Genomic DNA, 42,880 nt, shown 5'->3' on the forward strand with positions numbered 1-42,880 from the left:
ACCCAGGTGTCTTCGTCGACGGGGGTGGGCGCGGGTTTCGTGGTGGGGGAGGCAGGGACCGGGATGACCGCGGAAGTAGCCGGAGAGGTCGTGGCCGTGGAGGTCGCGGGAGAGGTGGCCGCGGACGAGGAGGTGGAGGAGGTGGCTGAGAGGGGAGCGACGGGGTGCGGGGCGGAGGTCGCCGCCTGCGGGTCGCCGGCCGCGGTCGCCGTGGCAGCGGTGGAGGCAGCGGCCGAGCTGGTGGAGACCGCCTCCGAGCCGTTGGTGACGGGCCGGTAGCCCTTCTTCTCCTTCTCCGCCACCAGCTTCGCCACGTGCGCCCGCGCGGCCTCGGCGGAGGCGAGGTCCTTGGTCTTGGTCTGGCCGTGGGTGTCGAGCCGTCCGAAGCGGACGGTCACCGCGACGCCGTCCTGCTCGATCTCCCAGAACTTCGCCGAGCCGCCCGAGACGAGCTCCCACCTGCGCACTGACTGCTCCCTGCGTTGGTACTGACGTTGTTGATCGTGCTTGCCGGTCTGACGCGCACCGTGCGTCAGCCGTTCCCGCGTCACGCGTGCAGTGACTCGAGTTCCGAGAGGAGTTCGGAGGCGGTCACCGGGTCCACTTCGAACGTGGTCGGTCCGCCGTCACGCGGGGCGACCCAGGCGCCACGGCCGGTGGCGGAGAACCACAGGGAGCTGAACGCGATCTCGGGGAAGACGTCGACGGCGCCCACCGCGATGCCGGGGTCGAGGCAGGCGACCAGGGCACCGCCGGCGGGGAGCGGGCGGGTCATCCAGCACTCCACGCCGGCGTCCTGCGGTTCGCCCCGGACCCAGCCGCGCTGGGTGAGGCCGAGGAGCTTGCCGACGGGGACTTTGCGGCCCACGTACTCCTGCAGCTGCGGGACGAGGTCCTCGCCCGGCGCGAAGGCGTGGACCGGGCGGCCGAGCTGGGGGAAGGACTGCAGGATCTCGTAGTCCGCGAACACCTGGCCCCATGCGGCCAGTTCGCCGGCCAGGTCGACCGGGTGGGCGACGCGGACGGTGGCGGCCTCGGGCAGCGTGAGCTCGTCGTCGTTCGCGTCGGCGAGGGTCAGGTCTTCGGCCAGGCGGAAGGACCTGCCCGCGTCGGTGATCCACACCAGACGGCGGACCACGTGCCTGAGCAGGGGGTGGGACGTCAGCACCTCGTGGAACTCCGCGGCGGTCCAGGTGCGCTGGGTGATCATCGCTGCTTCCAGCCGGTGGATTTGGTCGGACGCGATGGTGCGCACGGCCTTCTTCAGGTCCGCGAAGCGCTTGTGCTCGGCCGGTGCGAGGGTCTGGTCGTCCTTGGCGCCGGGCTTGGGGAGGTCCTTGCGGCGCTTGCCGTCCGAGTCGAGGACGTACGGCTTGAGCTGCTCGTCGAAGCCGACGGTGAACCGGCGGGGGCCGTAGTCGACCACCAGGGTGGCGGCGTCGTCGAGACCGAGGCGGGGGACCAGGCGGTCCGACAGCTGATCGCGGGACAGGCCCAGGGTCGCGGCGATCGCGGCGACCTTCTCCTGCGCGCGGGCCTTGAGGGCCTTGAACTTCACGCGATCCGCGATGCCGTTGAGGTGGGTGAGCGCGGTCCCGGTGCCGATCTGGGCGAGCACGTCGAGACCCGTCACCGCCTTGGCGTGCGCGTTCTCACCCGGCCAGGCGCGGATGAGCGGCGCGAGGCGGCGCACGGTCTCGTCGTCGCCGAACCGGCCGAGGGCCGTCAGCGCCCAGCCGTCGCCGGCCGGGGCTCCCGCGGACTGCCAGCGCTCGAAGACCGCCCAGGCGAACTCCGCGAGCGAGGCCGGGTCGCACGCCCGCACGGCGACCGGCAGGCCCGCGTAGACGGTGTCCGGTTTGGACAGCGCGGCGGTCGTGAGGAGGTTCGTCGCGGCCCGGGCCGACAACGCGGTGGCGCGGTCGCTCAGCAGCACCTGGGGCAGCAGGCGCGGGTCCGCCCATCCGCCGATCTCCGGCAGCTTCGCGGGCAGCACGTCGAGCGGGTCGACCTCGACCAGCGTGCGGACCGCGGCACCCGCCTTCTCGCTGACGGAGGTCGCGACGGCGACGACGTCGACACCGAGCTCCAGGTGCAGGTGGCGCAGAGCGGCTTCGGCGTTGTGGCGCGCGGGACCGGCCACGCCCAGCGCCGCGGGCAGCAGGAGGCGGGCCGCGGTCTCGCGGTGGCGCTCCAGCCAGGACAGCGCGGTCGAGCGGGCCGCCTTGAGGCGCACCAGCCAGTCCGCCATCAACGTCGCCACCTCGGCCGTGGCGTACGGGAGAAGGACGAAACCGGACCCGTGCGGGCTGCTCGCGGCCAGGTGCAGCAGCGGCGCGACGGCGTCCAGCCCGAACCGGGCGCTGACGCGCCTGCCCCAGCGCTCACCGTCCCAGCTGTCGTCCGGCACCCACTTCGCGATCACCGACCGAGCGAGGTCCTCGGGTCCCGCCTCGAACAGGCCGTGGCCGCAGGGGCGGCCGGTGGAGCTGATCCACTCGGCCAGGTTCGTCCAGTGCTCGGGCGTGTCGCGCCCGTTGTAGTACGACGGGAGCGCCAGCCACTCCTCGCGCTCGCCCGGCAGCCAGGACTCGCTCGGCGCCGGCACGGGCAGGCCCTCCAGCACGACCGGATCGGGCCGCGGGCGGCTGCGCGTCCACGGCGGGTCGGCCAGGACGCCGGGCAGTGCGCAGACCGGTGCTTCCGGAACGCGCCGGGAGTTCGCCTCGGCGACCAGTGCCGCCGCTTCCGACGGCACCACCAGGTCGGGGTGCGTCTCCAGGTGCGCCCGGAGCAGGGACACCGCCTGCGGCTCGGCAGCGCGGGCGGCCAGCAGCCGGGCCGCCCGCCGTGGGAACGCCTCCATCGCGGACAGCAGCGGAGACAGCACGTACTTCTCCCGCGCGCGGTCCAGCAGGAGCGTGAACGCCTCGTCCGTCGGCAGGGCGGCGAGCACCTCCAGCCCGGACCTGCGGCGGTCGGCGTCGAGCCCCGCCTCGTCGACCTCCTCGGCGAGGAACGGCGCGATCGCGGGCCCCAGCACGTGCAGCGCCGTGTGCAGGGCGACCGGCGACCAGGTCACCCCGCGGTGCTCGAGGTGGGCGAACTGGTCCAGCGTGCTCACCGCGCACAGGGTGAGCCAGTTCTCCCCCCGGGCGCGCGAGTGGGCCTTCGCCTCCTCGAACCAGTCGTGCCTCGAAGGTACGAGGAAGGCGCGGGCCATCTGGCCTGCCTGGGTGGTGCCGGCCTCCTCCAGCGCCTCGACGGCGGCGGCGTGGGTCTCGGCGTCCGCGACGGCGAGGGCCGATCGGACCAGGACGAGGTGCGCGGCGTCCACTTGGTCGAGGTACACGCGATGGTCGGGGAACGGCTGCAGGTAGCCCTTCTGGACCCAGCTGCCCCGATCGGGCCGCCCGCGGCCGAAGAACATGGCGGTGCGGTGTGCGACCGCCGCCGCCGCGAACGGCAGACCGTGTTCCGCGATCAACCAGTGGACCGTCGCCTTGTGCAGGGAAGCCACGCTCGCGAGCGCCGCCGCGCCGAGCGGGCTCGCTCTGCCCTCGAGCTGATCGCGCAGGGCCTGCGCGAGGCCGCGATCGGTCTTCGGGTCCTCCAGCACCTCGGCGATCACCGGGTGGTCCGAGGCCACCCAGTCGCGGAACTCCCGCGCACGACGGGAATCGAGCTTGAACTTCGGCGACGGCTCCAGGCCGCGGCGGCGCACCACGTCTCTCAGCCAGGCCGCGGGCATCACCCACGTGTCCTCGTCGCGAGGGAACTCGGCGCGAGGGGTCTCGGCGCGAGAAGTCCCGGCGGGAGGGGTTTCGGAGGCGGCGACGGGGCGGTAGCCCTTCTTCTCCTTCTCCGCCACCAGTCTCGCGACGTGCGCCTCGGCGGCGGCCTCGGACGCCAGCTCCCTGACCCGGGTCTGACCGGCTGCCCCCAACCGTCCGAACCGGACGGTCGTCACGGCACCGGTCAGGCCGACCTCCCAGAACTTGGCCGAGCCAGCGGCGACGAGCTCCCACCTGCGCACTGCGAAACCCCCTGAGTCCGGTCCGGAGCTGATGTCCACGGACGGTACCCAGGGGGTCTGACAGTTTTGGTCGATCAAGCGAAACCGCAGGTCACAGTTTCCACCACAGCGCGGTGTCCGGCGGGAGGAGCAGCTGCCCGTCGCGCACCCCGTAGTACGACGACGCCAGCAGCACCGACCCCGGGTCCGGCAGCTCGACGACCGAGCCCGACAGGTTCACCGCGCACGCGACGCCGTCCCGCTCGAACCACAGCACGTCCGCCGGACCGTCGACCCACGTGATGTCCACGCCCGTGGCCGGGTTCTCGCGGCGCACGCGCAAAGCGTTGCGGTAGAAGGACAACATCGAGTCCTGGTCGCTCGACTGCGTCTCCACGCTGAGCTTCGCCCAGTCCGCGGGCTGCGGCAGCCACGACCCGCCCGTGCCGAACCCGAGCGACGGCCCGGTAGCGGTCCACGGCAGCGGCACGCGGCAGCCGTCACGACCGCGCTCGGTGTGCCCGGACCGCTCCCACATCGGGTCCTGCAGCACCTCGTCCGGCAGGTCGAGCACCTCGGGCAGCCCGAGTTCCTCGCCCTGGTACAGGTACACCGAACCCGGGAGCGCCAGCATCAACGCCAGTGCGGCGCGTGCACGCCGCACACCTGTCTCGCCGCCGCCGTAGCGCGTCACGTGCCGTTGCACGTCGTGGTTCGACAGCACCCAGGTGGTCGGTGCCCCGACAGGGGCCACCGCCGCGAGCGACGAGTCGATGACCGACCGCAACGCCCCGAACTCCCACTCCGCCGTGAGGTAGTGGAAGTTGAACGCCTGGTGCATCTCGTCGGGACGCAGGTACATGGCCGTCCGTTCGGCGGAAGGCGTCCACGCCTCCGCCACGAGCACACGCTGCCCCTCGTACGAGTCGACGATCTCGCGCCACTCGCGGTGGATCTCGTGCACACCGTCCTGGTCGAAGAACGGCAGCGGCTCGGTGCCCAGCAGCTTGAGCTGGTCGGTGTGCCCGATGTCGGGCAGCCCCGGCGCCTTGACCATCCCGTGCGCCACGTCCACCCGGAACCCGTCGACGCCCAGGTCGAGCCAGAACCGCAGCACGTCGCGGAACTCCGCGCGCACCTCCGGGAGCTCCCAGTTGAGGTCGGGCTGCTCCGGCGCGAACAGGTGCAGGTACCAGGACCCGTCCTCCACCCGCGTCCAGGCGGGCCCGCCGAAGACCGACTCCCAGTCGTTCGGGGGCTGGTCGCCGACACCCTCCCGGAAGACGTAGCGCTCGCGGTTGCGGCCGGCCAGCGCCTCCTGGAACCAGACGTGCTGGTCGGAGCTGTGGTTCGGCACGATGTCGACGATCACGCGGATGCCGAGCGAGTGCGCGTCGTCGACCAACACGCGCACGTCGTCCAGGTCGCCGAACTGGGGATCCACGGCGCGGTAGTCCGCGACGTCGTAGCCGCCGTCCGCCATCGGCGACGCGTAGAACGGGGTGATCCAGACCGCGTCGACGCCCAGGTCGCGCAGGTGGGGCAGGCGCGAGCGGATGCCGGGCAGGTCACCGACGCCGTCGCCGTTCGAGTCGGCGAAGCTGCGCACGTAGACCTGGTAGATGACGGCGTGTCGCCACCAGTCCTGGGACATGTCCATGCCTTCCGATGGGGTGTGTCAGCGGTCCAGGAAAGACGTTGCAAAAGTTTTCCGCAAGTCCACTTGGAGATTCCTGAATCAGACCACCTTAGTCTGCAAACTTTTGCAGGCGTCGAAATTGCGTTGCGCCGCTCGGACACCATCCGTCAGAGTGATCGCAACGAACCGGAGGAAGGAGCCAGCCGTGATGCAACAGATGCGCCATCAGCACGACTGGTGCTCCTCGGCATGAGGTGAACTCATGCCCCGGGGAGCCGTCCCGTCGCCATCGCGACGAGGCGGCTTTTTTGATGCCCGTTGGTCCAATTGGCACGGACACCGCGCTCTGAACGCGGAGATCGAGGTTCGAACCCTCGACGGGCAGCCGTGACCGAAGCCGAAGCAGTCGAGGCGCCAGGTTGTGGTCCTGGTCGAAGCCGGTGCGAGTCCGGTCGGTCACTCCACCGCGCGGGATCCGGTGATCACCCAGGCCTCATGAGCCCGGGGTGCCTGGTTCGACACCAGGACGCGCGACCAGCGACGGGAGGAGGGCGTCGTGCAGGGCACCGTTGGTGGCCAGCACGACGTCCTCCTCCACCACCGTCACCCGGCCGCCCGCCTCCTCCACGAGCACCGGCAGGCACGCCAGGTCGAACTCGTCCAGTCCGGAGCCCGCCGCGACCACGGCGTCCACCTCGCCGCTGATCAGATTCAGCACCGAAACTCTGCTGTCCACGATGACGCACTGCGGCAGCACGGGTTTCTTCTTGCCGTGCAGGCACACGCGCGCACCGTTCACTTCGTCCCTTGTGGATACTCGGGCGATCTCTTCTCGGTCACCGCGGAAGATCCTGCACCCGATTCCCCGGCCGGCGGCCATCGTGACGCCCAGCGAGGGCAGGGCGGAGACGGCCAGCGCTCCTTCCAGCGCCAGGTCCACCGAGTACTCCGGCCGCCCGGCCACGAAGCCCGCCGTGCCGCTGATCGGGTCGACCAGCCAGCGGCGGCCCGAGGTGCCCGCGCGCTCGGGACGTTCCTCTCCCGCCACACCGTCCTCGGGCAGCGCCTGCGCGAGCAACCGCCGCACCAGGTCCTCCACCGCGAGGTCGGCCGAGGTGACCTCGCTGCCGTCTGCCTTGCGCCACACCCGGAAGCGGCGCTCGGTGAACTCCCGCTCCGCCACCCGGGCCGCCTCGCGGACGATCTCCAACGCCAGTCGCATGTCGGTCCACATGGGTGCGCAGCCTGCGTTCCGGCACGGCGTGTGCGGAACTGATGTAGCGTTGTGCTACATGATCGAGTTCGTGCTGGACGAGGCCGACCTGGTCGACGTGCGGTTCGCCGTCTCGCCGCTCAGCGAGCTCACCCTCAGCCTGCGCGTGCTCAAGGACCCCGCCAGATATCCGCTGCACCTGCCGTGGGCGCGCGGGATCCGCGACGTGGACGCCGAGGTCCTGCTGGCGCTGTCCACCTCCCGCGGCTGGACGCCGGACTTCCTCAGCCCGCGCCCGCTGACGCCGTTCACCCGGATCGAGGACGAGTTCGCCGCACTCCGCGAGATCTCCGCACGAGCGATGAGGCGCGACTTCCGCGCGTTGTTCGGAAGCGTGCCCGCCGTCCTGCGTGACCGCGAGCGTGTGTTCGGCGCGCTGGAGACCTACTGGGAGGTCGCACTGGCCGGCCACTGGGACCGGGTGCGCGAGGTGCTGGAAGCCGACATCGCCCACCGCGGCCGTGAGACGGCCCGGCACGGACTCGCCACGATGCTCGGCGGCATCTCCGACCGGATCAGCTTCTCGGGCCCGGCCGTGGAGGTGCGGATCGCCGGTGTCGACCGGGTCGTGCGGGCCGGGGGACGGGGACTCACCCTCGTGCCCAGCGCGTTCGCCCGGCGCACGGCGGTGCCCGTCGACCCCGCGGCACCCCCGTTGCTGATCTACGCCGCCCGCGGGGCCGGCGCGCTCTGGGAGACCGGGCGGCGTGCGGGCCCCGCCGCGCTGGCAGCGGTGCTCGGCCAGGTGCGCGCGGACCTGCTGACCGCGCTGGCGCGACCGCACTCGTCCACCGGTCTCGCGCGGCTCCACGGCGTCACGACGTCGGCGGTGAACCAGCACCTGCGGGCGTTGCGCGACGCCGGTCTGCTGGCCTCGCAACGCCACGGCCGCAGCGTCGTGTACGCCAGGACGGAACTCGGCCACGCCCTCGTCTCCCACTCCGTGGAACGGGGAAGCGATGCCGCGCGCCGTCCGTTGGCAAGGACATGAGCTTCGCTGAGGACTGGCAGACCTGGAAGACGGAACGGGAGAAGAGCCTGGCCGACCCGTACGGGTGGCTCGCGCTGGTCTCTCTCGACTGGCTGGAGGCGACTCCACGCGCCTATGACGGCCTACCGGGCGAGTGGTGGCAAGACGACGACGCCGCGTACTGGCGCCACGAGGGCGAGACACAGCGCTTCGAACTCGTCCAGAGCGGTGCCGGCACCCGCGTCGAGGCAGGCGACGTGGAGATCGAGATCGCCCGCCGCGGCGGGTACCTGATCCGCGTCCACGACCCCAAGGCCGAGGTGCTCGGGAACTTCAGGGGCGTGCCCGCCTACGAGCCGCGGGAGAAGTGGGTGCTGGAGGGCGAGTACGAGCCGTTCGACGCCCCCGTCCCGACGACGGTCGGCGCCGTCGTCGAAGGCCTCAGCCACGTCTACGAGGCGCCGGGGCGTGTGCGGTTCAACTACAACGGCACGGAACACACACTCACGGCGTTCAACGGCCACAACGGTGGATTGAGCATCCTGTTCACCGACGAAACCAGCGGCGTCACCACGTACGCGGCGAACCGGCAGATCGCCGCCACGCCGCGCGACGGCAAGGTGGTGCTCGACTTCAACCGTGCGACGAACCTGCCGTGCGCGTTCACCGACTTCGCCACCTGCCCGCTGCCGCCCGCGGGCAACCACCTGCCGTTCAGCGTCGAGGCAGGCGAGAAGACGCCCTACGAGCGCGCCTAGAAGAACTCGTCGAGCAACCGGTACCACTCCAGCAGTGCGGGGCGGGGGGTGAGGCCGTAGGCGCGGTCGAACGCGCCCACGGCCTCTTCGCCCACCTCCCGGTGCGCCAGCGCGATGTCGCGGTGCCGGTCGGACACGCCGAGCCGCGCCACGTCGATCAGCACGGTCGAACCGTCCGGGCGCAGCAGCACGTTCGGCGGGCAGAAGTCACCGTGCGCGACCACGAGGTCCTCTTCGCGGGGCGCCGTGCCGGCCAACCGCTCCAGCAGCTCCTCCGGCGTGCTGCCGAGGTTGTCGTCGTCGAAGTCGTCCGGGTCCACCAGACCGGCCTCGACGTTGCGCCGCGCCTGCTCCAGCAGCACGGCGACCCGTGCGTCGTAGGGGCAGGAGTCCACCGGGAGCGAGTGCAGCGACCGCAGCACCTCGCCCATGACGGTCGCCGCGAGCACCGGGTCCGCGGTGGCCAGCGACGGTGCGCCGACGTCGGCCAGCACCAGCCAGCCGTCGGCGAACGCCCTGATCTCCGGCACCTCGCGGTGCCGGCCCAGCCACCGCAGCCGGTCGCGTTCGTCCACCCCGGCGCGCTTGACGTAGCTGGAGCCCGCCCGCCAGACGTCGCCGGACAGCCCTTCGTGCCCGTCGGACCACACCGCGTCCGGGCCGACCGCGCGCAACACCTCTTCGGGGACGTCCACGTGGTCATCCTGCCCGGAGGTCACTCGCAGGCGACGCCGTCCTTGTCGCTGTCCAGGCCGTAGATGTCCGAGCCGATGACGCGGATCGGGCCGGACACGTACGCGGGCCCGTTGCCGCTGCCGCCGGCGCAGTCCACGTCGGACGCGATCGGCACGCAACCGCTGTAGTTCGGGTCGCACGAGGGCTTGGGCGCGGGCTGCGGCGCCGGTTGGGGCTGCGGCTGGGGCTTCGGTTGCGGCTGCGGTTGGGGCTGAGGCTGAGGCTGGGGTTGCGGTTGCGGCTTTGGCTGGGCGACCGCGGCAGGAGTGGTGGTCGTCGTAGTCGTGGTGGTGGTGGTTGTCGTCGTGGTCGTCGTGGTGGTGCTGGTCGGCACGGTCGCGGTCGTGGTCGTCGTCGGTGAGACGGTCGTCGTGAGAGTGGCCGCGCTGCCCTTGTCGGGCGAGCCGCCGACCACCGCCCCGATGATGCCGATCGCGAAGAAGAACGCGAGCAGGCTGGCCGCGGTGATCGCCACCGGCGCCACCCACCTGCGTCGCGCCCCGACCGGGACGACGGCGCCCTGCGGGATCTGCCGCGGCATCCGCAGGAAGATCTGCAGCAACCCGTTGCCGCCGAGCTGGACGAACGCGGCACTGCCCGTCGACCCGCCCCCGGACTCCACGTGCATCAGCACGGGCGCGTACCGCCGCGACATCAGGGCGGTCAGCTCGCCGACGCGCTGCCCGTCGAGCCGCACCTCGATCCCGCGCTGCCCCCGGTGCTTCCCGGCGGCGATCGTGCACCACGTCAGGTGGACGGCCACGTGCCGCGTGACGCCGTCCGGAACGGCGTACCGCGCCAGGACGTCCTGGTGGTGCTGTTCGCCGGTGACGGTCACCGTCACCTCGCCGGGGACGATCACCAGACCGGCTGCCGAGTTCTCGATCACTGACGCAACTCCCTCGGAGGTGGGTGGGTACGCCTGACCATCGAGGACTCGCACGAGGTGTTACTGACAGTGCTGCGAGGTTCTGCCGAAAGAGTGAAAAGCAGCAGACGCCTGTCACGGACGGTGGGCGATCACCGATGTAAGGGAGTTCCGCCGGAGTCAGGCGCTGGCGCGGCGGACCAGCGACGTCGGCAGCAGCAGCGACGGCGGCAGCCCGGCCTCACCGGCGAGCTCCGCGAGCAGCCGCCACGTCATCGTGCGGCCCAGCTCCTCGACGTCCTGCCGGATCGTCGTGAGCGGCGGCGTGGCGGTCGCGGCGAACACCGAGTCGTCGAACCCGACCACCGCGACGTCCTCGGGAATGCGCTTGCCCTGCGCGTGCAGCACCTGCAGCGCGCCGAGCGCCATGATGTCCGCGGCCACGAACACCGCGTCGAGGTCCGGAGCCTTGCGCAGCAGGCGTTCCATGGCCCGTGCACCGCTCTCGGGCGTGAAGTCGCCGTGCGCCACCAGGTTCGAGGACAGCCTGGCCTCGCTCAGGCCGCGCTTGAAGCCGCTCAGCCGGTCCGCTCCCACGGCCATGTCCTTCGGCCCGGCGACGGTGCCGATCCGCTTGCGCCCCAACGACGCCAGGTGCCGCGCGGCCTCCAGGGCGCCGGTGAAGTTGTCGGCGTCGACGAACGGGACGGTCGTGCCGAGCGGCCGTCCACCGGAGACCACCGGCAGTCCGATCTCGGCGAGCATCGGCACCAGCGGGTCCTCGCCGTGCAGGCTGACCAGCAACGCCCCGTCGACGTGGCCGCTGCTCAGGTACGTCACCAGGTCGCTCGTGTCGGTCGGCTGGCTCATCATCAGCAGCAGTTGCATGTGCCGGCCGGCCAGTTCGGAGTGGACGCCGCGCAGAACACCGGCGAAGAACGGGTCGGCCAGCACGCGGCCGGTCGGTTCGGAGACCACGAGGGCGATCGCGTTCGCGCGGTTGCCGGCGAGGGCCCGCGCCGCCTGGTTGGGGGAGTAGCCGAGCTGCGCGATGGCGGCGTGGACGGCCTCGCGGGCCTTCGCGCTGACGTACTGCTCGTCGTTGATCACGCGCGAGACGGTCGACTTCGACACCCCGGCGACCCTCGCGACCTCTTCGATCCGGGGGCCGGGACGTCGCTTCGCCGTCTCGGTCATGCGGTCATCCTAGGCTGCCTGGCCGGTCCATGATCTGCTCAGGTCCATCTCGCTCTCCCCCTCCACTCCGGGCCGGGGACAAGTCTCGAAGATCGTCCGCACAAATCCCGCACAGCGCCGGCGAGTTCTGGCACCATTCCCTGCGAGGAGGCTCTGTGCGGTATCGGCTTCTTGGGCCGCTGCAGATCTGGCGTGGGGGCGAGGAACTGCGGCTGGGTGGACCCCGGCAACGGGCACTGCTGGCAGCGCTGGCACTGCACGCGGGTGAGACGGTCAGTTTTGAACACCTGAGCGACGCGGTGTGGGAATCCCCGCCCGCCGCTCCCGAATCCAACATCCGCACGTACGTCGCGGCGTTGCGCAAGCTCGTGCCGGACGACCTCGTCACCGTTCCCGGCGGCTACCGGCTCGTGGTGCCGTCCGAGGAGGTCGACGTCGGCGTCTTCACGCGGGTCTGCGCGGCGGGTGACGAGGCGTTGAAGCAGGGGGACCACCGGACGGCGGTCACGAGGTACGAGGACGCCCTGGCGCTGTGGCGGGGCCCGGTGCTCGACGGCCTCGCGGTCGGGCCGCGCCTGGAGGCCGAGCTCGCGCTGCTGCTGGAACGGCGGCTCACCGTCGCCGAGCAGCACGCGCGCCTGGCGATCGAGCTCGGGCAGGGCGAACGGCTGATCGCGGAGCTGCGCCGGTTGACGAAGCAGTTCCCGTTGCGGGAACAGTTGTGGCTGCAGCTCATGCACGCGCTGCAGCGGGCGAACCGGCCCGCCGAGGCGTTGCAGGCGTTCGAGGACGTGCGGGTGCTGCTCGCCGACGAGCTCGGCACCGATCCCGGCAGCGACCTGCGGGAGCTGCACGCCCGGTTGCTGCGCGGCGACCAGCCCCGGCCCGCGCTGAACACGCTGCCGCGCGACGTGGCGGACTTCACCGGCCGCACGGCCGAGATCGACAGGCTGACCAGGGCGGTCACCGGGCGGTCGGCGGTCGTGATCTCCGCGATCGACGGCATGCCGGGCGTCGGCAAGACGACGCTCGCCGTCCACCTGGCACACCGCCTGGAGTACCCGGACGGTCAGCTGTTCATCGACCTGCACGCGCACACCGCCGGTCGTGCGCCGGTGGAACCGACCGACGCTCTCGACGTGCTGTTGCGCGCGCTCGGCCTCGAAGAGATCCCGGTGGGCCTGGACGAGCGGGCCGCGCTCTGGCGCGCGGAGCTGTCCCGGCTCAGGTTGCTGGTGGTGCTCGACAACGCGGCGAGCGCCGACCAGGTGCGGCCGCTGCTGCCGGGTGTGCCGGGCTCGCTCGTGCTGGTGACGTCGCGGACGCGGCTGGTCGAGCTGGAGGGCACCTCCACGCTCACGCTGGACGTGCTGTCCGAGGCGGAGGCGTTGCAGCTCTTCGCCACGATCGTCGGCGACGAACGCGGCGCGGACCCCGCTGCGCGCGAGGTGGTCGAGCTGTGCGGCAGGCTGCCGCTGGCCGTGCGCCTGGCGGCCGGCCGGTTGCGTTCCCGTCCGACCTGGACCGTCGCGCACCTCGCGACGCGGTTGCGCGAGGGACGATTATCCGAACTCGACGCGGTCTTCGCGTTGTCGTTCGGCCAGCTGCCCGCGGGGCACCAGCGGCTCTTCGCACTGCTGGGCCTGCACCACGGCACGGACTTCGACGTCCACCAGGCCGCGGCGCTGGGCGAGCTCGACCTGCTGGAGTGCGACGGGATGCTCGAGGACCTCGTCGACGTGCACCTGCTGGAAGCCACGACGCTCGGCCGCTACCGGATGCACGACCTGCTGCGGCAGTACGCGCAGTCCAAAGTGGACTGTTCGCGCGCACCGCTGACCAGGCTGCTCGACCACTTCCTCGACACCTCGAACCAGGCGACGCGGCTGATGTCGCCCGCCGCCCGCAGGTACGAGGTCGACATCACGTACCGGCCGCGGGCGCGGCTGGTGCTGCGCGACTACGACCACGCGGTCGAGTGGCTGGAGACCGAACGGCAGACGCTCGTCGCCGCCGTGGCCCTGTCGCTCGACGGCGACTGGCGCACGCACACGTGGCAGCTCGCGCGCGCGTTGACGTTCTTCTGCATGGTTCGTGGCTATACGCGTGACTGGGCGACGATCAACGAGCTGGCGCTGGAAGCCGCGAAGGACGAGCCGGCCGCGCTCGCGATCACCACGAAGAACTACGCGATGGTGTTCTGGCAGACCGCGCAGTACCCCACGGCGATCCACCACAACGAGCGCGCGATCGAGATGCTCCGCGAGCTGGGCGACCTGCAGGGCGTGGCGGGCACGCTGAACAACCTCTCGCTGGTCTACCGCACCCTCGGCCGGCACGCCGAGGCCGCCGACCTGCTCGAACAGGCGATCACGGTGGCGCGCGAGCTCGGCGACCGGCACCTCGAGTCGCAGGCGATGAGCAACGTCAGCAACATCTACAGCGCTCTCGGCCGCTACGACGAGGCGCTGCAGGCGTGCACCTCCGCACTGGCGTTGATGCGCGAGCTGGGCAGCCGTCGCGACGAAGCGGACACGCAGAGCGCGCTGGGCATGATCCTGCACGCCATGGGCAGGCACGACGAGGCGCTGGAGGCGCTGGAGTCGGCGCTGGCGGCCGTGCGCGCGATCGGTGACGTGACGACCGAGACGGTGGTGCTGAACTACCTCGGCGAGGTGCTGACGGCCGCCGGACGGCAGCGGGAGGCCGTGGCGCCGTTGCGGGAGGCGCTCGACCTCGCGGAACGGATCGACGACCGCCGGGAGGCCGCCAACGCGCACAAGCACCTGGCGAAGGCGGTGGCGGACCCCGCCGAGGCCGCCCGGCACCGGCAGGAGGCCGACAAGCGGTTCGCGGCTCTAGGAGCCGGGTGACCGCGGCCCCGGGGTCCCGTCACGCAGCAACGGCAACAGCCTCCGGTGCCTGCTCATGAGCACCGCGGCTGTGCCGTTGTGCTGCCGGACCCCGCGGCAGAAGCGGACCGACAGCCCTCTCCCCGGGTAGGCCTGCGCGCGGCCCGTGGACGACCTCGTCACCCAGACCGCACCACGCCGCCGCGACCGCCTGCCCGTCGACCCGCAGGTGCCCCTCGACGTAGACGCCGTCCCGGTGCCGGGCCGCCTCGCTGAAGGCGTCGCCGGACTCCGTCCTCCACGGACTGAACATCCACGCGGAGCGGGAGTTCGCCGAGGCAACCCGGCGGCGGAGGAAGAGGGCCACTTCCCGCTGATCGGCCCGTCGATCGGGTGCGGCCGGGAGCGACATCATCCGGCGGCGAGCGCGTCGTCACGCTGCCGGGCGAGGTGGTCCTCCGTCCCGGCCATCAGGGCGTCGAGGTGGTCGCGCGTGGTGAGCAGGGCCGAAACCTGCGCGTCGATCCGCTCACGCTCACGTCGCATCACTTCCAGCGTCTGCGCGGTGATGTCGTCCGAGGGGGTGTCGACGCACGGCAGCAGCGCGGCGATCGTCTCGCTCGACAGGCCTGCGTCGAACAGCCGGCGCAGCATGTGCACGCGGTCCACCGCGTCGTCCGGGTAGAGCCGATGCGCTCCCGTCGTCCGGGTGGAGGTCAGCAGGCCGCGCTGCTCGTAGTACCGGAGCGAGCGGATGCTGATGCCCGTGCGGGCGGACAGCTCGCCGATGCGCATCCGCTGGTCTTCTCCGCTCACTGTAACTTCCCCCACTTCTCGTTGAACCTGACATCCGTGTCAGATTTTAACCTGCGATCGAAACCACGGCAGAAAAGGACACCATCGTGGAGATCGCGGGATCGGTCGCATTGGTCACCGGGGCCAATCGCGGCCTCGGCCGGGAATTCGTCGAACAACTGAGGGAGCGGGGCGCCAAGAAGGTGTACGCCGCCGCGCGCGACACCAGCACCATCACGACGCCGGGCGTCGTGCCCGTGGCGCTGGACGTGCTCGATCCGGAAAGCGTCGAGCGGGCTGCCCGGCAGGCGGGGGATGTGACCCTGCTCGTCAACAACGCCGGGATCGCGACCGGCCAAAACCTCATCCGCGGCGACCTGGCGCAGGTCCGCCGGGAGATGGAGACCCACTTCTTCGGCACGCTGACGGTCACCCGCGCCTTCGCCGACGTCCTGGGCGGCAACGGCGGCGGGGCCATCGTCAACGTCCTGTCGGTGCTGTCGTGGTTCTCCTGGGACGGGGCCACCTCGTACTCGGCCGCGAAGGCGGCGCAGTGGAGCCTGACCGCCGGCACGCGCGTCGAACTCGCCGGACAGGGCACGCAGGTGCTGGGCGTGCACTTCGGTTCCGCCGCCACCGACATGACGAGCGACTACGACGGGCCCAAGCTCACGCCGAGCGAGGTCATCGGGGCCGCGCTCGACGGCCTGGCCGACGGCGCCGTCGAGGTCCTCGTCGACGAGTGGAGCCGGACCACGAAGGCCGGCCTCGCCCAGGACCCGGCGGAGTTCTACGCCGCGGCCGTGCGCCCGATCCAGAGGCGCACGGCCGGGTGACCCCCAGCCCCGGTGACCGGCCCGCCGGTCACGGCGTGGCATCGGCTTCGGGCGCGGCCACCCCGGGAACCTGACCCGCATCCACACCAAGCTGGGCGGCGGCTCGTGCACGGTGACGCTGCCCGAGACGCGGTCGATCGCGAGCAGGCGTGAACGCCGAATGCCCCGGCGGTCCGTGCGGACCGCCGGGGCATTCACTCATGCACGAGGGCTCAGTCGACGACCGACGACCGTCGCCCGCAGTTCGACCGCGTAGAAGCTGAACCCGAACACGGTGCAGGACAGGGAGAAACCCTCCCGCTACTGCTCCGGGTCGGACCAGTTGACGAGCGTGCGGAACGGCGCTTCGAACCGGGCGAGCGCCGCCGTGAGCTCCTGCACGCGTTCATGGTGCGCCGTGCCCGTGACTTCCGCCGTCCGAAGTGGACTCGGCGCTACGAGATCGTGACGGGGATGCTCATCCGCAGGGGCCCCGCCACACCGGTGATGACGCCGTTCTCGGCCTTCGGACCGGCCTGCAGCCGCGCGCGGAACGTGATCGACTCGCCGGGTGCGAGAGTCTGCCCGCCCTCGCACGTCACGGTGCCCGTGCCCGCCGGGCACCCGATCACCCCGGCCTGGACGTTGCCCGGTCCCACGATCTTGACCTTGTCCGGCATGGTCAGCGTCAGCGCCGGCACGGTGGTGGGTGCCGAGCCGTTGTTGGTGATCTTGATGTCCATGTCGTCGGCCGGACCCGTGGTGGTCATGGCCATGCCGCTCGGTGCGCTGCTCGCGAGCTGGACATCGCCAGGACCCGCGGCCGTCGTCGTGGCGGTGACCGCCGCCGGGCCGGTGTTCGCGTTCGGCTGGGCGCCCTGGGTGAGCGCGGAACCGGCGGAGCCGGCCGTGGGTGCGCTGCCCGCGTTCTGGGGGGAGCCGGGCTGGTTGGCCGCCGTGGTGCCGGCGGTGGTGCCGGCCGTGGTGGTGACCGCCGTGATCGCCGGTGCGGCGCCGGGGGTGGAGTTGCCGGGGCTCTCCGACGTGACGACACCCGAGGCGGCGACGACCACGACCGCGGCGGCCGAGGCGGCGACGCCGAGCCACGACGACGCGGTGAGGGTGACCGCGGCGCCCTTGGTCGCGGTCGCGGCGGCGGCCAGGTACCCGGCGGTGCCCGTGCCGAGGACGATCGGGGCGACCATGCCCCGCAGCGCGCCGTTGACGTCGGACAGCTCGCTGGCGAGCTTGCGGCACTCGGCGCAGGTGTCCATGTGCTCGTCGATGTGGACGGCGTCGCGGCCCTTCAGGCCTCCCCGCGTCCAGGCGCCCAGTTTCGTGACCGTCGGGCGGCACCGCTCCGACGGCTCCTGGTTGACGTGCGCCTGCAGGAACGCTTTGCGCAGACCTTCGCGCGCACGGAACGCCATCGCGGAGACACCGTTCGGGGTCAAGCCCAGCAGCGGTGCGATCTCGCCGGGCGTCTGGCCCTCGATCGCGGTGTGCCACAGGACCGTCTGCCACCGTTCGGGCAGCGCCGCGAACGCCGTGGCCGCCAGCGTCTGGTCCAGGTCCTCGAGGGCCTTGTCGCGGAACGGCACGCTCGTCACCTTGGTGGCGCCGGGCACCTCCTCGACGTCACCGGCCAGTTCGAGCCGCTTCTCCTTGCGGGTGCGGTCGTAGGCGGCGTGCCGCACGGCCGTCAGCAGGTACGGCCGGAACGCCGTGCCCGGACCGCCACCGGACCGCAGCGCCGCGAGCACCTTCGCGAACGCGTCCGACACGAGGTCGTCGGCGTCCGCCGGGGACGTGGACAACTGCATCGCCAGGAGGGTCGCGGAGCGCACGTGGCGTTCGTACAGCTTGCCGTAGGCCTCGACCTCGCCGTCTCTGACGGCGTCGATCAGGTCGGAGTCCGACGGCGGTCGTCCGCGCTGCCCGATCAAAGAAAGCCGCCTTACCGCGTTGCTCAGCACTGATGTGCGGACCCTATCGACATGACCCAACACGAACAATCCACGCATCCGAACCTGATGTAATAAAAGAGGTTTTCGGACTGGTACAAGTCTCCACCAACACAGGCCGGAAGACTCTGGCGGTCGCCCGTTCTCCTCTGCGCGGCGGACTTCCTGACCCGGCTGGTTCCGGTGTGCGCCGCGCGTGGGGAGCGCGGTCGCCGCGGTGATCATCCGGCCTGTGGTCCTCGACCCGCGCCCGGAACCGAACTGTCCACAGAAGACTTGAACAGGACTCGCCAGGCCCGGTCCGCCGCACGACCCGTTCGAGGTCGACGCGCCCTGACGGTCAGGGGTGGCCGCGCCACAGCCGCCACGCGCGCGGGCTCGCCGGCTCGTGGTGGCTGTTGGCCTCCCCGAACCGCAGCCGCACGCGCGCCCCGCCCAGCCGGCCCCTCTCCAGGTGGATCGTGCCGCCCGTGGCCTCGGCGGCGGCACGGGCGATGTCGAGGCCGAGCCCGGTCGACCCGCCTCCGCTGCTGCCGCGGTGCAACGCGGAGGACGGGTCGGCGACACCGGTGCCGCCGTCCTCGACGACCAGCGTCACCCAGCCCGCGTGCCGCACCACCGACACCCCGACCGGAGCGGCCGGGGGAGTGTGCCGGAAGACGTTTTCCAGCAACGCGTCGACGACGGCGCCCAGCGCGTCGGGTGACAACGCCACCCGGCACGGCTCGCCGACGTCGACCTCGCACACCCGGCCCTGGTCGGCGGCGTGCGCGGACCAGAACCTCATCCGCGCCTCGACCACCGACGCCACGTCGCACGTGCCGGGCGACTCGCCCTCGGCGGGCTGGAGCGCCTGGATGATCCGGTCGACGTCGTGGCCCAGGGTGCTGACCGCGCTGCGGATCCGGTCGGCCACCGGACCCGGACCGATCGCGTCGGCGTCCAGCCGCAGGGCCGCCAGCGGGGTCCGCAGCCGGTGCGAGACGTCCGCGATCATCTCCCGCTCCTTCGCGAGCAGCTGGGCCGTGCGCGACGAGGCCTCGTCGATCGAGGCGGCCAGCTCCTCCAGCTCGCGAGGCCCGCGCAGCCGCACCCGCCGCCCCACCGACGAGGACAGCTCCCGCAACGCGGCCAGCACCGGCGTGAAGGGCCGGTGTCCCAGCCACAACGCCGGTCCCAGGGCGGCCAGGGCGACTCCGGCGATCAGGAACACCGAGCCGAACGGGAACGGAACGGCAGCGGGGACGACGGACACGACAGCTCCCGACACGGACGCGGCCGGAACACCCCCGCCCGCGCCGAGCCGTGTGCCGGAGGCGAGCACGACCGACAACCGGCCCTCCGCACCGGCCCGCGTGCGTGCGATCGTCCCCCGCACGGCGTCGGGGTCCGAGGACACCGCGAGCACCCCGGCGACCACCGCCACGTCCTGGCGATCAGCCGCGGCGGCGGACGAAGAGGCGTTCGAGTGCGCCAGGAACCCGGCGGTGGCGAGGAGAACCGCTGTCACCAGCCCTGCTGCGAGCAGCAGGGCACGGGTGATGACCGATCTCATTCCGGCGCCGCCAGCTTGAACCCCACTCCTCGGACGGTGTGCAGATAACGCGGATGCGCGGCCGTCTCGCCGAGCTTGCGCCGCAGCCATGAGGCGTGGACGTCTATCGTCTTGTCGTCGCCGACGTACGGGTTGCCCCACACGGCTTGGAACAGCTCCCGCCGCGAGATCACGCGCCCCGGCCGTTGCGCGAGGTAGGTCAGCAGGTCGAACTCCCGCCTGCTCAACGCGATCGCGGCACCGCCGAGCGTGGCGGAGCGCTGGGCGAGGTCGATGCGGAGGTCGCCGAGGGAGACGATGTCCGCCGACGCGGGCGCGGCACCACCCGTGCGGCGCAGCAGCGCGTTGATCCGCGCGGCCAGGTGCTCGGACGAGAACGGCTTCACGATGTAGTCGTCCGCGCCCGCGTTCAGCGTGCTGACGACCGAAGCCTCGGCACCCCGCGCGGTGGCCACGATGACCGGCACGTTGCTCACCCCGCGCAGCATCCGCAGGGCCGAGACGCCGTCCAGGTCCGGCAGCCCCAGGTCGAGGATCACGAGGTCCAGCTCCGCCGTGCCCGCCTCGCGCAGCGCGGCCACGGCGGTGCCGACGGCCAGCACGACGTGCCCGAGGTCGGTCAGCGCGTGCACGAGCGCAGCCTGGACCACCGGGTCGTCCTCGACCACCAGCACCTTCGACATACACGCAGCGTAAGCAGTGGACCCGCCGATGGGGAGGGTGTTTCGAGGTTATCGAGATCGTGTTTCGTCCTTGAAACTCAGTTGGGGCGGGCGGTCCTACCGTCTGCAGTCACACCGAACCGGGGAGCTGGCGTGGCAGAAGTCGTTCTGACGGGTCTGGGCAAGGCCTACGGTGACGGCACCCGTGCCGTCACCGATCTCAACCTGGAGATCCGCGACGGCGAGTTCCTGGTGCTCGTCGGCCCGTCGGGATGTGGCAAGACGACGGCGCTGCGGATGATCGCCGGGCTCGAGCAGATCACCGAGGGCACCGTCCACATCGGCGAGCAGCTCGTCAACGACGTGCCGTCGCGTGACCGCGACGTGGCCATGGTGTTCCAGTCGTACGCGCTCTACCCGCACCTGAACGTGTACGACAACATCGCGTTCGGCCTGACGCTGCGCAAGCTCCCCAAGTCCGAGATCGACCACCGCGTCCGCGAGGTCGCCGAGGTCCTCGAGCTGACCGAGCACCTCGACCGCAAGCCGCGCAACCTCTCCGGCGGCCAGCGGCAGCGCGTCGCGATGGGCAGGGCGATCGTGCGCGCCCCGCAGGCGTTCCTGATGGACGAGCCGCTGTCCAACCTGGACGCCAAGCTGCGCGTGCAGATGCGGGCGCAGATCGCGCGGATCCAGCGCGAGATCGGTGTGACGACCGTGTACGTCACGCACGACCAGACCGAGGCCATGACGCTCGGCGACCGCGTGGCCGTGATGCGGCGCGGGGTGCTGCAGCAGGTCGGACCGCCCCAGGAGCTCTACGACCGCCCGGTCAACCTGTTCGTCGCGGGTTTCATCGGCTCGCCCGGCATGAACCTCGTGTCCGCGCGGCTCGACGAGAACGACGGCCGGTACTGGGTGTCGCTCGACTCCGACGCCCTGCTGCTGCCGGAGTCCGTTCTCCGGGGCCGCCCGAGGCTCAGGCAGTACGTCGGCCGCGAGGTCGTGGTCGGCATCCGCCCGGAGGACATGGAGGACACCGCCCTCGCCGACGCCCGCGAAGGCGAGATCCTGCACTCCGTCGCCGACCTCGTCGAGGCCATGGGCTCCGACGTCCTCGTGCACTTCCCGGTCGACGTCCCGCCCGTCGTCACCGACGACACCCGCGAGCTCGCGAAGGACGCGGGTACCGACGACCTGCCCAGGACCGCCAAGGGCACCGTCCTCGTCGGCCGGTTCAGCCCGCGCACCCGCATCTACGAAGGACAACCCGTCGCCGCCTGGGTGGACACCTCCCGGCTGCACTTCTTCGACCCGGTCACCGGGTCCTCGATCTGGAAGTAGAGGAGAGCTTCGATGAGGAAGCACTGGATCGCGCTTCTCGCGCTCACCGCCGCCGCGTGCTCCGGGGGTGCGGCGGGCACCGGCGCGGACCTGAAGGGGCAGGCGGTCGAGGTCGTCGGCCCCTGGACCGGGGACGAGCAGAAGAACTTCGAGCAGGTGCTGCGGGCGTTCAGCGCGAAGACGGGCGCGGAGGTGCGGTACACGCCCGCCGGTGACGAGCTCCCGACAGTGCTGCAGACGAGGATCTCGGGCGGCACACCACCGAACGTCGCGCTGATCGCCCAGCCCGGCCTCGTCGCCCAGTTCGCGAGGGCCGGCGCCCTCAAACCCGTGAACGCCGACGTCGAGAAGGCCGTCACGGACCACAACGCGGCGGTGTGGAAGCAGCTCGGCAGCGTCGACGGCAAGCTCTACGGCTTCACCTTCAAGACGGCCAACAAGTCCGCCTTCTGGTACAGCGAGAAGGCCTTCCAGCAGGTCGGTGCCACCCCGCCGGCCACGTGGGACGACCTGGTCGAGACCGGCAGGGCGATCTCCGAGACCGGCCTCGCCGCGGTGTCGGTGGGCGGCGCGGACGGCTGGACGCTCACCGACTGGTTCGAGAACGTCTACCTGCGCACCGCGGGCCCGGAGAACTACGACAAGCTCGCCAGGCACGAGATCCCGTGGACCGACCCCTCGGTGCGCAAGGCGTTGGAGGAACTGGCGAAGCTCTGGGGCGACCCGACGCTGATCGCGAGCGGCGCGCTGCAGACCGAGTTCCCGAAGTCCGTGATCAACGTCTTCGGCGAGCCACCCGCGGCCGCGATGGTCTTCGAGGCGGACTTCGTCGCGAGCATCATCACCACCAACACCGGGGCGAAGGTCGGCCAGGACGCTAAGTTCTTCCCGTTCCCCTCGGTCGCGGGCAGCAAGGACGCCGTCGTCGCCGGTGGTGACATGGCCGTGCAGTTCAAGGACGACAGGGCGACCACCGAGCTGATGGAGTTCCTCGCCTCGCCGGAGTCGGGCGAGGTGTGGGCAGGGCTCGGCGGGTTCCTCTCGCCCAACAGGGACATCCCGGAGAGCGCCTACCCCGACGAGGTCACCCAGGACCTCGCGAAGCGCGTCGTCGACGCGGGCGACAACGTCCGGTTCGACATGTCCGACCTCGCGCCGGCCGCGTTCGGCGGCACGAAGGGCGCGGGGGAGTGGAAGGACCTGCAGGACTTCCTGGCCGACCCGAAGGACGTCGACGGGACCATGCGGCGCCTCGAAGCCAACGCGGCCAAGGCCTACGGCGAATGAGGCTTCGCGTGAACGTGGACGCCGCGCCGGGGCGCTCGCCCCGGCAGGCCATCCCGTTCCTGCTCCCCGCGCTGGTGGTGCTCGCGGCGCTCGTGCTGTACCCGCTGGTGTTCTCGTTGGTCCGCAGCTTCTTCGACGCCTCGGGCGACGAGTTCGTCGGCCTGCGCAACTACGTCGACACGTTCACCGACCCGCGGACGCTGACCGCGTTCCGCAACAACGTGCTCTGGGTGGTCGTCGCCCCCGCGGCGGTCACCGGCATCGGCCTGGTCCTCGCCGTGCTCACCGAACGCATCCGGTGGGCCACCGCGTTCCGGCTCGTGCTGTTCATGCCGATGGCGATCTCGCTGTTCGCCTCCGGCATCATCTTCCGCCTCGTCTACGAGGAGGCGCCGAACCAGGGCGTCGTCAACGCGGTGCTGGTCGGCGTGCACGACGTCTTCAGCCCGGCCTCCCGGTACCCCGGCGCCCGGCCGCGCGTCGGTTACGCCGCGACGGAAGCGGGTTTCACCGCCGTCCGCCCGTCGAAGGCGGGCGACACGGTCTCGTTGCCGCTCATCGGGTTCTCGCCGCAGGACGTGCCCCCGCAGGCCGTCCCGGCGTCGCAGCCCACGGCCGGCGCCGGCGAGTTGCGCGGCGTCGTGTGGCTCGACGTGTCGGTCGGCGGCAACGCCGGCAAGGTCGACCCGGTCGAGCGCGGCCTGCCGGGCATCGCCGTGGAGGCCGTGCGGGACGGGCAGGTCGTGGCCCGCACCACCACCGGCGACGACGGCAGGTTCACCTTCCCCGACCCGGGTTCCGCCGACGTCACCGTCCGGCTGCCACCGGAGAACTTCGCGCTGCCGTTCCGCGGCCTGACCTGGCTGGGGCCGTCGTTCATCACCCCGGTGATCATCTCGTCGTGGATCTGGATCATGACGGGCTTCGCGATCACGTTCATCGCGGCAGGCCTCTCGGCGATCCCGCGCGACGCGCTGGAGGCCGCCAGGGTCGACGGCGCGACGGAGTGGCAGGTGTTCCGCCGCGTCACCGTCCCGCTGCTCTCGCCGGTGCTGCTGGTGGTGTTCGTGACGCTGGTGATCAACGTGCTGAAGATCTTCGAGCTGGTGTTCGTCATCGCGCCGGGTTCGGTGCAGTCCGAGGCGAACGTGCTGGCGCTGCAGATGTGGCAGGTGTCGTTCGGCACGGGTGGCGACCAGGGGGCGGGCAGCGCGCTCGCGGTGGTCCTGCTCCTGCTCGTGGCCCCGGCCGTGCTGTTCAACATCCGCCGATTCCGACGGGAGCGGTCGTGACCCCGGTGGCCGACGAGATCCGCATCGACGTGCCGGTGTCCGGCGCGCCCGGACGCGGTGTGCTGACGAGGCTGGGCTCGAAGCTGGGCAACGGTTTCGTGCAGCTCCTGCTGACGCTCATCGCGCTGTTCTGGCTGGTGCCGGTGTTCGGCCTGCTGGTCGCGTCGTTGCGCGACGAGTCGGCCAACACCGGGAGCGGCTGGTGGACCGTGTTCACCAAGCCCGCCGAGCTGACGCTGTCGAACTACGCCGAGCTCGTGGCGAACAAGGCGGTGTGGCAGTCGTTCCTGAACACCTTCTACATCGCCGTCCCCGCCACGGTCCTGGTCGTCGTGATGGCGTCGCTGGCGTCGTACGCGCTGGCGTGGATCGAGTTCCCCGGCCGCGAGACCCTGACGGTGGTCGTGGTCGGCCTGCTGGTCATGCCGATCCAGGTCGCCCTGATCCCGGTGGCGAAGCTGTTCGGCGCGTTGGGCCTGTTCGGCACGATCACCGGCGTGGTGCTGTTCCACGTCGCGTTCGGCCTGCCGTTCGCCATCTTCCTGCTGCGCAACTTCTTCACCGGCATCCCGCGCGACCTGATCGAGGCCGCGCGGATGGACGGCGCCACGGAGTGGGTGATCTTCAAGCGCGTCGTGCTGCCGGTGGCCAAGCCGGCGATCGCCTCCCTGACGATCTTCCAGTTCCTGTGGGTGTGGAACGACATGCTGGTGGCCTTGGTGTTCGCGGACCAGGACTCGGCGCCGATCACGGTGGCCCTGCGGGCTCAGCTGAGGCAGTTCGGGACGAACATCGACCTGCTGGCCACCGGGGCTTTCCTGTCGATGGTCGTGCCGTTGGGGGTGTTCCTGTTGTTCCAGAAGTACTTCGTGCAGGGGGTGCTGGCGGGGTCCACGAAGTGACCGCCGTCAGGTGGTCGGCCGGGCGCGTGCGACGACCTGTGAGCTCGCCGCGCCGCCCGGCCCGGCAGGCCCGCGGCAGGTCTCGTGTCCTGCGCATGGTCGCGGGCCTGCAAGGGCGCGACTCTCAAGTGGGCCAGGTGGCTGCACGGCGCATCAACGCACTTCGTCAGTGCGTCAACGCCGCCACCAGCTTCGCCGCCGTCCGCCGCACTGCGGGAGTGTCGTACCGGTCGCACTCGGCCAGCGCCCGCACCCGCAGCTCCCGGGCCTGACCCGGCTCCCCGGCGGCGTCGGCCAGCTCGGCCAGCCGAGCCATGATCTCCACCCGGTGGTCCGACAGCCGGGCCTCGGCCAGCGCCGCCCGCAGTTGCGCGCGGGCCTCGGCGAACCGGCCCGCGTCCATCAGCACCAGGCCGCGGTTGTGCTGCACCCGCGCGGTGCCCGCGGTGTTGGAGTGACGGCGGAACAACGACTCGGCCTCGTCGAGCAGGTCCAGTGCGGCCGGCACCTCGCCCGAGGCGGCCACGGTCGTCGCCAGGCGGATGAGCATCATCGACAGCAGTTCGTCGTCGCCGCCGGCCTTGCGGTGCTGGTCGACGCTGCGCTGCTGCACCTCGACGGCCTCGGCGAGGTGGCCCGCGGTGTGCAGCACCAAGCCCAGCAGGGACAGGGCCAGGTTCTCGCCGATCTGGTAGCCGGCTCGCTCGAAGAGCTCGACGGAGCGGCGGCCGAGGCGCACCGCCTCCTCCGCTTCGCCCACGCGGCGGTGGATCGCCGAGCCGTAGTAGCAGGTCCAGGCCTCGGTGATGGTGTTTTCGGGCGCAAGAGCGGCTTTCTTGTGCACGGCCAGTGCCTCGTGGGGGCGGCCGCACAGCGCGTAGAGCGCCCACGAAAGGTAGTTGAGCTGTTCGGCGGCGTCTTCGGCGTTGCCGAGCATCTGGGCGGCGTGTGCGCCTGCGGCGAAGACGTCGCGCCACAGGTCGCCGACGCCGTGCATGTCCGAGTACCAGTGCATCGCCTGTGCCAGCGCGAGAACGCGGTCGTGCTCGCCCGCCTCGACGGCCCACCGCAGTGCCTCGCGCCAGTTCTCCAGCTCCAGTTCGAGCCAGCGGGAGGCGGACTCCCTGTCGTGCACGGGACCGGACGGCGTGGCTTCCCGATCGTGGTCGAAGAAGCGGGCGGCGCCGGTGGCGACGTCCAGCAGCCAATGCCGCAACCGCGTGCGCACCTCGGCCACGACGGCCGGGTCCTCGTCGAGTTCGAGCCGTTCCAGCGCGAACACCTGCAGCAGGTCGTGGCGCGTGTACCGGCCGGGCGTCTCGCTGATGCCCAGCAACGACGCGTCGGCCAGCTCCTCCAGCGCCTCCTCGGCGTCGTCGGTGAGGACGGACGCCAGGGCCGCGTCGGCGCCGGGGCTCGGCACGAGGGCGAGCCTGCGGAACAACGCGGCGGCGCCGGGACCGAGCTGGTGGTAGGAGATCTCGAACGCCGCCCGCACCTGCAGGTCGCCCGCCCGCAGCACGGACAGGCGCCTGCCCTCGTCCTCCAGCTGCCCGGCGAGGTGGCCGATCGTCCACCGCGGCCTGCTGGTGAGCCGGTTGCCCGCGATCAGCAACGCGAGCGGCATGCCCCCGCACAGCTCGGCGACGCGCGCGGCGGCCTCGGGCTCGGCCGCCACGCGGTCGGCGCCCGTCACGACGCCGAGCAGCTCGACGGAGTGGTGCGGGGGCAGCAGTTCCAGCGCGAGGCGGTGCCGGGCGTCGAGGCCGGTCAACACGCGGCGGCTGGTCAGCAGGACGAGCGTGCCGGGGCTCGACGCGAGCAACGGCCGCACCTGCGCCTCGTTCGCCGCGTTGTCCAGCACCAGCAGCACGGTCCGGTCGCGCAGCCGCGAGCGGTACAGCGACAGCTTGTCGTCCGGGTCGGACGGGATCTGGCGCTCCTGCACGCCGAACGACCGCAGCAGCCGGTGCGCGGCGCGGTCCGGTGCCAGCGGCTCGGTGTCGGTGCCGCGCAAGTCGAGGAACGCGCAGCCGTCCGCGAACCGCGCGCCCAGCCGGTGGCCCGCGTCGACGGCGAGCGCGGTCTTGCCGGAGCCGGGAGCGCCGTGGACCACCGCGATCTGCAGCCGTGACGACGACGAGGCGTCGGCCGCGAACCCCTCCAGGAGCAGCCTTTCGGAGTCTCGGCCGGTCAGCTCCAGCAGCACCGGCGGCAGTGAGGAGGACGTCGCGGTGGACGGCGCCTCGGGCCGGTTCTGCGCCGCCACGACCCGGCTCGCGCGGGCGAGCGCCGTGAACTCCGCCGCCTCCTCGTCGCGCAGTCCGAGCCCGTCGAGGAGCAGCTGCACGGTGCGGAACTGCGGGCTGAGCGTGCGGCCCCGCTCCATGTCGCTGATCGCCCGTGTGCTCAGACCGGTGCGTTCCGCCAGTTCTTCCTGCGTCAGCGGAACTCGCGATCGGTAGAAGCGGAGAAAATCCCCGAACGCCGTCGTGCTCGCCATGCGCCTCCTTCCTCTCCAGCGCGCCCATGCTTACCACCAGACGCCCGAGTCTGGACGTCGTTGCTGGCAGGAGCGTTTCTTCCGGTGGATCTGCCGGTTGTTCAGCAAGTGGACAACCGTCTCCGCGGACGATTTCGAACAGGTGTCCACCGCTTCTTCACCGGTGCACTGGCCGCACCGGTATCCTGGCTGCACCACTGGGTGTGGTGCGTGCCGGTGCTGCTGTTCCTCGCGCTGCGGGACAACGCCTGGCCCGCGTTCGCCGCGGTGTTCCTGGTGTTCGTGACGCGGCTGCGCGAGCTCGACACCTACGTGCGGGTCGCGCTCGCGATGCCGGCGATGCTCCCGCTCCACAACGGACCGCAGCGGCACCGGCCGAGTCCTCCGGCCGAACTGCCTGAAAGCGGCCGGAGCGCTCGCCGTACGGTGGTCCGTGTGATCGAGCAGCGTGTGCTGGGGTTCGCGCCGTGGGTGCTGTGCCTGTCCCTGGGCGTCTACGCCTGGACTCTCGGCCACCCCGCGGACTGGGGCATGATCGACCTCAAGGTCTACTGGAGCCTCGCGCCGAACGTGCTGAGCGACCGGCTCTACACGACCACCATGCCGTTCACGGCCGACTTCCCGCTGCCCTTCACGTATCCGCCGTTCGCGGCGGCGGTGTTCCTCCCCGTGTCGGCGTTGCCCTGGGTTGCCGCCAAGGTCTTCTGGCAGGTGCTGTCGCTGGTCTGCCTGTGGTGGCTGGTGCGGACGTCGCTGGGGTTGCTGGCGGCCCGGGCGGAGGAGCCCTGGGACGGCACCTGGCGGCGGCGCGCCCTGCTGTGGACCGCGGTCGCGCTGTGGTTCGAGCCGGTGCGCAAGACCCTCGACTTCGGACAGGTCAACCTCGTCCTGGTGGCCGGCGTGTTCGCGGCGGTGGTGGCGGTCCGGCAGAGCGTGGCGGGGTTCGGCGTCGGGCTCGGCGTCGGGATGAAGCTCACGCCGGCGATCTCGGGCCTGTACTTCCTGGCCACGCGGAGGTGGAAGGCCGCGGCGTGGTCGGTGGCGGGCTTCCTGGTGACCGTCGCGCTCGGCTTCCTGGTCTCCGCCGGTGACTCCCGGCGCTACTGGTTCGAGCTGCTCGGTGCGGCCGACCGGGTCGGGCCGGTGGGCTCCGTGATCAACCAGTCGTTGCGCGGCGCGCTGTCCCGCACGCTCGGGTACGACGTCGAGATGTCGTGGCCGTGGCTGCTCGCGGTGGCGGTGTCGGCCGTGCTGACGTGGCCTGCGCTGCGTGCGGCCGTGCGCGCCGGGGACACGTTGTCCGCGGTGGTCACCGTGCAGCTATTCGGGCTTCTGGTCTCGCCGATCTCCTGGAGCCACCACTGGTTGTGGGTGATCCCGCTGGTGCTGTGGCTGGTCCACGCGCACCGCGACCGGGTGCTCGCCGCCGTGTGGGTGGTCGCCGTCTGCTCGGACATCATCACGTTCCTGATCGACCGGCAGCCGTCCATCTGGGAGATCCCGAGACCTTGGCCGCTCGCGGCGCTCGGCTGGGTTTACCCGGCGCTCGCACTGATCACACTGGCGGTGACGCCGAAGCTGTTGCAGACGACCCGGAAAGCAGAACGTGTTGCGACCTGAGCACTTGGCACGGCTGGAACAGCGGTTGCTCGCCGTCGCGCCCTGGCTGCTGGTGGTGTCCGCCCTCGTGCGCACCCAGGTCATGGTCACCGGCTTCGGCAACGACTCGATCGACCTCCGCGTCTACTGGTCGCTCGCCCCGCACGTGCTGGAAGGCGACCTGTACCGGGTGTTCTCGCCGCACTCGCCCGCGGACTTCCCGCTGCCGTTCACCTACCCGCCGTTCGGCGCGCTGGTGTTCCTGCCGATGACGTGGCTGTTCTGGGGCGCCGCCCAGTGGGGCTTCCGCGTGCTGACCGTGGTGTGCCTGTACTGGGTGGTGCGGGTGGCGCTGCGGCTGGTCGCGGGGCAGGGCTGGACGATCGACGCGAAGCTGTGGCGGCGGCGGGCGCTGCTGTGGACCGCGGTGCTGCTGTGGATGATGCCGGTCTTCCACACCTTCGAGTTCGGTCAGATCAACCTGCTGCTGGCGGGAGTCGTGCTGGCCGCGCTGGTGGCGCGGGACCCCGGGGTCGCGGGCACCGGGATCGGCCTCACGGCGGGCGTGAAGCTCGTGCCCGCGATCTCCGGCCTGTACTTCCTCGCCACCGGCAGGTGGAAGGCCGCGGTGTGGTCGGTGGCCGCGTTCGCGGTGAGCGTCGGCCTCGGGTTCGCGGTGAACTTCGAGCAGGCGCGCCAGTACTGGTTCGTGCTGTTCGGCGACCCGGACCGGGTGGGCCCGGTCGCCACCGCGCACAACCAGTCGTTGCGCGGGGCGCTGTCGCGCAGTCTCGGGTACGACGTCGGCATGTCGTGGCCGTGGATCGTCGCCGCCGTGCTTTCCGCGGTGATCGCCCTGGTGGCGCTGACCGCGGCGGTGCGGGCGGGCGACGTGCTGATCGGCGTGCTGTCGGTGCAGTTCCTCGGGCTGCTGCTCTCGCCGATCTCCTGGGACCACCACTGGGTGTGGGTGGCGCCGTTGCTGATCTGGTCGGTGCACGAGAAGGTCGCACCGTGGACCCGCACCACCCTGCTGGCGCTCTGGGTCCCGGTGATGTTCCTGGACGTGATCGCGTTCCAGCTGGACCGGCAGCCGACGATCTGGACGGTCAGCAGGCCGGGCTGGCTGTCGCTGCTCGGCTGGGCCTACCCGGCGTTCGCGCTGGTCACGCTCGTGGTGGTCGCGTGGTCGCTCAGGTCCCGCTCCGGCAGCCGGTCGAAGAACGTCCGCCACACCTCACGACCCGCCGCGAACCCGGTCGCGTCGAGGTCCACCCCGATGAACACCAGCTCCTGACAGGCGGTGCGCGCCTACAGTTCCATCTCCTCGTGCCACTCGGCGAACGGGTCGGCGAAGTCGAGCTCGGTGATCAGCGCCAGTTCCTCGTCGGTCACGAGCGCGGACCGCAGCGCCGCCTCGATCCGGGCGGCGTCGGCGGAGCGGGTGATCACCACGAACTCCTGGTTGCGGTCGCCGTAGTACGGGTCCCACAGCAGCGAGGCCGCCGCACGCCGGTCCGCGTCGGCCTCCGACCAGTCGCCGGTCGCGGCGAGCCAGGGGCCGAGGTTGCCCACGCGCAGCCCGCCGCCCGCGGACTCGAGCCACAGCGCCGCGTCGGGCTGGCTCGCCACCCACGCCCGGCCGCGCACGCGCACCACGCCGTCGAGGAGCACGTCGATGGAGTCGTGCAGCCGCATCGGGTGGAACGGGCGCCGCTCGGTGAAGTGGACGACCGCCACACCGTGCGCCGGTTCGAGAGGCGGCTGCCCGTGGAGCAGGGGAGCGAAGCCGTCGTCGATCTCGCCGCGCCGCGACTCCGCCGGGATCGCCGCGAGCAGCGCGGTGACGTCCAGGCCGTCGGCGGTCTGCCGCGGGGCGTGCGGGGTGAGCCGGTCGAGCACCGCGGCGAGCACCGGGTCGCACGAACCGGTCAGCACCAGCGCGTCCGCGAACTCCGCCTGGCCGACCACCACCTGCGCGACCGTCCGCTCGTCGCCCTCGGCCGCGCGCATGCCCCGGTCCGCGAGGGAGTCGTCCCCGGTCGCGTCGTCGAGCCACGTCGCCGTGTCGACGACTGTGACGACGGCCTCCACCTCGACGTCCGTCCCGCTCAGTGCGAAGCACACGGCCTCCGGTTCGAGCACCGGGTCGAGGTGCACGACCACGCGCCCGTCCAGCTCCTCGAGCAACGGGACGAGGTCCAGCCGGAGGGTGCACGACACGCACCCGTGCGCGAGCTCCAGCACAGTGAGCCGGCCGTCCACCCAGCGCCGCACGACCCCGTCGGCCAAGCCGCTCAGGTCGTGCCTGACCAGCGCCGACTCCGGCGACGCCCGCCACAGCTCGTCGGCCACGTCGTGGTGGGTGAACCCGGCTACCAATACGACCCGTGCTGCCATGCCCGCACAGTACATGATAACGATTATCGTTTCTGAATCGCGGGTGGCGTCAGGCATGACATGATCGAACGATGCAGGTCGAGTTCTGGGCTGACGTCATCTGCCCGTGGTGCTACATCGGCAAGGCGCGCTTCGACAAGGCGCTGGCCGAGTTCGAGCACCGCGCCGAGATCACCGTGGTGCACCGCGCGTTCGAGCTGGACCCGGGCAGGGAGGGCGTGGAGTCCGCCCAGGACGTGCTCGCCGCCAAGTTCGGCCCGCGCGCCGCCGAGATGGAGGAGTCCGTCGCCCAGCTCGCCCGCGACGAGGGCCTCGGCTACCGGCTGGACCGCGAGGTGGGCAACACGTTCGACGTGCACCGCCTGCTGCACCTCGCGGGGGAGCGCGGAATCGGGCAGCAGGTCCTCGACGCCGTGCTGCGCGCCAACTTCGCCGAAGCGCGCTCGCTCTTCACCCCCGAGTCGCTGTCGGAGGTCGCCACCGGGGCCGGCCTCGACGCGGCCGACGTCAAGGCGGTCCTGTCCGACCCCGCCGCCCACGCCGACGAGGTGCGCGCCGACGAGCAGCGCGCCCGGGACCTGGGCGTCACCGGTGTCCCGTTCGTCGTCGTGGCCGGGCGTCTCGCCGTGGCCGGTGCCCAGCCGGCCGAGGTGTTCGCGCGTGCCCTGACCCAGGCCTGGGAGGTGTGAGGTGGAAGAAACGCCGTTGAAGGTGGACGTGGAACAGCTGCCGTCCGCCGTCGTGCTGCGCGCCGAGGGGGAGGTCGACTCCTACACGGCGGACGAGTTGCGCGAGAAGCTCGCCGAAGCGTTCGGCGCGAAGCTGCCGGTGGTGCTCGACGTGAGCGAGGTCGAGTTCTTCGCGTCCGCCGGGCTCTCGGTGCTCGTGGAGTACCACCTGCTCGGCGAGGACCGGGGCATCCCGTTGCGGCTGGTCTCCCCGCGGGGCAGCGTTCTGCGCGCGTTGCGGGCGACCACGCTCAACGAGACGCTGGAGCTGTACCTCAGCCTGGACGAGGCGCTGCGGGGGAGGTAGCCGGGTGTCCGGGACCGGACGGCGTGCCGGCGACGATCGACTCGCTCGCGGGCACCAGCAGCCAGTGGTGGAGAGAAACCCTTGCCGGACAAGCTGACCGTCGACCTGCACCCGGTCTTCCGCAGCGACCAGGACATCGCCCTGGCCGTGCGCAACGCCCTGTTCCGCGCGGCCGGTCAGGGCGTGCCGCTGCTGGAGATCGTCACGGGCAAGGGGTCCGGCAAGCTCAGGAGCCGCGTCCTGGCGATGCTCGGGCAACCGCACGTGAAGAAGCTGTACCGGCGGGCCGAGGTCGCGCCGGGCAACGACGGGATGGTGCTGGTGCACCTGAAGTAGCGCTCAGCGCGTGCGCCGCATCACGCGGTCGACGGACTCAGGCGGAGAGCGTTCTCTCCGGCGCCAGGGCCAACATCCGTTGTGCGCGTGGGAAGTCGCGCAGCTGCTCGGACAGCAGCGTGAGCGCCGGCTCGAGCACCTGCGGGGGAACTCCCCGCGCGCCGAGCACATCACTCGTCCACGAGAGGAAGGCGCGGAACAGAGCGTCGTCGTCCATGTACAGCGCGGTGGCGAGGAACTCGACGATGTGCGCGAGATCCTCGGCCGTGTGGTGCTTCTGCTCGTCGCTGTAGGACCGCATGGCGGGCACCCGGTCTTCGAGGCCGCGGTACACCGAGCGCACGAGATCACGCGCGTTCCGCGTCACCAGCGTGTACTCCTGGTCGGCGAGGTGCGGCAGGTGGTCGATCGGCTGGTGCGGCGCCGTCGGCTTCGGCAGCTTCTGCGACAGCAGCATGTCCGCGGCGGAGCGGGCGTCGGCGGCCCACGCGTTGGCGCCGAACCGCCGCGCGTACTCGCCGTCCGGGCCGAACGCGGCCCCTCCCACCATCACCGGCACGCCCGCCGCCTGGCACGCCGTCATCGTGGCGTGCGCCGAGGGCAGCCGGGTGGCGATCGAACTGGACAGCGCCACCACGTCCGGGCCGGTGCGGTGCAGGTGCGTGATCAGGTGCGGCGTGGGCACCTGCGCGCCGAGGTAGTCGACCGCGAAACCGCGCAGCGCCAGCACTTCCGCCAGCAACCGCGCGGGCAGCGCGTGCCACTCGCCGTCCACGCACGCCACCGTCACGCGGCCGTTCACCGGCTCGACGCGCGGCCTCGTGATCGACAACGCGGTGACCGCGCGGTCGTTGATCGCGGTGATCGCGTGCTCCTGCGCCACGCTGATCCGGTTCGCGGCCCACTCGCCGCCGACCCGGCGCTGCACACCGCCGACCACGTCGAGCAGCGCGGCCTCATGGCCCAGCTCGGCGGCGGCTTCGAGCACCACGTCGGTCGCGCGGTGCTCGTCCCCGTCCAGCGCGGCTTCCCACAGCGCGTCGACAGCGTTCACGAAGACCTCCTCCGAGGCGCGGTGATCGCGAGTACGGCCATGTCGTCGTGGGTGCCGCTGCCGACCCATCGGGCCGCGAGCATGTGCACGTGCTCGACGAGCGCCTCGGCCGGCATGCCACCGCAGGCCTCCAGCGCGCGGCGCAGCCGGTCCTCACCGAACTCCTCGTCGCCCAGCGGGCCGCCGACGGCCTCGGTGATGCCGTCGGTGTAGAGCAGGCACGAGTCGCCGGGTGCCAGCACGACCTCGTCGGTCGTCGTGATGATCTTCTCCAGGATGCCGACGAGCGTGCCCCTGGTGTTCGCCACCTCGACGGTGCCCCCGGCCCGCACGATCAACGCCGGCAGGTGCCCGCCCGAGGTCAGCTTCACGTGCAGGCCCTCGTCGACGGGGCGGACGGTGCCGACGACCGTGGTGATGAAGCGCGACCGGTCCGTCGTGAGCAGCGCCTGGTTGAGGGCGTCGAGCATCCGGTCGTGGTCGGTGACCACCTGCAGCAGCGCGTGCAGCGCCGTGCGGACCCTGCCGGTCTGCACCGCCGCGTCGAGCCCCTTGCCGCAGACGTCGCCGAGCACGACGAACAGCTCGTCGCCGGGCAGCTGGTGGACGTCGTAGAAGTCGCCGCCGACGCGTTCGGTCGCACCGGACGCGCGGTAGCGGCCGGCGAGGTCGACGTGCTCGTGCCGGCGCAGGGTGGGCGGCAGCAGGTCGCGGGTCAGCCGCTCGGTGATCTCGGCCTGCTGCGTGAACAGGCTGGCCGCGGAGATCGCGACTCCCGCGCGGGACGCGAACAGGCGCGCGAACGCCTCCTCGTCCTCGGTGAACTGCTTGTCCCGCCGGATGAGGACCAGCGCACCGGCCGCGACGCCGTGACCGGGCAGTGGCGTCACGACGATGGACACCACGTCCCTGGCCAGCCAGTCCGGCGCCACGGCCGGGTCGATCCAGCGCGAGGGCACCGGCGGGAAACCGCGCAGCGCCTCGCTGAGACCCACGACCTCCTCGACGTCGAGGTGCTCCAGGTCGTAGGTCGGCGCCTCGCCGCGGCGGCAGCGCGTGACGGGGTGGCCGTGGTCCGACTGCGGTGCGATCACCACCGCCTCGTCCGCCAGGTGCTCGGCCGCGAGCTCGGCGACGACGGTCATGCACCGCTCGGGGTTGAGCGACGTCATCAAGGCGCTCGACATGCGCGTCAGCAACTGCGCGCGCTCGCGTTCCAGCCGGAGGTCGGTCTCGTCGAGCAGCCACCACGTGACGGTGCCGTCCGCGTGGTCGACGCGGTGCGCGGCGTAGCTGCGTTCGGCGATGTCCACGGACTCGCCGTGGCGCCACCGCGTGGGGGAGACCTGCTGGGGGAGGAGCGTCTTGGCTGCGTCGTTCATGCCGTGCACTGCACCGGCGGCGTCAACCACAAGCGCGGGGCACGGCGAATGCAACCAGCTCGAAACCGTGACCACCTGCGAATCATCTCATCAGAGCCGGATCAAGAACAACGTTTGAACCCTCTCGAACGAGGGTAAGATGTCCTCTGAGGACGATCACAGCGCCACCTGTCCGGTGATTCCGAGCACGGTGTTCCCGCCGACCCAGATCCGGCCCTCTACCTGGTCGAGGTGCAGGCGCCCGCGCCGGCCGAGCGCGGTGCCCTGAGCCGCCACGTACCGCTGCTGGGCGATCCCCGCCGGGATGAGCCACTGGGCGATGGCGGCGTTGAGACTACCTGTGACCGGGTCCTCCTCGAAGCGTTCGCCCTCGTTGACGAAAGCCCTGACCTCGAACGCCGCCTCCCCGCCCGCGCGGTGCGGCCCGACTACGCCGATGCCGGTGAACGCGCCGAACCGGGCGTAGTCGGGTCGCACGGCCAGCACCGCCTCGGCGGAGTGGAGCAGCACCGCCACCCACCCGGGCCCGTTGTCGGCCCACTGCGCACCGGCGATCTCCGCCGGTGTGATCGCGAGCGCCGCCGCCAGGGCTTCCAGGTCGTCGACCGGACCGCTGCGCACCAGGGGCGGAGCGGCGAACGCCAGCCGTGAGCCGTCGCGGCGCACCTCCACCAGCCCGGCCCCGCACTCCTGCACCAGCAGGCCGGGATCGCGCGGCGTGTTGCCCGCTTCGAGCCACGCGTGGGCCGAGCCGAGCGTCGGGTGACCCGCGAACGGCAGTTCGCGGCTGATGGTGAAGATCCTCACCCGGTAGTCGGCGGCAGGATCGGCCGGCGGCAGGAGGAACGTCGTCTCCGCGAGGTTCGTCCAGTTCGCGAACGCCTGCATCTGCTCCGTGGTCAGGCCCTCCGCGTCGTGCACGACCGCGAGCGCGTTGCCCTTGGTGAGCTCGTCGGTGAACACGTCGACCTGGCTGAACGTCCGCATCCAGCGACGTTAACCGAAATCGGGCAACGTCATCGCGGAGTGCTCCGGACGGCTGGCCTCGGCAGGCATGGTGGTCCGTGCGCGCAAGGCGGCGTTGCGCGCGGCGAGTGCTTCCGCGGTGGCGGGGAACAGTTCGGCGTTGCCCTTCTCGACCAGCCCCTGGTTCGCCTCGACGAACGGGCGCGTGGAGCGTTCGTAGGCCTCGAACGCCTGCTCGGGAGCGGAGGTGAGGTGACCGGCGAGCACGTAGGCGCCGACCAGCGCGAGGCTCGACCCCTGCCCGGTGAGGAACGACGGCGCGTAGGCGGCGTCCCCGACCAGCGCCACCCGCCCGGACGACCAGCGCGGCATGCGGATCTGGCTGACCGTGTCGAAGAACAGGTCGTCGGCGGCACGCAGGGCCTCGACCAGGCGCGGGACCTCCCAGCCGTCGTCGGCGAAGACCGACGCGACCAGGTCGCGCTGGGCCTCGGGGTCGCGGAAGGCCCCGAACGGCGCCTCGTCACGGGTGAAGCTCAGGAAGCCGTGCACGTTCTCGCCACTGCCCACCGCGTAGAGCGCGGCGGCGCGACCGGGTTCGTTCCACAGCAGCGCCTCGTGGTCGAGCCCGAGGTGGTTGGGCATCGTGAAGCCCGCGAAGCAGTAGCCGAGGTAGCGGTGGAACTGCTCCTCCGGTCCGAACGTCAACTCGCGCACGGTCGAATGCAGGCCGTCGGCGCCGATGACGTGGTCGTAGGTGCGTTGCAGGCCGCTGCGGAAAGTCACGTCCACACCGCCGGGTCCGTCACTCATCGCGACGACGGTGTCGTCGAAGAGGTACTCCACGTCGTCACGCGTGGTCTCGTGGAGGATCTCGGCGAGGTCGCCGCGGCGGACCTCCAGGTCACTGCCGTCGCCCCCGATCAGCACCTCCGGCCGCAGCGAGGCGGCCTCGCTGCCGTCGGCGTCGAGGAACGTGATCCGCCGCGTGTCGACGTGGGCTTCCCGCAGGCGGGGGAGCAGCCCCATGCGCTCGACCACGCTCAGCGCGGTGCCGCGGACGTCGACGGGATAGCCACCGCCGCGCAGGGTGTGGGACTTCTCCACGACGGTGACCTCGACGCCCCGCCGCCGCAGCCAGAACGCGAGTGCGGGCCCGGCGATGCTGGCGCCGGAGATCAGGACGGTGCTCATGGTGCCTCCAGATAACTAACTTAGGTATCCTTTTTTGGGGCGCGGTGATCGCTACGGTTCACTGCGACTGAGGCAAGCATATACCTAAGTTAGGTAAGTGAAATGAGTGAGGCCCTGAACCCCGCAGCGCTGCTGCCGCACCTCATGCAGCTGGGCACCGTGCTCAACCGCAGCCAGCTGGTCGAGCGGGCGATGGAGCAGGTCGGTGTACCCCTGGAACGACCTGGCCTGACGGTGCTCATCACCCTGCGCATGGCCGGGCAGCCCCTGAGGGTCGGGGAGATCGCCGCGCGGATGCAGGTCGTCGGCCCGCACGTCACGCGGCTCCTGCACGACCTCGAACGCACCGGCCTCGTCCAGCGCGTCACCGATCCGACCGACCAGCGCGCGCGCCTGATCGAGCTGACCGGCTCCGGGGCCGCCGCGGCCGGCCGTTACCTGGAGGCGGTGCTCGGCTGGTTCACGGGCGCGATCGCCGACTGGCCGGAGGAGGACCAGCAGACGTTCGGGCGGCTGCTCGGCCGCTTCGTGGACGACCTCCGGGCGCGGATGGACGACCTCGGCTGACCGGACGAACCCCGTCGCGCGGGACAGGTGCTGCGGGAACCCCGCACACCCAGGACCTGGGAATGGTCCCTCCGTAGTCGTCCTGCGGTGGCGGGGGCAATGGTGCCGCGCAACGTCCGCGCGCCGGGCGAGGTGTAGCCCGCACACGTGGTGCTGCCCATTCGCCGGCTCCTAACCTCGGAAGCCATGTCCTGCCTGCAATGACGGAGGCGAACACATGCGTCCGAGGAACGTGGTCCTGGCTCTGGCGGCCGCCACCGGCCTGGCCGCCGCATCCCTGTCGATCTCGCTGGCGGCCGTCCCGCCACCGCAGTCCGGCTCGCTCACCAAGTACGACGTCACCGGCACCTACGTCAGCGGGTTGTCGTCCGGCGGCTTCATGGCGAACCAGCTCCACGTCGCGTACTCGAGCGTCTTCCAGGGCGCGGGCATCTTCTCCGCCGGTGCCTACGACTGCGCGCAGAACCACCTCAACACCGCCCTGCTCGCGTGCATGGACACCTTCCAGGCCCGCAAGACGCCGGCGGAGCTGGAGCAGCTCACCCGCACGCGCGCCTCGGCCGGGTCCGTCGACCCACCGCAGAACCTGTCGGGCGATCCCGTGTGGCTCTTCCACGGCAGTGCCGACGACACGGTCGACCGGGCGGTGAACGACGATCTCGCCACCTACTACCGCGACTTCGGGGCGCGGGTCGTGTACGACAACACCACCGCGGCGGGCCACGCGTGGATCAGCCCGATCGGCCCGAACGCCTGCGGCACCTCGACTTCGCCGTACGTCAACAGGTGCGGCACCACCGACCCGGTGAAGGAGATGCTCACGCACCTCTTCGGACGGGTGAACCCGGCCGCTTCCGCGGTGTCCGGCAGGCTGGTCCAGTTCGACCAGAACACCCACGCGCCGGGCGGCAACGCGGCGGCGATCAGCATGGGTCGCGAGGGCTTCGCGTACGTGCCGAGGTCGTGCGAAACGGGGCCCTGCAAGCTGATGGTGACCCTGCACGGGTGCTACCAGTACTTCGGGCTGATCGGCAACGCGTTGCTGGACAAGGCCTATCTCAACGAGTACGCCGACACCAACAACATGATCGTGCTCTACCCGCAGGCCACCACGATGACCGGGAACCCGCGCGGCTGCTGGGACTGGTGGGGCTACCAGTCCGCGCGGTACCCGCTCAAGACCGGTCCGCAGATGACGGCCGTGGTGAACATGGTCAGGGCGCTGTCCGGCGGCACTCCCACCACGCCGCCCACGACCACGACCACCACTCCGCCGACCTCGCAGTGCGTCACCGCGAGCAACTACGCCCACACCGTCGCGGGCCGCGCCTACGCCAACCTGGGGCAGACCTACGCGCTGGGCTCGAACCAGCCGCTGGGGTTGTGGAACACCTTCACCACCAGCGCGATCCGGCAGACCTCACCGAACCACTGGGTGAAGTGCTGACCGGCGCGTGAGTTCCGGGGGTGGCGGTGCGCACCGCCACCCCCGGCGGCCGGCTCAGCAGTGGTCGAACGCGTACTCGGAGTCGTCCGGCCCGACCAGGTAGCGGTCGCGCAACGTCGTCGTGGCCGGGGTGTCCGGGTCGTCGCAGACGTCCTCGAACGTGCCGCGCAGGTCGTCGGTGTACTCGATGTCCATCACGTGCGAGCCGTACACGTCCGAATAGGACGAGCACTCCTCCCAGCGGTGGCACTCCTCGGAGACCGCGAAGTCGAACCCGACCTCGGTGCGTCCGCGGTAGGCCTGCTCGGCGGAGTTCTTCTGGCCGATCGCGAGGTTCTTGCCGTGCGCGCGGTCGGCGAGCAGCTTCGCGTAGGCGAGGTTGTTGTTCACGCTCAGCTTGCCGCGGGAGCGCAGGTAGGAGTCGAGGTTGTCGACCTCGACCGCCTTGAAGCCCTTGGCCGCGCACCGGTCGATCGTGGCGCCGATGATCGAGGCGAGCTCGGTGCGCTTCGCGGCCGTCGAGGTGTCGAGCAGGAGCTCGTCCGGCCAGTTCGGGTCGGTGATCGGCCTGCCGGAGGAGTCCTTGAGCACCAGGTGGCCGCGCTGGTTCAGCCAGACGGCGCGGTCACCGGGCTGGCTCTGGAACCCGTTGACGTAGCAGATGGTGTAGATGCCCGGTGCGGGCGACGCGGTGCTGTCGCGCGTCACCAGGTTCACGCCGCCGGGCGGGGTGTAGGCGGTGCCGAGCTGGTAGTCGAGCACCGCGCCGACCGGGGGGAGCTCGACCGCGGCCGCGTGGCTCGCCGGGGTCAGCGGTCCGGCGACGCACGCCGCGGCGGCGACCGCGGCGAGCGCGGTCCGGGTGAGGGCGCGCGCAGGGGATGTCATAAGCGCCAAACTCCTTCATCGCTCACAGGTGGTTCAGTGCGGGCGACCCTAGCCACGGAGGCCTCGGAGGGGCCAGAAAGCGATCTCAATCGGTCACGGCCCTCGCGCCTTCGAGCTGTCCGGGACTGATCACGAGCGGCCCGCCTCCTCACCACCACGAGGTCGCTGGAGGTCGTGACGAACGCGCTCCACACGGCTTCCGGCCTCTGCCCGAGGCCCACGATCGACCTCCTCGCCACCGGCGGGCGTGGAGGTCGTCGTCGCCTGATCGGAGACCGGGCCAATCTGGTCGGTGGCCCGTTCCGAACCAGAGGTGTGAAGGCAACACGATCCATCCTCATCGGCTTGGTGTCGGTGGCCGCGGCGCTGGCGGCGGGACACCTCGTCGCGGGACTCGTGAGCCCGCTGGCCTCGCCGTTCCTGGCGGTCGGCAACACCGCGATCGACCTGACACCGCACCCGGTCAAGGACTTCGCTATCCGCGCGTTCGGCGAGAACGACAAGGTGGTGCTGCTCGCGGGCATGGCCGTCGTGCTCGTCGCGCTCGGTGTGGTGGCGGGCCTGCTGTCGCGGCGCAGCCCGTGGCCGGGCACCGCCCTCGCCGGCGCGCTCGGGCTGCTCGGGGTCGCCGCGGTGCTGGCCCGGCCCACCTCGACCACGTGGGCGGTGCTGGCGCCGTTGGCGAGCCTGGTCGTCGGTGTCGCCGCTTTCCGCTGGCTGTGGGCCCAGGCGCCCGCTGCCGCGCCGGCGCAGGACAGGCGGCGTTTTCTGATCTCCACGGCGGCGATCGCGGCCGGGGCGGGTGTCGCGGCGGTGGGCGGTCAGTTCCTCGCCGGGCGGGTGGACGTCGAGGCGTCCCGGCGCGGCATCACGCTGCGGCCGGGGCGGAAGGCGCCGGAGATCCCGTTCGGCGCCGACTTCACGCGCGAGGGCACCCCGCCGTTCCTGACGCCGAACGAGAAGTTCTACCGCGTGGACACCGCGCTCAGCATTCCCCGCCTGCGTGCGGAGGACTGGCGGATGCGGGTGCACGGCATGGTGGACAACGAGATGGTGCTCACCTACGACGACCTGCTGCGGCGGCCGTTGGTGGAGAAGACCATCACGCTCGTGTGCGTGTCCAACGAGGTCGGTGGCCCGTACATCTCGACGTCGAACTTCATCGGGGTCGACCTGGCGGAGCTGTTGCGGGAGGCGGGGGTGCGGCCCGGTGCCGACCAGCTCGCGACGCGCAGCGTGGACGGCTGGACGTGCGGCACGCCGGTCGCCTCGATCATGGCACCCGGCTCGAACGCCTTGCTGGCCGTCGGGATGAACGGTGAGCCGTTGCCGCTGGAGCGCGGGTTCCCGGTCCGGATGGTGGTTCCCGGTCTCTACGGGTACGTCTCCGCGACGAAGTGGCTGGTGGACATGGAACTCACCACCTTCGACGCGTTCGACCCGTACTGGGCGGAGCGCGGCTGGGCGAAGAAGGCACCGGTCAAGGTGATGTCCAGGATCGACCGGCCGAAGTCCTTCGAACGGGTGCCGGTGGGCAGGTTCGTCGTCGCGGGCATCGCGTGGGCCCAGCACCTGGGCGTCGACGAGGTCGAGGTCAGGGTCGACGGCGGGCCGTGGCAGCAGGCGACGCTCGCCACCGAGGTCAACGTCGACACGTGGCGCATGTGGCGCATCGAGCTGGATCTGCGGGAGGGCAACCACACCGTGGAATGCCGTGCCACCGACCGCAACGGCTACACGCAGACCAACGAGCGTGCCGCGCCGATTCCGGACGGTGCCACCGGCTGGCACTCGATGGTGTTCACGTCGGTGGCCGGCTGACCGGTCACCGCAGCCCGCGCTGAGAGGCCTGACCGCAGGAACACCGGACGGCGAACGGAGTTCGCCGTCGTCGGGCAGGGTCGAGCCGGTGCGGTGCCGGTCCGGCTTCCAGATCCACAGTGGACTGCGGTTCCAGGTGGAACGTCACCGCAGGTCGCACGTAGCTCGCGGATCCGTTGGTAACAGAAGGATAACCACACCCATCCGCCCTCGGAGCGGTGCCGAATCACGAGCAACAGAAGTTCCACTCACCCCTTGGAGATGTCCCGTCATGAACAAGACCGTCCGCAACACCGTCCTGGCCCTCGGCGCCGCCTCGCTCGCCCTGTTCGGCGCGGCGTGCGGCTCGGGCGACATGGCCAGCAGCAGCTCCACCACCACCACCACTACCTCGACGACCTCGATGGCCCCGTCGTCGTCGGCGATGGCGGATCCGGCCTCGAACCTCGTCGGTCCGGGTTGTGCCGACTACGCGAAGCAGGTGCCGTCCGGTGCCGGTTCCGTCTCGGGCATGGCCGCCGACCCGGTCGCCACCGCGGCGAGCAACAACCCGCTGCTCACGACGCTGGTGAGCGCGGTGTCGGGCAAGCTCAACCCGAAGGTGAACCTGGTCTCGACGCTCAACGGCGCGGAGTTCACGGTGTTCGCGCCGGTCGACTCGGCGTTCGCGAAGATCGACGCCGCGACGATCGAGAAGCTCAAGACCGACGACGCGCTGCTGACCAAGATCCTGACCTACCACGTGGTTCCCGGCCAGATCACGCC

The 42,880-nt window shown here is 71.3% G+C and carries 35 protein-coding genes and 2 tRNA genes (1 of these 37 running past the window's edge); 19 read left to right on the plus strand and 18 right to left on the minus strand.

Features of this window, described 5'->3' with window-relative positions; translation table 11 throughout:
• The 3 genes from BLQ91_RS18820 to BLQ91_RS18830 form a co-directional block, all read right to left on the minus strand.
• Nucleotides 1–467, minus strand: the start of a protein-coding gene (locus BLQ91_RS18820; RefSeq protein WP_176959812.1) for a DUF4132 domain-containing protein. The gene continues 3,181 nt to the left of window position 1, outside the view; 467 of the gene's 3,648 nt are visible here — the first part of the coding sequence; the start codon lies at nucleotides 465–467; its stop codon lies off the left edge, out of view.
• Between the two features lie 80 nt (nucleotides 468–547).
• The gene (locus BLQ91_RS18825; protein WP_143022708.1) at nucleotides 548–4,036 is read right to left on the minus strand and encodes a DUF4132 domain-containing protein; all 3,489 of its coding nucleotides are present in this window, start codon (nucleotides 4,034–4,036) and stop codon (nucleotides 548–550) included.
• 91 nt (nucleotides 4,037–4,127) lie between these two features.
• Nucleotides 4,128–5,669 carry a glycoside hydrolase family 13 protein gene (locus BLQ91_RS18830; RefSeq protein WP_090098242.1) on the minus strand — a complete coding sequence of 514 codons (1,542 nt, stop codon included), beginning with the start codon at nucleotides 5,667–5,669 and terminating at the stop codon, nucleotides 4,128–4,130.
• A gap of 297 nt (nucleotides 5,670–5,966) precedes the next feature.
• Between BLQ91_RS18830 and BLQ91_RS18835 the strand changes: the two genes are divergently transcribed.
• Nucleotides 5,967–6,039: transfer RNA gene (locus BLQ91_RS18835), tRNA-Gln, on the plus strand.
• An 80-nt stretch (nucleotides 6,040–6,119) separates the two neighbouring features.
• Nucleotides 6,120–6,191, plus strand: a tRNA-Ile gene (locus BLQ91_RS41400).
• On the opposite strand, the gene BLQ91_RS43775 is transcribed toward BLQ91_RS41400, so the two are convergent.
• Nucleotides 6,148–6,888, minus strand: coding sequence for an inositol monophosphatase family protein (locus tag BLQ91_RS43775; RefSeq protein ID WP_090098162.1), 741 nt, complete (start codon nucleotides 6,886–6,888; stop codon nucleotides 6,148–6,150). The two genes, BLQ91_RS41400 and BLQ91_RS43775, sit on opposite strands and share 44 nt — an antisense overlap.
• Before the next feature lie 340 nt (nucleotides 6,889–7,228).
• On the opposite strand from BLQ91_RS43775, the gene BLQ91_RS43780 reads away from it, so the two are divergent.
• Entirely contained in the window at nucleotides 7,229–7,918 is a 690-nt protein-coding gene (locus BLQ91_RS43780; protein WP_425412503.1) for an ArsR/SmtB family transcription factor, read from the plus strand.
• Nucleotides 7,915–8,655, plus strand: coding sequence for a DUF1684 domain-containing protein (locus BLQ91_RS18850; RefSeq protein ID WP_090098164.1), 741 nt, complete (start codon nucleotides 7,915–7,917; stop codon nucleotides 8,653–8,655). Before BLQ91_RS43780 ends, BLQ91_RS18850 begins: the two co-directional genes overlap by 4 nt.
• On the opposite strand, the gene BLQ91_RS18855 is transcribed toward BLQ91_RS18850, so the two are convergent.
• The 3 genes from BLQ91_RS18855 to BLQ91_RS18860 form a co-directional block, all read right to left on the minus strand.
• Nucleotides 8,652–9,350: an aminoglycoside 3'-phosphotransferase gene (locus BLQ91_RS18855; RefSeq protein ID WP_176959813.1), complete on the minus strand. Its 699-nt coding sequence runs from the start codon at nucleotides 9,348–9,350 to the stop codon at nucleotides 8,652–8,654. The two genes, BLQ91_RS18850 and BLQ91_RS18855, sit on opposite strands and share 4 nt — an antisense overlap.
• A 20-nt stretch (nucleotides 9,351–9,370) precedes the next feature.
• Complete coding sequence (locus tag BLQ91_RS41405; RefSeq protein ID WP_176959788.1) at nucleotides 9,371–10,279, minus strand: hypothetical protein; 909 nt, start codon at nucleotides 10,277–10,279, stop codon at nucleotides 9,371–9,373.
• Between the two features lie 159 nt (nucleotides 10,280–10,438).
• A complete protein-coding gene (locus tag BLQ91_RS18860) occupies nucleotides 10,439–11,455 on the minus strand; it encodes a LacI family DNA-binding transcriptional regulator (protein ID WP_090098166.1) in 1,017 nt (338 codons plus the stop codon).
• A gap of 155 nt (nucleotides 11,456–11,610) precedes the next feature.
• Between BLQ91_RS18860 and BLQ91_RS18865 the strand changes: the two genes are divergently transcribed.
• Complete coding sequence (locus tag BLQ91_RS18865) at nucleotides 11,611–14,328, plus strand: AfsR/SARP family transcriptional regulator (protein WP_176959814.1); 2,718 nt, start codon at nucleotides 11,611–11,613, stop codon at nucleotides 14,326–14,328.
• Nucleotides 14,329–14,718: 390 nt separating this feature from the next.
• Here the strand turns inward: BLQ91_RS18865 and BLQ91_RS18875 are convergent, their stop codons facing one another.
• Nucleotides 14,719–15,123, minus strand: coding sequence for a MerR family transcriptional regulator (locus BLQ91_RS18875; RefSeq protein WP_245733616.1), 405 nt, complete (start codon nucleotides 15,121–15,123; stop codon nucleotides 14,719–14,721).
• Between the two features lie 86 nt (nucleotides 15,124–15,209).
• On the opposite strand from BLQ91_RS18875, the gene BLQ91_RS18880 reads away from it, so the two are divergent.
• Complete coding sequence (locus BLQ91_RS18880; RefSeq protein WP_090098170.1) at nucleotides 15,210–15,938, plus strand: SDR family oxidoreductase; 729 nt, start codon at nucleotides 15,210–15,212, stop codon at nucleotides 15,936–15,938.
• Between the two features lie 434 nt (nucleotides 15,939–16,372).
• On the opposite strand, the gene BLQ91_RS18885 is transcribed toward BLQ91_RS18880, so the two are convergent.
• The 3 genes from BLQ91_RS18885 to BLQ91_RS18895 all read right to left on the minus strand — a co-directional run bounded on the left by BLQ91_RS18885 (nucleotide 16,373) and on the right by BLQ91_RS18895 (nucleotide 20,119).
• Nucleotides 16,373–17,863, minus strand: a complete 1,491-nt coding sequence (locus BLQ91_RS18885) for a sigma-70 family RNA polymerase sigma factor (protein ID WP_176959815.1) — start codon at nucleotides 17,861–17,863, stop codon at nucleotides 16,373–16,375.
• Between the two features lie 358 nt (nucleotides 17,864–18,221).
• Entirely contained in the window at nucleotides 18,222–19,436 is a 1,215-nt protein-coding gene (locus tag BLQ91_RS18890) for a sensor histidine kinase (protein WP_090098172.1), read from the minus strand.
• On the minus strand, nucleotides 19,433–20,119 hold the full coding sequence (locus BLQ91_RS18895; RefSeq protein ID WP_090098173.1) for a response regulator transcription factor: 687 nt from the start codon (nucleotides 20,117–20,119) through the stop codon (nucleotides 19,433–19,435). Before BLQ91_RS18895 ends, BLQ91_RS18890 begins: the two co-directional genes overlap by 4 nt.
• Nucleotides 20,120–20,251: 132 nt before the next feature.
• Here BLQ91_RS18895 and BLQ91_RS18900 point away from each other — a divergent pair, with 132 nt between their 5' ends.
• The 4 genes from BLQ91_RS18900 to BLQ91_RS18915 are packed head-to-tail and all read left to right on the plus strand — an operon-like array spanning nucleotide 20,252 to nucleotide 24,923.
• Nucleotides 20,252–21,442, plus strand: a complete 1,191-nt coding sequence (locus BLQ91_RS18900; RefSeq protein ID WP_090098174.1) for an ABC transporter ATP-binding protein — start codon at nucleotides 20,252–20,254, stop codon at nucleotides 21,440–21,442.
• Between the two features lie 12 nt (nucleotides 21,443–21,454).
• A complete protein-coding gene (locus tag BLQ91_RS18905) occupies nucleotides 21,455–22,729 on the plus strand; it encodes an ABC transporter substrate-binding protein (protein WP_090098175.1) in 1,275 nt (424 codons plus the stop codon).
• Nucleotides 22,730–22,737: 8 nt separating this feature from the next.
• Complete coding sequence (locus tag BLQ91_RS18910; RefSeq protein ID WP_245733617.1) at nucleotides 22,738–24,021, plus strand: ABC transporter permease subunit; 1,284 nt, start codon at nucleotides 22,738–22,740, stop codon at nucleotides 24,019–24,021.
• Nucleotides 24,018–24,923 carry a carbohydrate ABC transporter permease gene (locus BLQ91_RS18915; RefSeq protein ID WP_090098177.1) on the plus strand — a complete coding sequence of 302 codons (906 nt, stop codon included), beginning with the start codon at nucleotides 24,018–24,020 and terminating at the stop codon, nucleotides 24,921–24,923. Before BLQ91_RS18910 ends, BLQ91_RS18915 begins: the two co-directional genes overlap by 4 nt.
• Before the next feature lie 166 nt (nucleotides 24,924–25,089).
• Here BLQ91_RS18915 and BLQ91_RS18920 read toward each other — a convergent pair whose 3' ends face one another.
• On the minus strand, nucleotides 25,090–27,426 hold the full coding sequence (locus BLQ91_RS18920; RefSeq protein WP_090098178.1) for an ATP-binding protein: 2,337 nt from the start codon (nucleotides 27,424–27,426) through the stop codon (nucleotides 25,090–25,092).
• A gap of 108 nt (nucleotides 27,427–27,534) precedes the next feature.
• Here BLQ91_RS18920 and BLQ91_RS18925 point away from each other — a divergent pair, with 108 nt between their 5' ends.
• Both BLQ91_RS18925 and BLQ91_RS18930 read left to right on the plus strand, forming a co-directional pair.
• Complete coding sequence (locus tag BLQ91_RS18925) at nucleotides 27,535–29,046, plus strand: mannosyltransferase (RefSeq protein ID WP_143022710.1); 1,512 nt, start codon at nucleotides 27,535–27,537, stop codon at nucleotides 29,044–29,046.
• On the plus strand, nucleotides 29,036–30,322 hold the full coding sequence (locus tag BLQ91_RS18930) for a glycosyltransferase 87 family protein (protein WP_143022711.1): 1,287 nt from the start codon (nucleotides 29,036–29,038) through the stop codon (nucleotides 30,320–30,322). Before BLQ91_RS18925 ends, BLQ91_RS18930 begins: the two co-directional genes overlap by 11 nt.
• A gap of 14 nt (nucleotides 30,323–30,336) precedes the next feature.
• Here BLQ91_RS18930 and mrf read toward each other — a convergent pair whose 3' ends face one another.
• Entirely contained in the window at nucleotides 30,337–31,425 is a 1,089-nt protein-coding gene (gene mrf / locus BLQ91_RS18935) for a ribosome hibernation factor-recruiting GTPase MRF (RefSeq protein WP_090098181.1), read from the minus strand.
• Between the two features lie 71 nt (nucleotides 31,426–31,496).
• Between mrf and BLQ91_RS18940 the strand changes: the two genes are divergently transcribed.
• The 3 genes from BLQ91_RS18940 (at nucleotide 31,497) to BLQ91_RS18950 (ending at nucleotide 32,796) form a co-directional block, all read left to right on the plus strand.
• Nucleotides 31,497–32,114, plus strand: a complete 618-nt coding sequence (locus BLQ91_RS18940) for a DsbA family oxidoreductase (protein ID WP_090098182.1) — start codon at nucleotides 31,497–31,499, stop codon at nucleotides 32,112–32,114.
• A gap of 1 nt (nucleotide 32,115) precedes the next feature.
• Entirely contained in the window at nucleotides 32,116–32,460 is a 345-nt protein-coding gene (locus BLQ91_RS18945; protein ID WP_090098183.1) for an STAS domain-containing protein, read from the plus strand.
• An 81-nt stretch (nucleotides 32,461–32,541) separates the two neighbouring features.
• Nucleotides 32,542–32,796, plus strand: a complete 255-nt coding sequence (locus BLQ91_RS18950; protein ID WP_090098184.1) for a Smr/MutS family protein — start codon at nucleotides 32,542–32,544, stop codon at nucleotides 32,794–32,796.
• A gap of 37 nt (nucleotides 32,797–32,833) precedes the next feature.
• Here BLQ91_RS18950 and BLQ91_RS18955 read toward each other — a convergent pair whose 3' ends face one another.
• The 4 genes from BLQ91_RS18955 to BLQ91_RS18970 form a co-directional block, all read right to left on the minus strand.
• On the minus strand, nucleotides 32,834–33,850 hold the full coding sequence (locus BLQ91_RS18955; RefSeq protein WP_245733620.1) for a cobalamin B12-binding domain-containing protein: 1,017 nt from the start codon (nucleotides 33,848–33,850) through the stop codon (nucleotides 32,834–32,836).
• The gene (locus BLQ91_RS18960; RefSeq protein ID WP_090098243.1) at nucleotides 33,847–35,232 is read right to left on the minus strand and encodes a PP2C family protein-serine/threonine phosphatase; all 1,386 of its coding nucleotides are present in this window, start codon (nucleotides 35,230–35,232) and stop codon (nucleotides 33,847–33,849) included. The genes BLQ91_RS18955 and BLQ91_RS18960 overlap by 4 nt, the downstream gene beginning before the upstream one ends.
• A gap of 156 nt (nucleotides 35,233–35,388) precedes the next feature.
• Entirely contained in the window at nucleotides 35,389–36,219 is an 831-nt protein-coding gene (locus BLQ91_RS18965; protein WP_090098186.1) for a PhzF family phenazine biosynthesis protein, read from the minus strand.
• 9 nt (nucleotides 36,220–36,228) lie between these two features.
• Complete coding sequence (locus BLQ91_RS18970; protein WP_090098187.1) at nucleotides 36,229–37,392, minus strand: FAD-dependent monooxygenase; 1,164 nt, start codon at nucleotides 37,390–37,392, stop codon at nucleotides 36,229–36,231.
• A gap of 102 nt (nucleotides 37,393–37,494) precedes the next feature.
• On the opposite strand from BLQ91_RS18970, the gene BLQ91_RS18975 reads away from it, so the two are divergent.
• Both BLQ91_RS18975 and BLQ91_RS18980 read left to right on the plus strand, forming a co-directional pair.
• Entirely contained in the window at nucleotides 37,495–37,959 is a 465-nt protein-coding gene (locus BLQ91_RS18975) for a MarR family winged helix-turn-helix transcriptional regulator (protein ID WP_090098188.1), read from the plus strand.
• Between the two features lie 217 nt (nucleotides 37,960–38,176).
• Complete coding sequence (locus BLQ91_RS18980) at nucleotides 38,177–39,406, plus strand: extracellular catalytic domain type 2 short-chain-length polyhydroxyalkanoate depolymerase (RefSeq protein WP_090098189.1); 1,230 nt, start codon at nucleotides 38,177–38,179, stop codon at nucleotides 39,404–39,406.
• Nucleotides 39,407–39,460: 54 nt separating this feature from the next.
• Here the strand turns inward: BLQ91_RS18980 and BLQ91_RS18985 are convergent, their stop codons facing one another.
• Nucleotides 39,461–40,294 (minus strand): endo alpha-1,4 polygalactosaminidase, encoded by an 834-nt coding sequence (locus BLQ91_RS18985; RefSeq protein WP_090098190.1) that lies wholly within the window; start codon nucleotides 40,292–40,294, stop codon nucleotides 39,461–39,463.
• 315 nt (nucleotides 40,295–40,609) lie between these two features.
• On the opposite strand from BLQ91_RS18985, the gene BLQ91_RS18990 reads away from it, so the two are divergent.
• The gene (locus BLQ91_RS18990) at nucleotides 40,610–42,115 is read left to right on the plus strand and encodes a molybdopterin-dependent oxidoreductase (protein WP_245733621.1); all 1,506 of its coding nucleotides are present in this window, start codon (nucleotides 40,610–40,612) and stop codon (nucleotides 42,113–42,115) included.
• 271 nt (nucleotides 42,116–42,386) lie between these two features.
• Nucleotides 42,387–42,880: fasciclin domain-containing protein (locus BLQ91_RS18995; protein WP_090098192.1), on the plus strand; the 494-nt coding region annotated here is incomplete at its 3' end.

It is taken from the genome of Lentzea jiangxiensis (genome assembly GCF_900104175.1).
In the GTDB taxonomy this organism is placed as follows: domain Bacteria; phylum Actinomycetota; class Actinomycetes; order Mycobacteriales; family Pseudonocardiaceae; genus Lentzea; species Lentzea jiangxiensis.

Excerpts from the sequence above, each read along its gene's own strand:
- BLQ91_RS18985 (WP_090098190.1), bottom strand. The coding sequence starts at position 40,294 with ATGACATCCCCTGCGCGCGCCCTCACCCGGACCGCGCTCGCCGCGGTC.
- BLQ91_RS18890 (WP_090098172.1), bottom strand. The coding sequence starts at position 19,436 with ATGAGATCGGTCATCACCCGTGCCCTGCTGCTCGCAGCAGGGCTGGTG.
- BLQ91_RS18920 (WP_090098178.1), bottom strand. The coding sequence starts at position 27,426 with ATGGCGAGCACGACGGCGTTCGGGGATTTTCTCCGCTTCTACCGATCG.
- BLQ91_RS18850 (WP_090098164.1), top strand. The coding sequence starts at position 7,915 with ATGAGCTTCGCTGAGGACTGGCAGACCTGGAAGACGGAACGGGAGAAG.
- BLQ91_RS18960 (WP_090098243.1), bottom strand. The coding sequence starts at position 35,232 with ATGAACGACGCAGCCAAGACGCTCCTCCCCCAGCAGGTCTCCCCCACG.
- BLQ91_RS43775 (WP_090098162.1), bottom strand. The coding sequence starts at position 6,888 with ATGTGGACCGACATGCGACTGGCGTTGGAGATCGTCCGCGAGGCGGCC.
- BLQ91_RS18895 (WP_090098173.1), bottom strand. The coding sequence starts at position 20,119 with ATGTCGAAGGTGCTGGTGGTCGAGGACGACCCGGTGGTCCAGGCTGCG.
- BLQ91_RS18980 (WP_090098189.1), top strand. The coding sequence starts at position 38,177 with ATGCGTCCGAGGAACGTGGTCCTGGCTCTGGCGGCCGCCACCGGCCTG.
- BLQ91_RS18970 (WP_090098187.1), bottom strand. The coding sequence starts at position 37,392 with ATGAGCACCGTCCTGATCTCCGGCGCCAGCATCGCCGGGCCCGCACTC.
- BLQ91_RS18830 (WP_090098242.1), bottom strand. The coding sequence starts at position 5,669 with ATGTCCCAGGACTGGTGGCGACACGCCGTCATCTACCAGGTCTACGTG.
- mrf (WP_090098181.1), bottom strand. The coding sequence starts at position 31,425 with ATGGCAGCACGGGTCGTATTGGTAGCCGGGTTCACCCACCACGACGTG.
- BLQ91_RS18905 (WP_090098175.1), top strand. The coding sequence starts at position 21,455 with ATGAGGAAGCACTGGATCGCGCTTCTCGCGCTCACCGCCGCCGCGTGC.
- BLQ91_RS18975 (WP_090098188.1), top strand. The coding sequence starts at position 37,495 with ATGAGTGAGGCCCTGAACCCCGCAGCGCTGCTGCCGCACCTCATGCAG.
- BLQ91_RS43780 (WP_425412503.1), top strand. The coding sequence starts at position 7,229 with ATGAGGCGCGACTTCCGCGCGTTGTTCGGAAGCGTGCCCGCCGTCCTG.
- BLQ91_RS18860 (WP_090098166.1), bottom strand. The coding sequence starts at position 11,455 with ATGACCGAGACGGCGAAGCGACGTCCCGGCCCCCGGATCGAAGAGGTC.
- BLQ91_RS18965 (WP_090098186.1), bottom strand. The coding sequence starts at position 36,219 with ATGCGGACGTTCAGCCAGGTCGACGTGTTCACCGACGAGCTCACCAAG.
- BLQ91_RS18940 (WP_090098182.1), top strand. The coding sequence starts at position 31,497 with ATGCAGGTCGAGTTCTGGGCTGACGTCATCTGCCCGTGGTGCTACATC.